The 56031-nt window shown below is 68.8% G+C and carries 57 protein-coding genes and 1 rRNA gene; 37 read left to right on the top strand and 21 right to left on the bottom strand.

The window, feature by feature from the left end; genetic code table 11:
• Positions 1-215 precede the first annotated feature (215 nt).
• From G3I56_RS36840 to G3I56_RS36815, 6 genes are all read left to right on the top strand, one after another.
• The gene (locus G3I56_RS36840; protein ID WP_164416814.1) at positions 216-1016 is read left to right on the top strand and encodes a response regulator transcription factor; all 801 of its coding nucleotides are present in this window, start codon (positions 216-218) and stop codon (positions 1014-1016) included.
• Positions 1017-1121: 105 nt separating this feature from the next.
• Positions 1122-2147 carry a LacI family DNA-binding transcriptional regulator gene (locus G3I56_RS36835; protein WP_164416812.1) on the top strand — a complete coding sequence of 342 codons (1026 nt, stop codon included), beginning with the start codon at positions 1122-1124 and terminating at the stop codon, positions 2145-2147.
• A gap of 134 nt (positions 2148-2281) precedes the next feature.
• Positions 2282-3484: a trypsin-like peptidase domain-containing protein gene (locus G3I56_RS36830; protein WP_164416810.1), complete on the top strand. Its 1203-nt coding sequence runs from the start codon at positions 2282-2284 to the stop codon at positions 3482-3484.
• Between the two features lie 53 nt (positions 3485-3537).
• On the top strand, positions 3538-3738 hold the full coding sequence (locus G3I56_RS36825; protein ID WP_164416808.1) for a hypothetical protein: 201 nt from the start codon (positions 3538-3540) through the stop codon (positions 3736-3738).
• Between the two features lie 98 nt (positions 3739-3836).
• Entirely contained in the window at positions 3837-4574 is a 738-nt protein-coding gene (locus tag G3I56_RS36820) for a response regulator transcription factor (RefSeq protein ID WP_164416807.1), read from the top strand.
• Positions 4571-6025 carry a HAMP domain-containing sensor histidine kinase gene (locus G3I56_RS36815; RefSeq protein WP_164416805.1) on the top strand — a complete coding sequence of 485 codons (1455 nt, stop codon included), beginning with the start codon at positions 4571-4573 and terminating at the stop codon, positions 6023-6025. The genes G3I56_RS36820 and G3I56_RS36815 overlap by 4 nt, the downstream gene beginning before the upstream one ends.
• A 73-nt stretch (positions 6026-6098) precedes the next feature.
• On the opposite strand, the gene G3I56_RS36810 is transcribed toward G3I56_RS36815, so the two are convergent.
• Positions 6099-6320: a DUF397 domain-containing protein gene (locus G3I56_RS36810; RefSeq protein ID WP_164416803.1), complete on the bottom strand. Its 222-nt coding sequence runs from the start codon at positions 6318-6320 to the stop codon at positions 6099-6101.
• A gap of 5 nt (positions 6321-6325) precedes the next feature.
• Positions 6326-7141, bottom strand: coding sequence for a helix-turn-helix transcriptional regulator (locus tag G3I56_RS36805; RefSeq protein ID WP_164416801.1), 816 nt, complete (start codon positions 7139-7141; stop codon positions 6326-6328).
• Between the two features lie 134 nt (positions 7142-7275).
• Between G3I56_RS36805 and G3I56_RS36800 the strand changes: the two genes are divergently transcribed.
• On the top strand, positions 7276-7548 hold the full coding sequence (locus tag G3I56_RS36800; RefSeq protein ID WP_164416799.1) for a hypothetical protein: 273 nt from the start codon (positions 7276-7278) through the stop codon (positions 7546-7548).
• Positions 7549-7699: 151 nt separating this feature from the next.
• On the opposite strand, the gene G3I56_RS36795 is transcribed toward G3I56_RS36800, so the two are convergent.
• Positions 7700-8683: an AraC family transcriptional regulator gene (locus G3I56_RS36795; protein WP_164416797.1), complete on the bottom strand. Its 984-nt coding sequence runs from the start codon at positions 8681-8683 to the stop codon at positions 7700-7702.
• 162 nt (positions 8684-8845) lie between these two features.
• On the opposite strand from G3I56_RS36795, the gene G3I56_RS36790 reads away from it, so the two are divergent.
• Genes G3I56_RS36790 through G3I56_RS36780 form a run of 3 tightly spaced genes read left to right on the top strand, consistent with a single transcriptional unit; the run spans position 8846 to position 12498 of the window.
• Positions 8846-10951: a pectinesterase family protein gene (locus tag G3I56_RS36790; protein WP_164416795.1), complete on the top strand. Its 2106-nt coding sequence runs from the start codon at positions 8846-8848 to the stop codon at positions 10949-10951.
• Positions 10952-11005: 54 nt separating this feature from the next.
• The gene (locus G3I56_RS36785; RefSeq protein WP_164416793.1) at positions 11006-11731 is read left to right on the top strand and encodes a PH domain-containing protein; all 726 of its coding nucleotides are present in this window, start codon (positions 11006-11008) and stop codon (positions 11729-11731) included.
• 44 nt (positions 11732-11775) lie between these two features.
• Positions 11776-12498, top strand: coding sequence for a response regulator transcription factor (locus G3I56_RS36780; protein ID WP_164416791.1), 723 nt, complete (start codon positions 11776-11778; stop codon positions 12496-12498).
• Here the strand turns inward: G3I56_RS36780 and G3I56_RS36775 are convergent.
• The 3 genes from G3I56_RS36775 to G3I56_RS36770 form a co-directional block, all read right to left on the bottom strand.
• Positions 12456-14252, bottom strand: a complete 1797-nt coding sequence (locus G3I56_RS36775) for an ABC transporter ATP-binding protein (RefSeq protein ID WP_164416908.1) — start codon at positions 14250-14252, stop codon at positions 12456-12458. The genes G3I56_RS36780 and G3I56_RS36775 overlap by 43 nt on opposite strands.
• Before the next feature lie 93 nt (positions 14253-14345).
• Positions 14346-14474, bottom strand: coding sequence for a hypothetical protein (locus G3I56_RS44890; protein WP_275406931.1), 129 nt, complete (start codon positions 14472-14474; stop codon positions 14346-14348).
• Positions 14475-14703: 229 nt separating this feature from the next.
• Positions 14704-16524 (bottom strand): bifunctional metallophosphatase/5'-nucleotidase, encoded by a 1821-nt coding sequence (locus G3I56_RS36770; RefSeq protein ID WP_164416789.1) that lies wholly within the window; start codon positions 16522-16524, stop codon positions 14704-14706.
• Between the two features lie 212 nt (positions 16525-16736).
• On the opposite strand from G3I56_RS36770, the gene mshD reads away from it, so the two are divergent.
• The 8 genes from mshD to G3I56_RS36730 all read left to right on the top strand — a co-directional run bounded on the left by mshD (position 16737) and on the right by G3I56_RS36730 (position 25125).
• Positions 16737-17672 (top strand): mycothiol synthase, encoded by a 936-nt coding sequence (mshD, locus tag G3I56_RS36765; protein ID WP_164416787.1) that lies wholly within the window; start codon positions 16737-16739, stop codon positions 17670-17672.
• Positions 17673-17790: 118 nt separating this feature from the next.
• Complete coding sequence (locus tag G3I56_RS36760) at positions 17791-18192, top strand: GntR family transcriptional regulator (protein ID WP_164416785.1); 402 nt, start codon at positions 17791-17793, stop codon at positions 18190-18192.
• Entirely contained in the window at positions 18189-19085 is an 897-nt protein-coding gene (locus G3I56_RS36755) for an ABC transporter ATP-binding protein (protein ID WP_164416783.1), read from the top strand. The genes G3I56_RS36760 and G3I56_RS36755 overlap by 4 nt, the downstream gene beginning before the upstream one ends.
• The gene (locus G3I56_RS36750) at positions 19082-20086 is read left to right on the top strand and encodes an ABC transporter permease subunit (RefSeq protein ID WP_164416781.1); all 1005 of its coding nucleotides are present in this window, start codon (positions 19082-19084) and stop codon (positions 20084-20086) included. Before G3I56_RS36755 ends, G3I56_RS36750 begins: the two co-directional genes overlap by 4 nt.
• The gene (locus G3I56_RS36745; RefSeq protein WP_164416779.1) at positions 20083-21075 is read left to right on the top strand and encodes an ABC transporter permease subunit; all 993 of its coding nucleotides are present in this window, start codon (positions 20083-20085) and stop codon (positions 21073-21075) included. The genes G3I56_RS36750 and G3I56_RS36745 overlap by 4 nt, the downstream gene beginning before the upstream one ends.
• Before the next feature lie 135 nt (positions 21076-21210).
• Positions 21211-23580 (top strand): RNA degradosome polyphosphate kinase, encoded by a 2370-nt coding sequence (locus G3I56_RS36740; RefSeq protein WP_203691539.1) that lies wholly within the window; start codon positions 21211-21213, stop codon positions 23578-23580.
• Positions 23561-24697, top strand: coding sequence for a CHAD domain-containing protein (locus tag G3I56_RS36735; RefSeq protein WP_164416774.1), 1137 nt, complete (start codon positions 23561-23563; stop codon positions 24695-24697). The genes G3I56_RS36740 and G3I56_RS36735 overlap by 20 nt, the downstream gene beginning before the upstream one ends.
• Positions 24698-24705: 8 nt before the next feature.
• Positions 24706-25125, top strand: coding sequence for an NUDIX hydrolase (locus G3I56_RS36730; protein WP_164416772.1), 420 nt, complete (start codon positions 24706-24708; stop codon positions 25123-25125).
• Between the two features lie 13 nt (positions 25126-25138).
• On the opposite strand, the gene G3I56_RS44335 is transcribed toward G3I56_RS36730, so the two are convergent.
• The gene (locus G3I56_RS44335) at positions 25139-25345 is read right to left on the bottom strand and encodes a hypothetical protein (protein ID WP_239135316.1); all 207 of its coding nucleotides are present in this window, start codon (positions 25343-25345) and stop codon (positions 25139-25141) included.
• Between the two features lie 103 nt (positions 25346-25448).
• Between G3I56_RS44335 and G3I56_RS36725 the strand changes: the two genes are divergently transcribed.
• Together G3I56_RS36725 and G3I56_RS36720 are read left to right on the top strand one after the other, a co-directional pair.
• Positions 25449-26294 carry a hypothetical protein gene (locus G3I56_RS36725; protein ID WP_164416769.1) on the top strand — a complete coding sequence of 282 codons (846 nt, stop codon included), beginning with the start codon at positions 25449-25451 and terminating at the stop codon, positions 26292-26294.
• 138 nt (positions 26295-26432) lie between these two features.
• Positions 26433-26621 (top strand): hypothetical protein, encoded by a 189-nt coding sequence (locus G3I56_RS36720; RefSeq protein WP_164416767.1) that lies wholly within the window; start codon positions 26433-26435, stop codon positions 26619-26621.
• 80 nt (positions 26622-26701) lie between these two features.
• Here the strand turns inward: G3I56_RS36720 and G3I56_RS36715 are convergent, their stop codons facing one another.
• On the bottom strand, positions 26702-27079 hold the full coding sequence (locus G3I56_RS36715) for a metal-sensitive transcriptional regulator (protein WP_164416765.1): 378 nt from the start codon (positions 27077-27079) through the stop codon (positions 26702-26704).
• Between the two features lie 217 nt (positions 27080-27296).
• On the opposite strand from G3I56_RS36715, the gene G3I56_RS36710 reads away from it, so the two are divergent.
• The 3 genes from G3I56_RS36710 (at position 27297) to G3I56_RS36700 (ending at position 29933) form a co-directional block, all read left to right on the top strand.
• Positions 27297-27917 carry a DUF47 family protein gene (locus G3I56_RS36710; protein ID WP_164321238.1) on the top strand — a complete coding sequence of 207 codons (621 nt, stop codon included), beginning with the start codon at positions 27297-27299 and terminating at the stop codon, positions 27915-27917.
• A gap of 7 nt (positions 27918-27924) precedes the next feature.
• Positions 27925-28923 carry an inorganic phosphate transporter gene (locus tag G3I56_RS36705; RefSeq protein ID WP_164416763.1) on the top strand — a complete coding sequence of 333 codons (999 nt, stop codon included), beginning with the start codon at positions 27925-27927 and terminating at the stop codon, positions 28921-28923.
• 167 nt (positions 28924-29090) lie between these two features.
• Complete coding sequence (locus G3I56_RS36700) at positions 29091-29933, top strand: DUF4394 domain-containing protein (protein ID WP_164416761.1); 843 nt, start codon at positions 29091-29093, stop codon at positions 29931-29933.
• Between the two features lie 81 nt (positions 29934-30014).
• Here the strand turns inward: G3I56_RS36700 and G3I56_RS36695 are convergent, their stop codons facing one another.
• From G3I56_RS36695 to G3I56_RS36685, 3 genes are all read right to left on the bottom strand, one after another.
• The gene (locus tag G3I56_RS36695; protein ID WP_164416759.1) at positions 30015-30764 is read right to left on the bottom strand and encodes an anti-sigma factor; all 750 of its coding nucleotides are present in this window, start codon (positions 30762-30764) and stop codon (positions 30015-30017) included.
• Positions 30761-31357, bottom strand: a complete 597-nt coding sequence (sigK, locus tag G3I56_RS36690) for an ECF RNA polymerase sigma factor SigK (protein ID WP_164416757.1) — start codon at positions 31355-31357, stop codon at positions 30761-30763. Before sigK ends, G3I56_RS36695 begins: the two co-directional genes overlap by 4 nt.
• Before the next feature lie 94 nt (positions 31358-31451).
• A complete protein-coding gene (locus tag G3I56_RS36685; RefSeq protein WP_164416755.1) occupies positions 31452-31883 on the bottom strand; it encodes an ATP-binding protein in 432 nt (143 codons plus the stop codon).
• Between the two features lie 225 nt (positions 31884-32108).
• On the opposite strand from G3I56_RS36685, the gene G3I56_RS36680 reads away from it, so the two are divergent.
• Positions 32109-32492, top strand: coding sequence for a hypothetical protein (locus tag G3I56_RS36680; RefSeq protein ID WP_164416754.1), 384 nt, complete (start codon positions 32109-32111; stop codon positions 32490-32492).
• A gap of 151 nt (positions 32493-32643) precedes the next feature.
• Here the strand turns inward: G3I56_RS36680 and pstB are convergent, their stop codons facing one another.
• From pstB to pstS, 4 genes are all read right to left on the bottom strand, one after another.
• Positions 32644-33420 carry a phosphate ABC transporter ATP-binding protein PstB gene (gene pstB / locus G3I56_RS36675; RefSeq protein WP_164416752.1) on the bottom strand — a complete coding sequence of 259 codons (777 nt, stop codon included), beginning with the start codon at positions 33418-33420 and terminating at the stop codon, positions 32644-32646.
• Positions 33421-33491: 71 nt separating this feature from the next.
• A complete protein-coding gene (gene pstA, locus G3I56_RS36670; RefSeq protein WP_164416750.1) occupies positions 33492-34550 on the bottom strand; it encodes a phosphate ABC transporter permease PstA in 1059 nt (352 codons plus the stop codon).
• On the bottom strand, positions 34547-35557 hold the full coding sequence (gene pstC, locus G3I56_RS36665) for a phosphate ABC transporter permease subunit PstC (protein WP_164416748.1): 1011 nt from the start codon (positions 35555-35557) through the stop codon (positions 34547-34549). The genes pstA and pstC overlap by 4 nt, the downstream gene beginning before the upstream one ends.
• A gap of 110 nt (positions 35558-35667) precedes the next feature.
• Positions 35668-36795 carry a phosphate ABC transporter substrate-binding protein PstS gene (pstS, locus tag G3I56_RS36660; RefSeq protein WP_164416746.1) on the bottom strand — a complete coding sequence of 376 codons (1128 nt, stop codon included), beginning with the start codon at positions 36793-36795 and terminating at the stop codon, positions 35668-35670.
• A 395-nt stretch (positions 36796-37190) separates the two neighbouring features.
• On the opposite strand from pstS, the gene G3I56_RS36655 reads away from it, so the two are divergent.
• The 6 genes from G3I56_RS36655 to G3I56_RS36630 all read left to right on the top strand — a co-directional run bounded on the left by G3I56_RS36655 (position 37191) and on the right by G3I56_RS36630 (position 42156).
• Entirely contained in the window at positions 37191-38750 is a 1560-nt protein-coding gene (locus tag G3I56_RS36655) for an FAD-binding oxidoreductase (RefSeq protein ID WP_164416744.1), read from the top strand.
• A 177-nt stretch (positions 38751-38927) separates the two neighbouring features.
• The gene (locus tag G3I56_RS36650) at positions 38928-39761 is read left to right on the top strand and encodes an alpha/beta hydrolase (protein ID WP_164416743.1); all 834 of its coding nucleotides are present in this window, start codon (positions 38928-38930) and stop codon (positions 39759-39761) included.
• 22 nt (positions 39762-39783) lie between these two features.
• A complete protein-coding gene (locus G3I56_RS36645) occupies positions 39784-40380 on the top strand; it encodes a TetR-like C-terminal domain-containing protein (RefSeq protein ID WP_164416906.1) in 597 nt (198 codons plus the stop codon).
• Positions 40381-40441: 61 nt separating this feature from the next.
• Positions 40442-40879 carry an SRPBCC domain-containing protein gene (locus G3I56_RS36640; protein WP_164416742.1) on the top strand — a complete coding sequence of 146 codons (438 nt, stop codon included), beginning with the start codon at positions 40442-40444 and terminating at the stop codon, positions 40877-40879.
• A 47-nt stretch (positions 40880-40926) separates the two neighbouring features.
• Complete coding sequence (locus tag G3I56_RS36635; RefSeq protein WP_164416741.1) at positions 40927-41595, top strand: NAD(P)H-binding protein; 669 nt, start codon at positions 40927-40929, stop codon at positions 41593-41595.
• A gap of 180 nt (positions 41596-41775) precedes the next feature.
• On the top strand, positions 41776-42156 hold the full coding sequence (locus G3I56_RS36630) for a hypothetical protein (protein ID WP_203691537.1): 381 nt from the start codon (positions 41776-41778) through the stop codon (positions 42154-42156).
• Positions 42157-42280: 124 nt separating this feature from the next.
• Here the strand turns inward: G3I56_RS36630 and G3I56_RS36625 are convergent, their stop codons facing one another.
• From G3I56_RS36625 to G3I56_RS36610, 4 genes are all read right to left on the bottom strand, one after another.
• Positions 42281-43000, bottom strand: coding sequence for a phosphatase PAP2 family protein (locus G3I56_RS36625; protein ID WP_164416739.1), 720 nt, complete (start codon positions 42998-43000; stop codon positions 42281-42283).
• A gap of 312 nt (positions 43001-43312) precedes the next feature.
• On the bottom strand, positions 43313-44320 hold the full coding sequence (locus G3I56_RS36620) for a bifunctional lytic transglycosylase/C40 family peptidase (RefSeq protein WP_203691535.1): 1008 nt from the start codon (positions 44318-44320) through the stop codon (positions 43313-43315).
• Positions 44321-44410: 90 nt separating this feature from the next.
• Positions 44411-45199 carry a serine protease gene (locus G3I56_RS36615; protein ID WP_164416738.1) on the bottom strand — a complete coding sequence of 263 codons (789 nt, stop codon included), beginning with the start codon at positions 45197-45199 and terminating at the stop codon, positions 44411-44413.
• 93 nt (positions 45200-45292) lie between these two features.
• Positions 45293-45496, bottom strand: coding sequence for a hypothetical protein (locus tag G3I56_RS36610; RefSeq protein WP_343240160.1), 204 nt, complete (start codon positions 45494-45496; stop codon positions 45293-45295).
• A gap of 681 nt (positions 45497-46177) precedes the next feature.
• Here G3I56_RS36610 and G3I56_RS36605 point away from each other — a divergent pair.
• From G3I56_RS36605 to G3I56_RS36575, 7 genes are all read left to right on the top strand, one after another.
• Complete coding sequence (locus tag G3I56_RS36605; protein ID WP_164416737.1) at positions 46178-47533, top strand: S53 family peptidase; 1356 nt, start codon at positions 46178-46180, stop codon at positions 47531-47533.
• Positions 47534-48033: 500 nt separating this feature from the next.
• Positions 48034-48342 (top strand): hypothetical protein, encoded by a 309-nt coding sequence (locus tag G3I56_RS36600; protein WP_006375688.1) that lies wholly within the window; start codon positions 48034-48036, stop codon positions 48340-48342.
• A gap of 250 nt (positions 48343-48592) precedes the next feature.
• Positions 48593-49474, top strand: coding sequence for a hypothetical protein (locus G3I56_RS36595; protein ID WP_164416736.1), 882 nt, complete (start codon positions 48593-48595; stop codon positions 49472-49474).
• Positions 49464-50783 carry a hypothetical protein gene (locus G3I56_RS36590; RefSeq protein ID WP_164416735.1) on the top strand — a complete coding sequence of 440 codons (1320 nt, stop codon included), beginning with the start codon at positions 49464-49466 and terminating at the stop codon, positions 50781-50783. The genes G3I56_RS36595 and G3I56_RS36590 overlap by 11 nt, the downstream gene beginning before the upstream one ends.
• A 23-nt stretch (positions 50784-50806) precedes the next feature.
• Positions 50807-52348, top strand: coding sequence for an SCO6880 family protein (locus G3I56_RS36585; RefSeq protein ID WP_164416900.1), 1542 nt, complete (start codon positions 50807-50809; stop codon positions 52346-52348).
• A 13-nt stretch (positions 52349-52361) separates the two neighbouring features.
• Entirely contained in the window at positions 52362-53789 is a 1428-nt protein-coding gene (locus G3I56_RS36580) for an ATP-binding protein (RefSeq protein WP_164416734.1), read from the top strand.
• 4 nt (positions 53790-53793) lie between these two features.
• Positions 53794-55284 carry a type IV secretory system conjugative DNA transfer family protein gene (locus tag G3I56_RS36575; RefSeq protein WP_164416733.1) on the top strand — a complete coding sequence of 497 codons (1491 nt, stop codon included), beginning with the start codon at positions 53794-53796 and terminating at the stop codon, positions 55282-55284.
• Here the strand turns inward: G3I56_RS36575 and G3I56_RS36570 are convergent.
• Positions 55273-55830, bottom strand: a complete 558-nt coding sequence (locus G3I56_RS36570; protein ID WP_164416732.1) for a GNAT family N-acetyltransferase — start codon at positions 55828-55830, stop codon at positions 55273-55275. The genes G3I56_RS36575 and G3I56_RS36570 overlap by 12 nt on opposite strands.
• An 81-nt stretch (positions 55831-55911) precedes the next feature.
• A 5S ribosomal RNA gene (gene rrf / locus G3I56_RS36565) occupies positions 55912-56028 on the bottom strand.
• Positions 56029-56031: the final 3 nt, after the last annotated feature.

Here is a 56031-nt window from a genome sequence, read left to right as displayed (position 1 = left end):
TTTTGTGCTTTCGGTGGCGCTGTATACGAAGCGGGTTACGAAGCGAAACGCTCCGGAAAACCGCAGGTGTACGCCACGCGGATCGCACGCACAGCACTACCGCAGTACAGCAGTGCCGAAAACGTCCTCGCAGGGACCGAGGAGGAACCAGACGTTATGGGCGAGCGAAACGTACAGAACCGTATGACGATGTCGATCCGGGTAGGTGGGACGCGATGAGTTCACTTCTCCTCCTGACCAATGCCCTCCAGCCGTCGACGGAGGTACTTCCCGCCCTCGGCCTGCTGCTGCACAACGTGCGCGTGGCTCCGGCCGAGGGACCCGCTCTCGTCGACACCCCAGGTGCCGACGTCATCCTCATCGACGGCCGGCGGGATCTGCCCCAGGTGCGCAGCCTGTGTCAGCTCCTGCGCTCCACCGGGCCCGGCTGTCCTCTCATCCTCGTCGTCACGGAGGGCGGCCTCGCGGCCGTCACCGCCGACTGGGGTATCGACGACGTACTGCTCGACACGGCCGGTCCGGCCGAGGTCGAGGCACGACTGCGGCTCGCCATGGGGCGCCAGCAGATCGTCAACGACGACTCCCCCATGGAGATCCGCAACGGCGACCTCTCGGTCGACGAGGCGACGTACAGCGCGAAGCTGAAGGGCCGGGTCCTCGACCTCACCTTCAAGGAGTTCGAGCTCCTGAAGTACCTCGCCCAGCACCCGGGCCGCGTCTTCACGCGCGCGCAGCTCCTCCAGGAGGTCTGGGGCTACGACTACTTCGGTGGCACCCGGACGGTCGACGTGCACGTACGACGGCTGCGCGCGAAGCTCGGCCCCGAGCACGAGTCGCTGATCGGGACCGTCCGGAACGTCGGTTATCGATTCGTTACGCCGGAGAAGGGCGACCGTACGAGCGACGAGGCGAAGGCCAAGGCGGCCCTCGCGAAGTCGGACGTTTCGGGCGTTACTGGTGACACTGCGGCCCTGGACGCCGTCGAGGAGTCGTCCGAGGTCACCGCCGAGGCGTGACCGCGGTGGCCGGGTGACGGCGCACGGCACGGTCCGCGCTCCGGGCGGGTGGAACGAATTCCTTTCGCCCTGCCCAGAGCGGGTCCATCCGCGTAGACTCCGCGCGTGGCCAAGGTGACTAGGGATGATGTGGCTCGGCTGGCGGGTACCTCCACCGCCGTCGTCAGCTATGTCATCAACAACGGACCCCGGCCGGTTGCCCCGGCCACGCGCGAGCGTGTCCTCGCCGCGATCAAGGAACTGAGCTACCGGCCCGACCGCGTCGCCCAGGCGATGGCGTCGCGGCGCACGGACCTCATAGGCCTGATCGTGCCGGACGCGCGCCAGCCCTTCTTCGGGGAGATGGCGCACGCGGTCGAACAGGCCGCGTCCGAGCGCGGAAAGATGGTGCTGGTCGGCAACTCCGACTACATCGCCGAGCGCGAGGTCCACTATCTACGGGCCTTCCTCGGCATGCGGGTCTCCGGGCTGATCCTCGTCAGCCACGCCCTGAACGACAACGCGGCGGCGGAGATCGAGGCCTGGGACGCCCGGGTCGTCCTCCTCCACGAACGCCCCGAGGCGATAGACGACGCCGCCGTCGTCACGGACGACCTCGGCGGCGCCCACCTCGCCGTCCGCCACCTGCTGGAGCACGGCTACGAGTACGTCGCCTGTATGGGCGGCATCGCCGAGACCCCGGCGGTCGGCGACCCCGTCTCGGACCACGTCCAGGGCTGGCGGCGCGCGATGGACGAGGCCGGTGTCTCCACGGAGGGCCGCCTCTTCGAGGCCCTCTACAACCGGTACGACGCCTACAAGGCCGCTCTGGAGATCCTCGCCGACCCGGCCCGCCGTCCCCCGGCCATCTTCTGCTCCACCGACGACCAGGCCATCGGCCTGCTGCGCGCGGCGCGCGAGCTGCGTATCGACGTCCCCGGGGAGCTGGCGGTGGCCGGCTTCGACGACATCAAGGAAGCGGCCCTGGCGGACCCGCCCCTCACCACCGTCGCCTCCGACCGCCCGGGCATGGCCCGCGCGGCCGTCGACCTGGTCCTCGACGACGGGGTACGGGTGGCGGGCTCGCGGCGCGAGCGGCTGAAGCTGTTCCCGTCGCGGCTGGTGACACGGCGTTCCTGCGGCTGCGAGTAGTCGCTACCGGCTACCGGCTACCGATCTGTCCGCAGTGACGTCCCTGACCTCTTTATTTCGGGCATACGAGCTTCTGTCGGGCTTCTCAGGGAGCACTCAGCCAGCTCTCATGCTGGCGGGACAAGCTCTGTTCCATGACCGAGAGCTTCCGCCGCAGCGGCGAGTACGAGACCCCCCAGGGCCACGAGCCGCAGTCGGCGTACCCCCAGCAGCAGTACGCTTCCGCCCCCCAGTCCTCCTCCCCGGTGAACCCGGAGTGGCCGCCCCCGCCGGCGTACGAGCCGCCGACGGTCCAGCAGCCCGCGTACCAGGAACCGGCCCAGATCCAGCCGCAGGCTCCGCAGGCTCCGTACGGCCGGCAGGCCACGCACGAGCAGCCCGCGGACACCGCCACAGCCACTGCCACCCTTCTCGCGGAGCCCCCCGCCGATCCCGCCGCGCCCGCCCCGCGCAAGAAGCGTGGGAAGGGCCCCTTCGCCCTCCTCGCCGCCGTGGCGATCGTCGCCGCGGCGATAGGCGGCGGCACGGCGTACGGCATCCAGGAGCTGACCAACTCGGACTCCGCCGTCACCTCCAGCAGCACCAGCACCAACGTGGTGCCGTCGAGCGCCAAGGGCACGGTCTCCGGGGTCGCCGCGGCGGTCAGCCCGAGCATCGTCGAGATCAACGCGACCTCGAACGCAGGTTCCTCGACCGGCTCCGGTGTGATCATCACGTCCGACGGCGAGATCATCACCAACAACCACGTCATCACCGGTGCCTCGTCGGTCAAGGTGTCGACGAGCGACGGCAAGACGTACACCGCGAAGGTCGTCGGCACCGACAGCAAGAAGGACCTGGCCCTCATCAAGCTGGAGAACGCCTCCGGCCTGAAGACGGCGACCCTCGGCGACTCGGCCGGCGTCCAGGTCGGCGACGAGGTCGTGGCGATCGGCTCCCCCGAGGGCCTGACCGGCACGGTCACCAGCGGCATCGTGTCCGCCCTCAACCGTGACGTCACCGTCGCCACGGAGGAGAGCCAGGGCCAGGGCCAGCAGCAACAGCAGGGCGGTGGCAGCGGCAGCTGGCCGTTCGAGTTCGGCGGCCAGCAGTTCAACGGCGACACCGGCACGTCCACGACGACGTACAAGGCCCTCCAGACGGACGCGTCCCTCAACCCCGGCAACTCCGGCGGCGCGCTCATCGACATGAACGGCAACATCATCGGCATCAACTCCGCGATGTACTCGGCAGCTTCGTCCTCGTCGGACGCGGGCAGCGCGGGTCTGGGCTTCGCCATCCCGATCAACACCGTCAAGTCCGACCTGGCGACACTGCGCTCGGGCTCGACCAGCTGACGCACTGAGGCACCGCCGCACCGCCGCACGAGAACCAAGATGAGGGGTACGTCATGATCAAGCAGGTTTCGCACAAGCTGACCGTCGGTACGGCGGCCATCGGCCCGGCCGCCCTGGACCTCGCCCTCGGCGTGGCCTTCGCCCTGCACCCGCCGACCACGGCGACGACCCGGGCCCCGGAGGTGGCGAGGGTGACGCGTACGGCCGCCGCCCGCAGGGCGACGACGCGCAGCCGCCGTCCCGCACTCAGCTGATCCCCTCCGCAGCTGATCCTTCTCCCCGCAGCAGACCGGAAACGTGCGAGGCTGAAGGAGCCCCGACACGTCCCACCGCACCCGAGGAATCCACGCCCATGAGCCCCGCCGAAGGCGACCGTGACACCCAGCGCATCCTGATCGTCGACGACGAGCCGGCTGTGCGCGAAGCACTCCAGCGCAGCCTCGCCTTCGAGGGGTACGACACGGAGGTCGCGGTCGACGGCGCGGATGCCCTGGAGAAGGCGACCGCGTACCAGCCCGACCTGGTCGTCCTCGACATCCAGATGCCGAGGATGGACGGCCTGACGGCGGCCCGACGCATGCGCGGCGCGGGCACGACCACGCCCATCCTGATGCTGACGGCCAGGGACACGGTCGGCGACCGGGTCACCGGCCTGGACGCGGGTGCGGACGACTACCTGGTCAAGCCCTTCGAACTGGACGAACTCTTCGCCCGGGTACGGGCCCTGCTGCGCCGCAGCTCCTTCGCGGCGGCAGCCGTGGCAGGGAGCCTCCCGGAGGACGAGGCCCTGACCTTCGGCGACCTGCGCATGGACCTCGCGACCCGCGAGGTGACGCGCGCCGGCCGGGCGGTGGAACTGACCCGCACGGAATTCACCCTCCTGGAGATGTTCCTGGCCCACCCGCGCCAGGTCCTCACCCGCGAGCAGATCCTGAAGGCGGTCTGGGGCTTCGACTTCGAGCCGTCCTCCAACTCCCTCGACGTGTACGTCATGTACCTCCGCCGCAAGACAGAAGCGGGCGGCGAGCCGCGCCTCGTCCACACGGTCCGGGGTGTGGGGTATGTACTCCGACAGGGTGGCGCGGAATGAGCAGAGTGGGACGCCGGTTCCGCACCCTGCCGATCCGGGCGCGCCTGTCGATGCTGGTCGCTGCCGCTGTGGCGTTCGCGGTGGCGGCGGTTTCGGTGACTTGTTGGTTCATCGTGCAGGGGAAGTTGTACGACCAGGTCGACAACGATCTTCAGAAGACACTCGCCATGAGGGGGATCCAGGAGCAGGCCGCTGCCGCGGTCAACACCTGCACTCAGACACCGCAGGACAACTCCCACGGCCCCCGGAACATCTATTTCCAGGTGGTCCTGGAGGACGGAACGTTTTGCGCCCTGCCGTTCTCCAAGGGCACGGTCAAGGTCACCAAGTCCGACAGGGACATGGTCAAGGAAGCGGACACCGCTGATGGCAGCATCCACAACGGCACTGACTCGGAGGGCGCCGACGTACGCGTCCTGGCCGTACCCATGCCCGGAGTGACCGTCACCGATCCGGCCACGGATGTCACCTCCAACGCCGGCCTGCTCGTCGCCCTCCCCCTGGACAACACCCAGTCCACCCTCAACGACCTCGCGTTGATTCTCCTCTTCGTCTCCGGCATCGGAGTCGTGGGCGCCGGCGCGGCCGGTCTGGCGGTCGCCCGGGCGGGCCTGCGCCCCGTCGACAAGCTCACGGAGGCCGTCGAACACGTCGCCCGTACCGAGGACTTGAGTATCCGTATCCCGGTGGACGAGGAGAGTGACGACGAGATCGCCCGCCTCTCCCACTCCTTCAACTCGATGACCTCGGCCCTCGCCAACTCCCGTGAACTGCAACAGCAGTTGATCGCGGACGCCGGTCATGAACTCCGCACCCCCCTGACTTCCCTCCGCACCAACATCGAACTCCTCACCCGCAGCGAGGAGACAGGCCGCCCGATCCCCGAGGCAGACCGCAAAGCTCTCCTCGCCTCGGTGAAGGCTCAGATGACCGAACTGGCCGCCCTGATCGGCGACTTGCAGGAGCTGTCCCGCTCGGAGGGGCAGCGAGGCGAACGCGTTCAGGTGGTCGCCCTGGAGGACACGGTCGAGTCGGCTCTGCGCCGGGCTCGTCTACGCGGCCCCGAGCTGACGATCACCTCCGACATCCAGCCCTGGTTCGTCCGGGCGGAACCGTCGGCGCTGGAGCGTGCGGTGGTCAACATCCTGGACAACGCGGTGAAGTTCAGCCCCGAGGGCGGCACGATCGAGGTGCAGCTGAGCAGGGGCACCCTGACGGTCCGCGACCACGGGCCCGGCATCCCCGCCGACGAGATCCCCTACGTCTTCGACCGCTTCTGGCGCTCACCTTCGGCGCGCGCCCTCCCCGGTTCCGGCCTGGGCCTGTCGATCGTCGCCCGTACGATCCAACAGGCAGGCGGCGAGGTCACGTTGGCCCGCGCGGCGGGCGGCGGCACGGTGGCCACGGTACGGCTGCCGGGGGCGGCTACTCCGCCGCCTGAGACGATGTAGGGAACTCAAGCGGCTCGGCTTCTTGCCAGAAGACCTCGTACACCAGGATCTGCGGATCCTGGCTCTCCCTGGTTCACCCGACGGTGTTCACTCCGGGCTCACCTTTGACCCGCTCCACGAACGCGGACCAGGACAACGCCGTGAAGACCAGCGGGCGCGAGCGCGGGGCCTTGCTGTCCCGGACCGGGACCAGGCCGGTGTAGCCGTCGGCGACCTCGACGCAGTCGTTGTCTCCCCCTTCGCTGTAGCTCGACTTGCGCCATATAGCCGTGCTGAGGTCAGGGGTGCGCGTCATGATCTCTACTCCTCCAGTAGGTCCCTGATGAACGTGAGCGAGTCCGACGGGGACAACGCCATGTCGCGGAGCCGATCGTAGGACAGTCGACGCCGCAGAACATCGTCCGGATCCTCGGTCAACTCGCGGCACCCGTTGCCCTCCATGTAGGCGGCGCCACTTCCGTCCTTCTGCCAGAGCAGCGTCAGCGACCCGGACATGTGATGGTGAACTCCCGCTGAAAATGGGAGCACTTGGAGCGTCACGTTGGACCACTGAGCGGCGGCCTCAAGGTGCAGGATCTGTTCACTCCACGTCTTGGCGCTGGCAGCCGGTCGCCGGAAGGCGCCCTCGTCGATGATGACGCGAGCGTCGGCCAACGGCTTCTGCCGCAGCAGGTACTGACGACCGAGTCGCGCCGCCACCTGCTCCTCAACCGACTCCTCGCTGTCAGCCGTTGTCTGGACCATAGACAACACCTCGCGGGCGAAGTCCTCCGTCTGGAGCAGACCGGGCACCACCAAGCTGAACTTCCACATCAGCCGCGCCGTCCCCTCCAACCCCATGAACTCCTTGTACTGGTCCTTGAACGCATCCAGCCGAGCCACCCTCCAGTGACTCACCAGCAGGTCACCGGCCTCGTAATACGTGTCCAGGTCCTCCATGACCGTCACCTTGGACAGCCGTTCGCCCGACTCCAGTCGGGACAGGTAGCTCTTGTCATAGCCGGTCTCCTCGGAGAGTTGGCCGAGCGACTTGCCCGCCTTCTCGCGCAGGAACCTGAGCGTGCGCCCCAGCACCGCCCGGCCCGACTCGCCGTCCCCGTCAACCTGTTCGCCCATGTCAGCCCTCGCCGTTGCCTGGGCGCCCCGGCAACGCCCGCCCTCTTCCGCAGAGTACGTCGAGGCAGTGACGATCTGAACGCGAACGGTAATCATCGCTCGTCACGCCCACCCCCACCGAAGGGCCCCCGCCCATGCGCCTGCTCCCCTGGACCACTCCCGAAGGCCAACCCTGCTATCTCAGCACCGACAGCGACCTCAGTCGGCTCTCTCTCCTCGCCGACGACATCGAGGAGGCCCAACTGGACTCCGGGGAGCAGGTGTTGAAGGGGGCGCGGGTCCTGCTCGGTGACCCCAGGGCGGGGGAGCGCGCCGTGCGGTTCGCGCTCACGCGGGCTACCGAGTCGCTGGCGGACGTCCTGCGGATCGCGGTCAGCCGGGGTGAGCGGATTCCGGCGGAGTGGTGATGCCGGTTTCCTCGGTCGCGGAGTCGAGCAGATCGCATCAGCTCCGCGACCGAGATTTCCCCCGTTGCGGAATCAACAATGCCGGGCCGCCGCCCTGTTGTCGTTGCCAGTCGGTCCACAGTTCCTTGGCGCTGCGTCTACTCCTGGTCTGTTACCGCTCGCACAGCGCCTGTTGTCTGTACTCCCTGGGCGACATCCCGAACTCCGCGCGGAACGCCCGCGTGAAGTCGGACGGGCGCGGGTACCCCCAGCGGGCGGCGATGACATGGATCGGCGTACAGCGCAACGAGCCGTCTGCCAGGTCCCGGTGGGCGTTCTCCACACGTCGGCGACGGATCCAGGCCGCGACCGTCTCCCCCGGCATCTGCTGCTGGAAGATGCGGTGCAGATAGCTGAGCGAGATGTTGTGGGCGGCGGCGATCACGGGTGGCGTCAGTTCGGGGTCGTGCAGGTTCTGCCGGATGAACGTCTGGACGCGTTCGGCCATGGCCCGCCCCCGGGTCTCCGGGGACAACGCAGCCTCTGCTTCCAGCAGTTGCGCGAACCAGGCCGACATGAGGTCGATCACGACCGTGCCCAGGCGGGGCGCGTCGGACGGCTGGAGGGTGTCGATCTGCCGGTTCAGCCCGACGACGAACTCCGCCAGGAGCGCACCGACCCCCTCGCGCCCCGGCAGGTTCAGCCCCAGCAACTCCCTTACCCGGTGCGGCGGCAGGGGCAGCAGTGCCTTGGGGAAGTCCACGGCCATTCCCCTGACTATGCCGCCCTGCCGGTCGTCCGCCGACCTGACGTCGTACGGCTGCGAACTGTCGGCCAGGTGCAGGTCGCGCGAGGTGAACGTGCTGGTCCGCCCGGCGTGCTCGAGGCCCAGCCCGCCGTCGATCAGCAGCGTCAGGTGATACAGCTCGGGGTCGGCCTGGCGCACCAGTTTCTCGGTCCGCCGGTAGCGCGTGGGCAGGAACGACATCTGGCTCACGACCACCGGCCCCAGTTCCATCAGCCGCTGCTCCGCCCAGAAGTCGGCGGCGTGCTCGCTGACGAGTGCGCTGGAGCGCGTCCGGCCGACCAGTTCCTGCCAGTAGTCGAACCTGTCTCCCACAGGTACGTCCGTGGTACGGAACACCGTCCCGATCATTCCGCTTCCCTTCCGGCCCCCGGTCACCGAACCCCGATCCCCAGTCCCCGGTCACCGTCTCCGCATCACCGGCAACCTTTCCCTCCCCGGCTGCAACAGCCAAGTGACGTGGTTCCCCCTCCAGTTAACCCCCCTTGCCCCCTCACTTGATCGGAAGCAGCCGTGAGCGCATCCCGCAGCAAGTCCAGCCGTCACCGCCGCCGCAAGACCGCTCTGGTGGCCGGCGTACCGCTGGCCCTGGTCTCCGCCGGTGCCATGGCCTACGGCGCCGCCCTGGGCGTGTTCGGCGCGGACGCGCAGCCGAAGGCGTCCGCCGCCACCTCTGCCGACTCCACCGCCTCCGCCCTCGCCGGTGTCACCGACGTCGCCAACGGCTTCGCCTCCGTCAACGCCCTTGGTCAGAACGGGACTTACGGCGGCCGGGACGGCCAGACCGTCACCGTGAAGACGCTCGCCGACCTGGAGAAGTACGCGACCGCCGGCGAGCCGTACGTCATCGTCGTCGCCGCGACCATCAACATGAACCCGGTCGGCAAGGAGATCAAGGTCGCCTCCGACAAGACCATCATCGGGTCCGGGACCTCCGGGCAGATCGTCGGCGGCGGGTTCTTCCTCGGCACCGGGGTCCACAACGTCATCATCCGGAACCTCACCATCCGGGACGCCTACCAGGGCGTCTGGAACGACAAGGAACACGACTTCGACGCCATCCAGATGGACGGTGCCCATCATGTGTGGATCGATCACAACGACCTGCGGCACATGGCCGACGGTCTCATCGACAGCCGCAAGGACACGACCTACCTGACCGTCTCCTGGAACAGGCTGAGCCAGGACAACAAGGCCTTCGGCATCGGCTGGACCGAGAACACCACCGCCGACATCACGATCCACCACAACTGGATCCGCGAGACCGAGCAGCGCAACCCGTCCACCGACAACGTGGCCCACGCCCACCTCTACAACAACTTCCTGGAGGACGAGGCGGGGACCACCATCAAGTCCTCGTACGGCAATTACTCGCGCGGGAAGACCAACATGGTGCTGGAGAACTCCTACTTCCAGGGCATGACCAACCCCGTCGTCCGCGACGCCACTGCAACCCTCGTCCAGCGCGGCAACATCTTCTCGGGTACGACCGGCAAGAACGAGAGCGGAGGGTCGGGCGCGGCCTGGGACCCCAAGACGTACTACGGCTACACCCTGGACAAGACGGCCGACGTGCCCACACTCCTCAAGTCCGGTGTGGGGCCGCGCAGTTCGGTGGCCAAGGCGAGCACAGCAACGACCACGTCCGCCGCCGCCACCGCTGCGACCACCCTCACCGTCGCCGCCGACGGCTCCGGCCAGTACCGGACCGTGCAGGCCGCCGTGAACGCCGTACCCGCGAACAACGCCTCCCGGGTGGTCATCTCCGTCAAGCCGGGGACGTACCGCGAGCTGGTCAAGGTGCCGTCCAACAAGCCGCACGTCACCATCCAGGGCAGTGGCGGCAGCCGCAAGGACACCACGATCGTCTACAACAACGCGTCCGGTACGCCGAAGCCCGACGGTTCCGGCACGTACGGCACCGGCGGGAGCGCCACGGTCGCCGTCGACGCGGACGACTTCCAGGCTCGCAACCTGACCATCTCCAACGACTTCGACGAGGCCGCGCACCAGGACATCGCCAACCAGGCGGTCGCCCTACGCACCTCCGCCGACAAGGTGTTCCTCGACAGCGTCATCGTCAGCGGCGACCAGGACACCCTGCTCGTGGACACCGCGTCCAAGGACAAGCTGGGCCGCGTCTACATCACCAACTCCTACGTCGTCGGCAACACCGACTTCATCTTCGGCCGGGCCACCGCCGTGATCGACAAGTCGGTCATCACCCTGAAGAAGCGCTGGAACGGCACCTCGGCCGGTTACGTCACGGCCCCCAGCACCGCCGCGAACCGCAAGGGCATCCTGATCGCCAACTCCACGGTGAACGGCGACGTCTCCGACCGCAGCTTCTACCTCGGCCGCCCCTGGCACGCGGGCGGCGACGCGACCCTCGACCCGCAGACCACCATCCGCAACACCTCCCTCAGCGCCGCGATCAGGACCACCCCGTGGACCGACATGAGCGGCTTCTCGTGGAAGGACGACCGCTTCGCCGAGTACAAGAACACCGGCGCGGGCTCGGGCGCCGCGAGCACCGACCGCCCGCAACTGACCGACGCCCAGGCCACCGGCCAGGAGGTCGCGGACTGGCTGGGCGACTGGACACCGTCCGCCTCCTGACGTGCACAGGTCCCCGCTCTACGATCACTCCATTACAGGCTCTGGGGAGGGTCGATGGGCGGGGACGTCGGTGGCGTTGGCGGTGGCGGGATCGAGCGGGAGTACCGGAAGCGGCGGAAGTTGCCCCGGGGGGTGCTCGTCTCCTTCGGCTTCATGTCGTTGTACTGCCTGCTCCAACTCAACCGGTCGACCCCCGTGGCCGATTGGGTGAAGCTCGCCCTCCTGGCGGCCCTTGTGACGATCCTCGCTCGGTGGATGCTGTACATGCGCCGCGGGCACACGCTGGTGGACACGCGCGGAGTCGTCGTGCGCGGGGCCGTGATCGAACGCCGGTGGGCCTGGCACGACATCTACGACATCCGGGCCCAACCGGTCCCCAAGGCACCCTCCAACGCGCGCAAGTGGCTGGTCCACCTGTACGACACCGACGGCCGACGGTTTCTCCTCCCGCACGTCGACGACTGGCAGTTGGACGACCCACCGGCCGAGGTCGACGAGCTGCGAGCCGTCGCCGCCCGGCACCGGGGCACGGCCTGGGAGCCGCGCCCGGCGACCGAGGCGCACATCCTGAGGCGGACCGCGCACCGCAAGGCCTGGGAGCGGGCGGCCACCGGCACGCTCGTCGTGCTTTTGTGCACCTTCCTGCTCTGCCTGGTGCTGACGGTCACGACGGACGATCCACCGATCCTCCTTCTGCTCCTGTGGATCCCGCTGGCCGTCTTCGCCCTTCTCGCGGCCTTCCTCCACTGGCGCTGCGCGCGAGCGGTAGCCAACGCATAACCGCCTGCCAGGCCCAGCACAGCGCTTCGTCAGACCGTATTGAGATGACGCGGAAGATCCTGCTGGCCGACGACGACGCGGCCGTACGTGAAGGGCTCGACCGAGTGCTCAGGTTCGAGGGGTACGAGACCGTGCTCGCCGGGGACGGCCGCGCGGCGCTCGCATTGGTGGCCGAACCGGAGACCGCACCCGACCTCGTGCTCATGGACGTCACCATGCCCGGCCTCGACGGGCTCGCCGCGACCCGGCGGCTACGGGCCTCGGGGTGCACCGTCCCGATCCTGATGATCACCGGACGGGCCGCGGTCGGGGACCGGATCGTCGCGCTCGACAACGGCGCCGACGACTACCTCGCGAAACCCTTCGCCACCGAGGAACTCCTCGCGCGGGTACGGGCGTTGCTGCGCCGGAGTCCTCAACGCGAACCCCGGCCGCCCTCGCCGCTCGCGGGTCTCAGCTTCCAGGACGTCCTCCTGGACCCGCGGACTCGTACCGTCACCCGCGCCGACCGCCGACTCGACCTCACCAAGACCGAGTTCAACCTCCTCGAATACCTGCTGCGGCGGCCCGAAAAGGTCCTCGGCCGGGTCCAGATCCTCAAGGACGTCTGGGGCTTCGACTTCGAGCCCCACTCCAACACCCTTGACGTGTACGTCATGTACCTGCGCCGGAAGCTGGAGAGCCGGGGCGAACCCCGGCTCATCCACACCGTCCGGGGGATGGGCTACACCCTCAGGGCGAGCGTCAACGTCTCCTCCCGCCGGTAGGAATCGGCGGGTTGGGGGAGCAGCGGCACCGCGAGCCTCGCGTACACCCCGCCCCGCGCCATCAGTTCGTCGTGCGTGCCCGTCTCCGCGAGGCGGCCCTCGTCGACGACCAGGATGCGGTCGGCGTCCGGGGCGAGGCTGAGATCGTGGGTGATCATGATGGTCGTACGGCCCGTCATCAACCGGCGCAGTGCCGGGACGATCCGGCGGGCGGCGATCGAGTCCAGGCCGGCCGTCGGCTCGTCGAGGACCAGTACCGGGGCCCGGCGCAGCATGGCCCGGGCGATGGCGATCCGCTGCAACTGGCCGCCGGAGAGCGTGGCCGTGCCGGGGGCGATCCTCGTGCCGTACCCCTCGGGGAGCGCGGTGACGAAGTCGTGCGCGTCGGCCGCCCGTGCCGCCGCCTCGATGTCCGCGTCGCTCGCGCCGGGGCGCCCGCACTCGATGTTCTCGCGGATCGACCCGTGCAGGATCAGCGTCTCCTGCGGCAGCAGCACCACGTTCTCGCGCAGGAAGGTGAGGGGGACGTCAGTCAGCGGCACGCCGTCCAGGCAGATCACGCCCGCCGAGGGGTCGTAGAAGCGGGTGAGGAGTTTCGACAGGGTGGATTTGCCGGCGCCGCTCGCTCCGGTGATCAGGACCAGTTCGCCGGGGGCGGCCGTGAAGGTCACCTCGCGCAGCGACGGCCGCCGGTCCCCTCCCCCGCCCGGGTAGGTGAAGGAGGCGCCGTGGACGCTGACCCAGCCGCGTACCGGCCACCCCGCGACCGGTTCCGCCGGGTCGGTGACGGCGGGCTCGGCGTCCAGCAGCTCGCCGAGGCGCTCCGCGCCCGCGGTCGCCGCCGTGAGGGTCAGGCCGAGCTGGCCGAGACTGCGGATCGGCGGATAGAGGTAACCGACGAAGGCCGCGAAGGCGAGGAGCGCGCCCAGCGACATCCGGCCGGCGGAGATCTCCCAGACGCCGAGCCCGATCACCGTGAGGACGCACAGCGTCTCGACGACCTCGACGAACTGTTCGTACATCTCACTCAGCCGCGCCCCGCGCACACTCGCCTTCATCCAGGCGCGGGCCTCGCGGTCAAGGCGCTTCTCCTCGTCGCCGCGGCGGTTGTAGGCCTGGGTGAGGACGATGTTGCCGAGGGACTCCTCCACCACGGAGGTGATCGCGCCGTCGGCGACGCGCTCGTCCTGGCTCGCCGTCCTGATACGGCCGGCGAAGCGGCGGGCGGCGAGCAGGAAGAGGGGCGCCAGGAAGAAGGTGACGAGGGCCAGGTCCCAGCGCAGCCAGAGGGCGGCAGCGGAGTAGAAGAGAGCCGAGAAGGCGGCGGAGACGGTACCGACGACACCGGACACGACCATCTGTTCGATGGCCTCAACGTCTCCCGTCAGTCGCTCCACCAGGTCGCCCTGACGGTGCTTCTGGAAGAAGTCGGGCGGCAGATCCTGCACATGCCGGAACACACCGGCCCTCAGCCGCAGGACGAATCTCTCTGCGGTCCAGGTGGCGAGCGAGTTTCCGGCGTAGCCGACGAGCGCGCCGAGCACGGCGACGGCGAGCCAGGCACCGGCCGGTCCCCAGAAAGCGGCGAGGGAACCCGCTTTCAGGGCGTTGTCCGTCAGTTCCGCGAACAGCAGGATCGCGGCGGTCTCGGCCAGCGCGGACACCACCACGCAAGTGACAATCGCCACCAGCCATTTCCGGTCGCCGCGCGTCAAAGGCCAGAACCGGTGAAATGCCTCCCGGACTTCCCTCATACTCAACTCCCCTTCCTTTTCTCCCTACACGCCTGAGGCGGGGCCACCGGGACGATGTGCTCGTCCTGCGGTGACCCCGCCTCATGGCGGGTCTCAGTGCTGGTGCCCGACCGGACGACGCTGCACCTTCCGGGGCGCCGGCTTCTTCGGAGCCTTCTTCTTCGGAGCCGGGGCGGCGGGCTTGGCGGCCTTCTTGACAGGGACGATCTTGTGGAAGCTCATGCGATTCTCCTTGTTTTTCGTGTCGTTCGGTTTCGACATGGAAAACACTACGGGACCCGACAAGAGGAAAAAGCCAATTCCGCTTAGACCTCGATTAATTGCAACTGAGACCAGTTTTCAGGAACCCCGGGGAACCGATCCACTATTCACACAGGACTTATTACGGGCATTACAAAGGGCCCAAGGCGATACGCCTTGGGCCCTTCGGCAGACAACTACTGCTTACTGCTTACTGCACGACCGTGATCCGCTTCGCCGCCGGAGGCGCGATCGGCGTCGTCGGCGTGGAGTTGGCGGTCAGGTACTCCGCCAGCACCGCGAGGTCGTCCGCGCCGACCAGGTCGTTCGTGCCCTGGCCCAGCGTCGGGAAGCCGTCGCCACCGCCCGCGAGGAAGTTGTTCGTCGCGACGCGGTAGGAGGCGGCCGGGTCGATCGCCGCACCGTTCAGCCTGACCGAGTCGGCGACCAGACGCGCGGCGCCGGCCTTCGTCAGGTCAAGGGTGTAGGTGAGCCCCGACGACACCTGGAGCACCTTCGGAGAGGCCGCGTTCGTGCCGCTCACCTGCTCCTGGAGTACGGAGACGATCTGCGCGCCGGTGAAGTTCTGGAGGTTCACCGTGTTGGAGAACGGCTGGACCGTGAAGCCCTCGGCGTAGGTGACGACACCGTCGCCCTCGGCACCCTTGGCCGCGAAGGTGAGCCCCGCGCGGATCCCGCCCGGGTTCATCAGCGCGAGGTCGGTCTCCGGGTCGAGCTTCTTGCCGTACGCCAGCTGCGAGTCGGCGATGAGGTCGCCCATCGGGGACTCGGTGCCGGTGTTGTTGATGTCGCCGGAGATGTAGCCGATCGCGCGGTTGCCGATGGGCGCCGCGAGGGTGTTCCACCGGGCGATCAGGGCGGTCATGTCCGCGGCCTTGGCGACGGTCCGGGTGACCACGTGGTTCGCGGAACGGACGGCCGTACGGGCGATGTCACCCGTCTTGCGGTCGTACGTCAGCGTGGTGTCCGTGTACAGGCGGCCGAAGGACGCGGCCGAGGTGACCGTGCGCGGCTTGCCCGACGGGTCCGGGATCGTGCAGGCGTACGCGGCGTGCGTGTGGCCGGTGACCAGCGCGTCGACCTTCGGGGTGATGTTCTTCGCGATGTCGACGATCGGACCGGAGATGCCGGAGCCGCCCGCCGCGTTGCAGTCGTAGTTGTAGGCCGTCGAGGCCGGGAGGCCGCCCTCATGGATCAGCGCGACGACCGACTTGACGCCCTGCTTCTCCAGCTCCTTGGCGTACTTGTTGATCGTCTCGACCTCGTCCTTGAACTTGAGGCCCTTCACGCCCTCGGCGGAGACGACACCCGGGGTGTCCTCGAGGGTCACGCCGATGAAGCCGATCTTGACGCCGTTGTTCTTCCACACCCAGTAGGGCTTGAGGATCGGCTTCTTGGTCTTCGCGTCGAGCACGTTCGCCGCGAGGTAGGGGAAGTCCGCGCCCTTGAACTTCTTTCCCTTGACGTAGCAGCCGTCGGTCGGGTGACAGCCGCCTTTCTGCAGGCGGCCCAGCTCCTTGGCGCCCTCGTCGAACTCGTGGTTGCCGACGGAGGTGACGTCGAGGTCGAGTTCGTTCAGCGCCTCGATGGTGGGCTCGTCGTGGAAGAGGCCCGAGATCAGCGGGGAGGCACCGACCATGTCGCCGCCGGCCGCCGTGATCGAGTACGGGTTGTCCCCGCGCGCCTCGCGCAGGTGCGTGGCGAGGTACTCGACACCACCCGCGTCGATCGTCTTCGTCGTGCCGTCGGCCTGGAGTTCGGTGACCCGGCCGGAGGAACCGGACGGCGGCTCGAGGTTGCCGTGCAGGTCGTTGAAGGACAGCAGCTGCACGTCCTGGTAGCGGCTCGGCTTGCTGTGGCCCTTGCCGCCGGGCTTGGACGCACTGTCGCCGGCGCTGGCCGGGAGAGCGGCGGCGGCGAGAGCGCCGACCGTGGCGATACCGGCGACGCCGGCGAGCAGCACGCGCGTACGGCGTCTGCGGCGGTGGTACGGCTGGGGTGTGGCTGGCATGGGTGCCCCCCTGAAGTGAGCGAGGTTGGGAAGACTGTGGGAAAACCTGAAGACGCCCGAGGAAAGGGCGACGTAAGAAGAACGTGAGAATTCAGTCCCGTCCCGGCGCAGCCTAGAGTCAACGCGCGTAGCGCGACAGGGGTTCAGGGTTACGGAACGGTTGCCTCCTCGGGAGATTCACCATGAAACGGGCAGGCCTTACCCTCGTAGCCATGACCAGCGACGACACCGCGCGCCCCGGCTCCCCCGACCTGTCTCGTTCCATCGACACCCTGGCCGCCCTCACTCCCGAGCAGGCCGACGCAGTCCTCGCACTGCTTGCGGACGCCGCCCGGGCCGACGGCCAGCAGGCGGTGTCCGAGCAGGGGCGGCTGCAGATGCGCGGGGGCGCCCGCGAGGGCGTGTCGCACTTCCTCCTGCTCGCCGGCGGCGAGATCGTCGGCTACGCACAGTTGGAGGACACCGACCCGGTCGAGGCGCCGGCCGCCGAACTGGTCATCCACCCGGCCCACCGCGGTCACGGTCACGGACGTGCCCTCGGCTCGGCCCTGCTGGCCGCCTCCGGCAAGCGGCTGCGCGTCTGGGCGCACGGCGCCCACTCCGCCGCCCGGCACCTGGCCCAGGTCCTCGGCCTCGCCCTCTTCCGCGAACTGCGCCAGCTGCGGCGGCCGTTGACCGACCTGGAGCTGCCCGAGCCGAAGCTCCCGGAGGATGTGACGGTACGGACCTTCGTGCCCGGCGAGGACGACGCGGCCTGGCTCGCCGTGAACGCCGCCGCCTTCGCCCACCACCCCGAACAGGGCTCCCTCACCCAGCGCGACCTCGAAGACCGCATGGCCGAGGCCTGGTTCGACCCGGAGGGCTTCTTCCTCGCCTTCCGCGACGGCGAACTCATCGGCTTCCACTGGACGAAGACGCACGCGGCGGAGGGCCTCGGTGAGGTGTACGTCATCGGCCTGCGCCCGGGGGCCCAGGGCGGTGGCCTCGGCCGGGCGCTGACGACGATCGGCCTGCGCCACCTCGCACAGCGCGGGCTACCCACGGCGATGCTGTACGTCGACGCGGACAACACGGCGGCGGTGGCGCTGTACGAGCGGCTGGGCTTCGAGACCCACGAGACGGACCTGATGTACCGCACCGAGTCCTGAGACAACTCCTCGAAACAGATGAACCCCCGAAACACGTGATGGGGGCGGTGATCTTGACACCGCCCCCTCTCTTGGGTCACCCTTTCACTACTCAATTAGTGAAAGGGTGGTTGTACGAGTGGTCGAGTACCGCATCGACAGACGCACCGGCGTCGCCACCTATCTGCAGATCGTCCAGCAGACCAAACAGGCCCTACGCCTTGGCCTGTTGGAACCCGGCGACAAGCTGCCCACGGCCCGTGAGGTCGTGGAGGCCACCGCCATCAATCCGAACACCGTCCTGAAGGCCTACCGCGAGCTGGAACGCGAAGGCCTGGTCGAGGCACGGCGGGGCCTCGGCACGTTCGTCCGCAAGTCGCTGGGGGCCGCCCCGGCGGACTCCCCGTTCGGCGCCGAACTGGCCGACTGGGCCGGCCGCGCCCGCGACGCCGGACTCGAACGGGACGACGTGGCCGCGCTGTTCACCTCCGTACTCGACACACATTTCGCCGACACGCAGTTCAAGGGGGACCAGGGATGAGCGACACCGCCATGGAGGCGGCCGGACTGGGCAAGCGGTTCGGCCGACTGAAGAACAAGGGCTGGGCGCTGCGCGAGTGCTCGTTCCGCCTGCCGGCCGGGCGCGTCTGCGCGGTCGTCGGGCCCAACGGCGCCGGCAAGTCGACGCTGATGGCCCACGCGGCCGGTCTCCTCAGGCCCACCGAGGGCACGCTCACCGTCCTCGGCACCAGCCCGGCGGCGGCGCGTGAGCGTATGGCGTACGTCGCCCAGGACAAGCCGCTGCACCCCCAGCTCACCGTCGAGGACACCCTCCGCCTGGGCCGGGAGCTCAACCCCCGGCGCTGGGACCAGGCCGTCGCCGAGGGTGTCGTCGCGGACGGCGCCCTCGACCCCGACGCCAAGATCCGCAACCTCTCCGGCGGTCAGCGCACCCGGGTCGCGATAGCCCTCGCCCTCGGCAAACGCCCCGAGCTGCTGCTCCTGGACGAGCCGATGGCCGACCTCGACCCGCTCGCCCGGCACGAGCTGATGGGCACCCTGATGGCCGACGCCGCCGAGAACGGCACCACGGTTGTCATGTCCTCGCACGTCGTCGCCGAGCTGGAGGGCTCCTGCGACCACGTCCTCCTCGTCGGCGCCGGCCAGGTCCGCCTCTCCGGCCCGCTGGAGGACCTGCTCGCCGCCCACACCCTGGTCACCGGCCCGGCCGCCGACCTCGACGGCCACACGGTCATCGAGTCCCGTACGACGGGCCGCCAGACCACCGCCCTCATCCGCCCCGGGGGCCGCCTCGCCGGCACCTGGCGGAGCGCCACCCCCACCCTGGAGGAACTGGTCCTCGCCCACCTCCGCTCCCCCGGGGCACCGCCCCTGCACCTCGACGCGGACGAGTCGGCGGAGGCCGCCGTATGACCGCCACCGCCGCACTCGCGGCACCCGAGCGACCCGCGGCGCAGCGCACCGGCCGTCTCCACGGCCTCACCTGGACCCTGCTGCGCGTACACCGGGCCGCACTCTGGTTCTGGCTGCTGTACGTCGCCGTGGTCGCCGTCGTGCTCCTGTGGACGTACGGGCCGGGCGCGAACGCGGCCATGGACGAGCTGATGCGCTCGGGCTGCCGTGACGGCGGCATGCCCAACCTCGGCTGCGACGAGCTGGGCACGCACGGAGCCCGCTGGGACTCGGGCGTCGCCCTCGGCAGCTCCATGATCGCCCTCGCCCCGATCATGATCGCCACCTGGGCGGGCGGCTCGCTCATCGGCCGCGAGCTGGAGGACGGCACGGCCCAGCTGGCCTGGACGCAGTCCGTGTCCCCGGCACGCTGGCTCGCCGCCAAACTCGCCGTGCCCGCCGTACTGATCGTCGCGGGCATGCTCCCGCTCACCCTGCTGCACCGCATGATGTGGACGGCCGATCCCGAGCTGCGGGGCGACAGCTGGAACTGGTCCGACAGCCAGATCTTCAACGCCAACGGCGTCCTGGCCACCGTCTACGCCCTGTTCGGGCTGGCCTTCGGCGTCCTCGTGGGCATGGTCGCGCGCCGTTCGGCGCCCGCTCTCGGCGTCTCCATGTTCAGCACCGGATTCGGCCTGCAGTACTTCCAGTCCCTGCGTCCACACCTGTGGGCCGCCGAGACCCGGAAGGTCACGGGCGAGTTCTCCGGCTACCTCGGCCTGCCGGTCGGCGAGGGCTCCTACACCTCCACCGGCGCACGTCTCCCCGACGTGCTGTGCGGCGACCGGGCCGCGTGCCTCACCCGCAACGACGTCGTCGGCGAATACCGCGACTACCACCCCGCCTCCCACTTCTGGCCCCTCCAGCTTGTGGAGACCGGCATCCTCCTCGCCCTCACCGCGGTGGCCGCGCTGATCGCGTTCGCCCTGCTCAAGCGCCGCACGGGAGCCTCCGTATGACCACCACCACCGCACTCGCGACACCTGCGAGACCGCAGCGCACCGGCGCCGTCCAGGGTCTCGTCCGGGCCACACTCCGCCTGCACCGCTCGGCCCTCTGGTTCTGGCTGCTGCTGATCGCCGTGGCCGCCGGCGTGCTGCTGTGGATGTACGGCTGGGGAGCCGACGCGGCCTTCGCCGAGTTCGTCCGGAAGGGCTGCGCCGGCGGGAACCTCAGCGACAGCTGCGACTACAGCGGCCCCGCCCAAGCCCGCTACGACACCGCCAACACCATCAGCGGCGGCCTCATCAGCTTCGTACCACTGCTCACCGCCCTCTGGGCCGGCACCTCGCTCATCGGCCGCGAGCTGGAGAACGGCACCGCCCAGCTGGCCTGGACCCAGTCCGTGTCCCCAGCACGCTGGCTCGCCGCCAAACTCGCCGTACCGGCCGCGCTGCTCACCGCGGGCACCCTCGTCCTCGTACTGCTGCACCGCCTGGCGTGGGGCGCGCACACCGAGCTGTTCCATGGCATGGGCATCCGGCACTGGTACGACGAGAGCACCTACGTCGCGAACGGCACCCTCGCCCCCGCATACGCACTGCTCGGCCTGGCCGTCGGCGCCCTGACGGGACTGGTCGTCCAGCGGTCCATGGCCGCCTCCGGCGGCACCTTCTTCGCCTTCATGGCCCTGGTGTACGTGATCTCGTCACTTCGTCCGCAACTCTGGCCGGTCAAGACCCTGACCAGCAAGGACGACTACCCGGACTACATCGGCATGGTCGTCGGCGACGGCGCCCTGACCTCCACCGGGAAGCACATCAGCGACCCCATCTGCGTCGTCGACACCCAGTGCCTCGCCGACCACGACGTCGTCGGCTTCTACCGCGACTACCACCCGTCCTCCCACTTCTGGCCCCTCCAGCTCATGGAGACCGGAGTCGTCCTCGCCGTCGCCGCCGCCGTGACGGCCGCCGCCTTCTGGCTGCTGCGCCGCCGCACGGGCTGAGCGCCCGCCCACCCATCCGCGGGTGCCCCTTCCGCAGCGGAAGAAGGGGCACCCACCCCCGCGAGCCGCCCCCCGATATCCCGCACGTCATGTCCCCGTAACCAGTGATTCAGCCAGGCTTGCGAGGCTCACCCAATGACGCCCGCCGTGCCTGAGCCTTCGCCGCCCCCCGAGGGCACCAACGGGACCGGAGCCGACCGGATCGCCCCCGCCGCGCTCCCGCCCGCACGCTCCGACGCGCCCGTACCGGGCGAGGCGCGGAACAATGGGGTCATGAGCCAGCCAAACGCCCAGTCGCAGGTACAGCACGCGCAGCCGTCCGTCGGTTCCCTGACCTCCCACCGCCCGCACACGGTGTCGGCCGTGGTCTCCGACCTGGAACCCGACATCGACGCCGACCTCGACGAGTACGAGGAGGCACCCTACGACGGCGAGCTGCTGCCGCAGGGCCGCTTCCTCGACCGGGAGCGCAGCTGGCTCGCGTTCAACGAGCGGGTGCTCGAACTGGCCGAGGATCCCAATACACCCCTCCTCGAACGGGCTAACTTCCTGGCGATCTTCGCCAGCAATCTGGACGAGTTCTTCATGGTCCGGGTGGCCGGTCTGAAGCGCCGGATAGCCACCGGCGTGGCCACCCGTTCCGCCTCCGGTCTCCAGCCCCGCGAGGTGCTGGAGATGATCTGGGCCCGCTCCCGCGAGCTGATGGCCCGGCACGCCGCCTGCTACCAGGAGGACGTGGCCCCGGCGCTCGCCGAGGAGGGCGTGCACCTGGTCCGCTGGAGCGAGCTGACGGAGAAGGAGCAGGCCCGCCTGTTCACCCTCTTCCGCCACCAGATCTTCCCGGTCCTCACCCCGCTGGCCGTCGACCCTGCGCACCCCTTCCCGTACATCTCGGGTCTCTCCCTGAACCTCGCGGTGATCGTCCGCAACCCGGTGAGCGGACACCGCCACTTCGCGCGCGTGAAGGTGCCGCCGCTGCTGTCCCGCTTCCTGGAGGCCTCCCCGAGCCGGTACGTGCCCATCGAGGACGTCATCGCCGCGCACCTCGAAGAGCTGTTCCCCGGCATGGAGGTCCTGGAGCACCACGCCTTCCGCCTCACCCGCAACGAGGACCTGGAGGTCGAGGAGGACGACGCCGAGAACCTCCTCCAGGCCCTGGAGAAGGAACTGATGCGGCGCCGCTTCGGGCCGCCGGTGCGTCTGGAGGTCGAGGAGTCCATCGACCGGTACGTACTCGACCTGCTGGTACGGGAGTTGAACATCACCGAGGCCGAGGTGTACCCGCTGCCGGGTCCCCTCGACCTCACCGGCCTCTTCGGCATCTCCTCCCTCGACCGGCCCGAGCTGAAGTTCCCCAAGTTCATCGCCGGCACCCACCGCGACCTGGCCGAGGTCGAGTCGTCGTCCGCGCCGGACATCTTCGCGGCCCTGCGCGAACGGGACGTCCTCCTCCACCACCCGTACGACAGCTTCTCCACCTCCGTCCAGGCCTTCCTGGAACAGGCCGCGCTCGACGACGACGTCCTCGCCATCAAGCAGACCCTGTACCGGACCTCGGGCGACTCCCCGATCGTGGACGCCCTGATCGAGGCCGCCGAGGCCGGCAAGCAGGTCCTCGTCCTCGTCGAGATCAAGGCCCGCTTCGACGAGCAGGCCAACATCAAGTGGGCGCGCAAGCTGGAGGCGTCCGGCTGCCACGTCGTCTACGGCCTCGTCGGTCTGAAGACCCACTGCAAGCTGTCCCTGGTGGTCCGCCAGGAGGGCGACACGCTGCGCCGCTACTCCCACGTCGGCACCGGCAACTACCACCCCAAGACGGCCCGCCTCTACGAGGACCTGGGCCTGCTGACGGCGGACCAGCAGGTGGGCGCGGACCTCTCGGACCTGTTCAACCGGCTGTCCGGCTACTCCCGCCGGGAGACCTACCGCCGTCTGCTGGTCGCCCCCAAGTCCCTGCGGGACGGCCTGATCTCGCGGATCAACAAGGAGGTCCAGCACCACCGTGCCGGACGTCCCGCGTATGTCCGTATCAAGGTCAACTCGATGGTGGACGAGGCGCTCATCGACTCGCTGTACCGCGCCTCCCAGGCAGGTGTCCCGTGCGACATCTGGGTGCGCGGCATCTGCGCCGTACGGCCGGGAGTCCCGGGGCTCTCCGAGAACGTACGGGTCCGTTCCGTCCTCGGCCGCTTCCTCGAACACTCCCGGGTCTTCATCTTCGGCAACGGCGGCGAGCCCGAGGTGTGGTTCGGCAGCGCCGACATGATGCACCGCAACCTCGACCGCCGCATCGAGGCACTCGTCAGGGTCACGGACCCGACCCACCGGGCCTCGATCAACCGGTTGCTGGAAACCGGCATGTCCGACACCACCCAGTCCTGGCACCTGGGCCCGGACGGTGAATGGACCCGGCACGCGACGGACTCCGAGAGCCAGCCACTGCGGAACGTCCAGGAGATGCTCATAGACGCCCGGAGGCGTAGGCGTGGCACAGCGACACCTTGACCCGACCGACCCCACGACGGCCGGACCCACGACGATCGGTCCCACGACGATCGGTCCCACGACCGGTCCCGTGACCCCCGACGCCCTGGCGGACTATCTGCGGGCGCAGGCGACGGAGTTCCTCCGCGCCCTGCGCCTGCACAGGGAGACAGGCACGGGTACGGCACACACGGGCTCCTCCGCCTCTCCCGGAGAGGAGCCCGTGGACGCGGCCCGCGCCCTGCGCCACGCGGCCCGCCGCATCACGGGCACCCTGCACACCTTCCGGCCCCTCCTCGAACCCACCTGGTCGGAGGCACTGCACCCCGAACTCGCCTGGCTGTCAGGCACGTTGGCGAGGGAACACGCCTACGCGGCCCGCCTGGAACGCCTGCTACTGGCCCTGCAGCGACTGTCGGGGGCGGCGCCCTTCCCGAAGCAGCCGGCCGTGGGACCCGGCGACACCGGCCCCCGGCAACACCCGGCGGCCACCCCGGACCGCAGCAACCTGACGGTGGGCGCCGCGAAAGCGGGCGCCCTGCTGGAACGCCAACTGACCCTGGCCCGCACCCGATCCCACTCAGCGGCCCTGCAGGCCCTGGGGTCGAGCCGCTTCCACGCGGTGGCCGACAACGTCGCCGTCCTCGCCAGCGAAGTCCCCCTCACCCCCGCCGCCACCACGGCCCTCACCGACCTGCGCCCCTTCGCCGCCGCGGCCCACGAACGCCTCTGCGACGCCGTCACCGCCCTGCCCCTCCTCACCGCCGGCCACCCCTACAACGCCGAGGCCCTCGTCCACGGCCTCTCCCCCGACCCGGCCCCCCACCCCCAGGACGCCCCCTGGCACCACGTACGCCTCCTCCTGCGCCTGCGCCGCTACGCCCACGAGGTCCTGGAGGGTGCCGAAGCCCGCAGCGGCCTCGACGGACGGATGCCGGCGGCCGGCACGGCACTCAACCGGCACCGGGACGCGTCCGAGGCCGCCGCGGCGGCGGCCTCGGCGGCACGCACCCCCCGTATCGCCCCGGCGACGGCGTACGCGCTCGGCGTGCTCCACGCCGACCAGCGCCACGAGGTGGAGGCGGCCCGGTTCGCGTTCCAGCAGTCCTGGGAGAAGAAGGCGATGATCACAAGGTGACCCACGAGGTGACATCCGACAGCGAGCACCCCGTACTCGCGGCGGGCTGCGTCCTGTGGCGCCGCTCGCCCATGGACGGCGGCCTGGAGATCTGCCTCGTCCACCGGCCGAAGTACGACGACTGGTCGCACCCGAAGGGCCACCTGAAGCACGACGAGCAGGGACTCGCCGCCGCGCTGCGCGAGGTCGAGGAGGAGACGGGCTACCGGGCGACCCCCGGCGCCACCCTCACCAGCACCCACTACGAGGTCAACGGCCGCCCCAAGCAGGTGAGTTACTGGGCGGCGGAGGCAACGTCCGGCGCCTTCACCCCGAACGACGAGGTCGACCGCATCCTGTGGCTGCCCCCGACGGCGGCCCGCGAACGCCTCACCCAGCCCCGCGACAAGGAACTGGTCGACGAACTGCTGGCCCTGCCGCAGAGGTAGGTCAAGGGGCTGGTCAGCGGACCGGCTGAGGTGTGTCGTCCACGTGCCCCCTGCCGTCCGTCCGGGCCATGCTCCGGGCCCGGCGGGCCGGTCCACGCCACCCGCAGACGCATCTGGCGAAGCAGAACGGCCCGTGTTCCACCACGGAAACGGAGTGTTCTTCGGGCAACTGGGAACGTTCGCTTCGATCTTGCTGCGCCACACCCACAACGGTACCCATCCCGGGTAAAGCGCTGGTATGCGCGTGACAACCTCCCCCACCCCTCGTTAGGCGGAGGGACAGAGGCCGTGGACCGACGGCCCTGCTTGGGGGTGGACGGCGGATGGAACGGCGGCGGCACTGGCGAGGTGGCGGGGCGGTCGTCATGGCCGCCGCGACGACCGGTCTCCTGATCTGCGCCACCGGCTGCACGCGCGCGGGCGAGGCCGCCACCGCGGACGCCCGCCCGGCCGGCGACGCGGTCCGCGTCCTGCACCGGGCCGCCACGGCACTGGTCGAAGCGGGCACCTCCCGCACCACCACCTCCATGGAGATGGCCACCGGCGGCACCCGCGTCACCATCCGGGGCGAGGGCGTCTACGACTACACGAAGCAGCTCGGCCACCTGCGGGTACTGCTCCCCCAGGACCCGGCGGGCACCAGCCCGCACCGCCCGATCACCGAACTCCTTGCCCCTGGCGCCCTGTTCATGAAGAACCGGGGTGCGGGCGTCCCCGCCGACAAGTGGGTACGGGTGGACACGGCGACCCTGTCCGACGGCAACCTGGTGACGGGCGGGGCCACGGACCCGTTCGCCGCCGCCGAGGTGCTGCGCGGGACGCGCGAGGCGACGTACGTCGGCCGGACCCGGGTCGCCGGCGTCGACGTACGGCACTACCGGGGCACCGCCGACCTCGCCGAGGCCGCGAAGAGCGCCTCGCCCGGCAACAGGGGCCCGCTGGGAGCGGCGGCGAAAGGGTTCGCCACGGCCCGGGTCCCCTTCGACGCCTACCTCGACGACGAGGGCCGCATCCGCAAGCTCCTGCACCGGTTCAGCTTCGTCAACGGGCAGCGGAAGGGCACGGTCGCGGTGGCCTCGACGACACTGCTGTACGACTTCGGGGCCCCCGTGCACGTACGGTTGCCGAGGCCGGCGGACATCTACGCGGGCCGTGTCGCCGAGCAGTGAGGGCCGGGCGCGAGCCCCGCGAGCAACCCGGCACGGCCCGGCTGCGTCCGCCGTAGCGCAAGGACTAGCCCGTCCGTGCCATGCGCGGTGTGTGGCCCGCTCCCTACTCTAGGAAGCGGTAACGGCAGAGAAGAGGTGATGCACGTGGCACCGGTCGGCGGTACGGCAGTTCAGGACCACGTGGCCCTCGCCGAGATCGAGCTGTGCGGAGACCTGATCATCGCGGCCTCGGCGGCCGGCGAGGAGCGGCTCAGCCTGGAGAGCATCGACGAGGTGCTGCGGGTGGCGGAGGAGCGCGAGGGGCGCAAGCTCACACAGGATGGCTGAAAAGCGATGTACACCACGTACACCACGTACATCTTGCACACCTGCACACCTTGTACAGCACGGAGGTCGGCCGGGGCGGGTCAGGTACGCAGCAGACGACCGATCGCCTTGGTCGCCTCCTCCACCTTCGCGTCGATCTCGGTACCGCCCTTGAGGGCCGCGTCCGCGACACAGTGCCGCAGGTGCTCCTCCAGGAGCTGGAGCGCGAAGGACTGCAGGGCCTTGGTGGAGGCCGAGACCTGGGTGAGTATGTCGATGCAGTAGACGTCCTCGTCGACCATCCGCTGGAGCCCGCGGATCTGCCCCTCGATCCGGCGCAGCCGCTTCAGGTGCTCGTCCTTCTGCTGGTGATACCCGTGCACACCCCGGTCGTGGTCGGTCACCACGTCATGCGCCGCGTCGGCCACCACGTCGGTCGTCACGTCGGGCGTCTCCGCGCCGGCCTCGGTGGTCGTCATCGTCGCGTCCTCCCGTTGGACAAACATCAGACACAAAAGCGTCAATATACCCCTGCCGGGTATATCGTAACCAACTTTGCTGGGTATAGGGCCGGTGTAGACCACCGTGCGGTCCACTCCGGCCGATGGGCGACACTGGGGGGCGACCCGATAGCCGTGGCCGGATGTTGCGCCTAGCATCAGCCTGACCGAACCCGAAGGACTCCGAGGACCTCACGTGCGATTTCGTCTGACCCCCAGGGAGACGAGCTTCTACGACATGTTCGCCGCGTCCGCGGACAACATCGTCACGGGCTCGCGACTCCTCATGGAACTGCTCGGGGCGGACGCCTCCGGCCGGGCCGAGATCGCGGAGCGTATGCGGGCCGCGGAACACGCCGGTGACGACGCCACACACGCGATCTTCCACCAGTTGAACTCCTCGTTCATCACGCCGTTCGACCGTGAGGACATCTACAAGCTCGCCTCGCTGCTCGACGACATCATGGACTTCATGGAGGAGGCCGTCGACCTGGTCGTCCTCTACAACGTGGAGGAACTGCCCAAGGGCGTCGAGCAGCAGATCGAGGTCCTGGCACGGGCGGCGGAGCTGACGGCGGAGGCGATGCCGAACCTCCGCACGATGGAGAACCTGACGGAGTACTGGATCGAGGTGAACCGGCTGGAGAACCAGGCGGACCAGATCCACCGAAAGCTTCTGGCCCACCTGTTCAACGGCAAGTACGACGCGATCGAGGTGCTCAAGCTCAAGCAGATCGTGGACGTGCTGGAGGAGGCGGCCGACGCCTTCGAGCACGTGGCGAACACGGTGGAGACCATCGCCGTCAAGGAGTCCTGACCTCTTCATGGACACCTTCGCACTGATCGTGACCATTGGCGTCGCGCTCGGATTCACATACACGAACGGCTTCCACGACTCGGCGAACGCGATCGCGACGTCCGTGTCGACCCGCGCCCTGACGCCCCGCGCGGCGCTGGCGATGGCCGCGGTGATGAACATGCTCGGCGCGTTCCTGGGCAGCGGCGTCGCGAAGACGGTCAGCGAGGGCCTGATCGAGACGCCCAAGGGCTCCTCGGGCATGGCGATCCTGTTCGCCGCGCTGGTCGGCGCGATCACCTGGAACCTGGTCACCTGGTACTTCGGCCTCCCCTCGTCCTCCTCGCACGCGCTGTTCGGCGGCATGGTGGGGGCGGCACTGGCGGGCGGTACGAAGGTCTACTGGGACGGCGTCCTGGAGAAGGTCGTCATCCCGATGTTCCTCTCCCCGGTGGTGGGCCTCCTGGCCGGTTACCTGGTGATGACGGCGATCATGTGGATCTTCCGGCACTCCAACCCGCACAAGGCCAAGCGCGGCTTCCGTATCGCCCAGACGGTGTCGGCGGCCGGCATGGCCCTGGGCCACGGCCTCCAGGACGCCCAGAAGACGATGGGCATCGTGGTGATGGCCCTGGTCATCGCCGACGTCGAGGACTACGGCGACCCGATCCCGATCTGGGTCAAGATCTCCTGCGCGGTGATGCTGTCCCTGGGCACGTACGCGGGCGGCTGGCGCATCATGCGCACCCTGGGCCGCAAGATCATCGAGCTGGACCCGCCCCAGGGCTTCGCGGCGGAGGCCACGGGCGCGTCGATCATGTTCGCCACGGCCTACATCTTCAAGGTCCCGGTCTCCACGACCCATGTGATCACCTCGGCGATCATGGGCGTGGGCGCGACGAAGCGGGTGAAGGCGGTGCGGTGGGGGATCGCCAAGAACATCGTCATGGGCTGGTTCATCACGATGCCGGCCGCGGCGGCGGTGGCTGCCGCCGGCTATGGGGTCGTGTACTTGGCGTTTCTGTAGGCCGCCGGTGGGGCCGCGAGACCCCTCGCCTGTTCCACCGCCGCCCTGCTCATGACCATGGGACGGCGCCGTTTGGTCGCACAAGATGTGCCCGAGGAGCGGGTTGCTGTTTTCGTCGTATGGACGGCGCCCGGCTGTGCGGCGCCCTGACTCCCGACGGAGATCTCATGCGCAAGACAGTCCTCGCAGTGGCGCTCACCGCTGCCCTGTCCACCGCCGCTCCCGCGCTGGCCGCCGATCCCGGCCAGGGTGATGGCCGGCACGGGCTGAAGGTGACCGGGCTGACCAGCGACCAGCGTCTGGTGCAGTTCCGCACCAAGGGACCGGGCAAGGTCTCCTCGATCGGTACGGTCACCGGCCTGCAGGGCGACACAGCTCTGGTGGGCATCGACTACCGCGTCCAGAACGGCTGGCTCTACGGCGTCGGCAACGCAGGCGGCGTCTACACGCTGAACACTGGCAACGCCGCGGCGACGAAGGTCTCCCAGCTGAGTGTCGCCCTTCAGGGCACCCTCTTCGGGGTGGACTTCAACCCGGCCGCCGACCGACTGCGGATCATCAGCGACACCGGCCAGAACCTGCGCCACAACGTCAACGTCGCCTCCGGCGGCACCGTCATGGACGGCACCCTCACCAACCCGACGATGCCGCCGTCCACGGCCCTCGGGGTGACCGGTGCCGCCTACACCAACAACGACCTCAACCCGGCCACCGCCACCAGCCTGTTCGACATCGACACCACCAACGACCGCGTCTCGCTGCAGTCCCCCGCGAACTCCGGCACCCTCGCCCCCACCGGAAACCTCGGAGTCAACGCCGGCCCCAACGCGGGCTTCGACATCTACTACTCGCCCAAGGACGGCAGCAACCAGGGCTACGCCACCCTCTCCACCAACGGCTCCTACCGGTTCTACCAGGTCAACCCGCTCACCGGAACGGCGATCGACCTCGGCGCCTTCCCCTCCAACCGGCAGGTCTTCGACGTCGCTCTCCCCCTCAGCCAGAGCTAGTCCCCCGCGTCGACACCGGGTGAGCCCCGCGACCCCACGCATGGCGGCCCACCCGGTGTTCCGCCCGCCCCAGAACCGGCGTTACGTGCTGACCTGGATGAGGCCGAGTGGCTCGGTGGTGGGCTGCTCGGATCCACCGGCGGGTTCCACGGTGATGCCGACAGCGATCGCTCCGTCAACGGGGCTGTCCAGGACACGGGCGGGACGGCCTCCCGTGCCCGGCAGAAGCCCGGCCGGGCGCAACTCTCCTGACGGTGCCGAATACCACAGTTCGTACACCTTGTCGTCGCTCAGGGCCGGCAGGCCCGTGGCGACGAAGGCAGCCCGGTTGCCGGTACGGGAGACGACGACGACAGCGTCGGCGCCTCCGGTCAGTTTCCCGGCGTGCAAGGTGGCATCCGGTGCGGTCAGGACATCGGTCAGCGCGTACTTCCCGCTCCGCAGAGCGGCCGCCTGGGCACGGGCGTCCTCGGCCCGGGAGTACTGCCAGGCGGCGGTCCCACCGAACGAGACAGCGGCGGCCAGGCTCGCGGCCAACGCCCAGGACAGCGACCGGTGCCGCCGACCGGGCAGCGGGCGGGAAACGGTGACGTGGCCCTGCGGGGTACGGTCGATCTCGCGCAGGACGCGCTCGTGCAGGCCTGCCGGCACGGCAGCGGTCGCGGCCTCCGCGAGCGCGAGACAGCTCGCGGTCCCGGTCAGCTCGGCCACCTCACGCCGACACGCTTCGCAACTGCTCATATGCCGCTCGAAGACGGCTTCCTCGTCCGGTGGCAGGGCGTGCAGGACGAAGGCCCCAACGGCCAGGTGCAGGTCCTCGGCGGATGTCACGACCGGCCCTCCAGACAGTTGTGCAGCAGACGCAGCCCGGTGCGCATCCGGGACTTCACCGTGCCGGCCGGCGCTGACAGGGACTCCGCCACCTCGCGGTAGGTCATGCCCTGGTAGTAGGCGAGCAGAAGAGGAACCCGGTACAGGTGGGCGAGATCGTCCAGGCACCGATGGGTGCGCCGCCGTTCGTCATCGCCCTCCACGGCCTCGGCGACCTCGTCGTACTCCCGGCCCGCGATCAACGCGCCGACGCGATACTCGCGTTGTGCCGCTGACTGGACGTGACGGACCCGGTCCACCGCTCTGTGGTGGGCCAGAGTGAGTACCCAGGCCTTGGCGGTTCCGCGCTCGGGACGGTAGCGGCCCGCTGTGCGCCAGACCTCGACCATCACGTCCTGTGTCACTTCCTCCGCCTGCGCCGCGTCCTGCAGGATGCGGCAGGCCAGCCCCATGACCGGACGCGCCAGGGCCTCGTAGACGCCGGTGAACGCGCTCTTGTCGCCCGCCGCGACCTTGACCAGCAACGCCTCGACGCTCTTGGCGTCGCTCGGGGAGGGCGGCTGCGGTTCTTCTCCGTACCTCAAGCCGGGCATCTGCCTCACGTTTCCCTCGACGTGCTTCTTCTGGCCGACGCTGCGCGCCGGGGGAGGAACCCGCAGCCCGGGGCCCTCATTCGGCTCAGCGCATTCACTCCCTGAGGTCAGGGACGCCAGGCCCCAGGTCGAGTGCGGCGTGCACGGTCTTGCCCTCCGGGGTCGGCGCGACGCTGACCCGGGCGCCCAGTTCCCCGAGCATGGTCAGACCGAAGCCACCCCGTTCGTCCACGCAGGTGACAGCCCGCGCCTGAGGAACTTCCGCACTGGTGTCCGCAACGCCGATATCGAGCTCGGAGCCGCAGACGGTGAGCGTCAAGGTGCAGGGCCCACTGGTGTGACGAAACGTGTTGGTGACCAGCTCGGAGACGATGAGTATCGCGTCGGCGGCAGCGCCGAACGGGGCCTCGCAAGCGGCGAGCCACCGGGCTGTGATCTTGCGGGCCACCTCGGGAGCATGGCGGCTGCGGGCCAGCACGACGCGATGGCTGGCGATGTGCGCGGGTGAATCCACGGTGATGGTCATGACCGCCCCCTGGGCGAATCGGAGTGACAGGGTCTCGTGAGGGATTCGATACCACCGGGCCTACGGATGACTTTTCGTTTCAGGGACGGGGAATTTCCCGCTCCCTACCTACCGCGCTCGCGATTTTTCTCGATTTCTCCCAGTTCGACTCATACGTGAGCCCGCCCGCTTCGAATCCCTTGTGTCATGCGAATCGAGCCACTCGGAAGGAAGGAGGTGAGCCGGATGACTGCATCCCTGCGAGTCCGTCGTCTGGTGACCGGTGTCGCCGCCACAGGACTGCTGGCCGGCGGCGCCGCCCTGGGCCTCTCCGGCACAGCTGCCGCGGCCCCGGCCACCACGACCGCGGCCACCGCGCTGACCGGTGACCACAACGACCACCACGACCGGTGCGAATGGAAGAAGGGGCACTGGGAGAAGAAGTGGGTCAAGGGCCACTGGGAGAAGAAGGTCTACTACACGAAGACCTGGCACCAGGGTCACTACGACGGGTACGGCAAGTGGCACCAGGGCTCCTGGACCTATGACCACCACCACAAGTGGGTCTACGTCCACGGGTACTGGTACAACTTCTGGGTCAAGGGACACCTGGACTGCCACCACTGGTGACTCCAGGCCACCGGACACCGTGACACAAGAACGGGCCCGCCCCCGGAGAACTTCCGGGGGCGGGCCCTATTCGACCTCGCGGTGGCACCGCCATGCAGCACCGCGAGGGGTATTCGGGAGGACGTGCGCAGGACGTACAGGCGGCGTCGGCTCAGCCGAAGCGGCCCGAGATGTAGTCCTCCGTCGCCTGGACGGACGGGTTGGAGAAGATGCGCTCCGTGTCGTCTATCTCGATCAGCTTGCCGGGCTGGCCGACCGCCGCGAGGTTGAAGAACGCCGTCTTGTCCGAGACACGCGCCGCCTGCTGCATGTTGTGCGTCACGATGACGATCGTGAACCGTTCCTTCAGCTCACCGATCAGGTCCTCGATCGCGAGCGTGGAGATCGGGTCGAGGGCCGAGCACGGCTCGTCCATCAGCAGCACCTTGGGCTCGACGGCGATCGCACGCGCGATGCACAGTCGCTGCTGCTGGCCGCCCGACAGACCCGAACCGGGCTTGTTCAGGCGGTCCTTGACCTCGTTCCAGAGGTTGGCGCCCTTCAGCGACTTCTCCACGATGTCGCTCAGCTCGGACTTCTTGTACGAGCCGGCCAGCCGCAGCCCCGCCGCCACGTTGTCGTAGACCGACATCGTCGGGAAGGGGTTCGGGCGCTGGAAGACCATGCCGACCTCACGCCGTACCGCCACCGGGTCGACCCCGGCGCCGTACAGGTTCTCGTCGTCGAGCATGACCTTGCCGTCGACGCGCCCGCCGGGCGTGACCTCGTGCATGCGGTTGAGGGTGCGCAGGAAGGTGGACTTGCCGGAGCCGGAGGGGCCGATGAAGGCCGTCACCGAGCGCGGCTCGACCGTCATCGAGATGTCCTCGATCGCGCGGAAGGAACTGTAGTAGGCGCTGAGGCCGCTTACGTCGATTCGCTTGGCCATGGGTATCACTGCTTCTTTCGAGGGGGCGGGCGGCCACCCGGCCGACCACAGGTCGCTGTCAGTCGGCCGCGTCAGCGACCTGTCTTCGGAGCCTTCCAGCGGGCGATACCGCGAGCTCCGAGGTTGAGGATCATCACGAAGGCGATCAGCGTGAGCGATGCCGCCCAGGCGCGGTCGTACGCCGCCTCCGCACCGCCGCTGTTCGCGTACTGCTGATAGATGTACAGCGGCAGCGAGGCCTGCGCACCCTCGAACGGGTCGTTGTTGATGAAGGGGTTGCCGAAGACCAGGAGCAGCACCGGGGCCGTCTCACCCGCGATACGTGCCACCGCCAGCATGACACCGGTGGTGATACCGCCGATGGCGGTCGGCAGGACCACTTTCAGGATCGTGCGCCACTTCGGGATACCGAGCGCGAGAGACGCCTCGCGCAGCTCGTTCGGTACGAGCTTCAGCATCTCCTCCGTCGAACGGACGACCACCGGCATCATCAGGATCGCCAGAGCCAGCGAACCGGCGAAGCCGAACGGCTGCATGTCGAACTGCAGCATGAGGCTCAGGATGAAGAGGCCCGCGACGATCGACGGGATGCCCGTCATGACGTCCACGAAGAACGTGACCGCCCTGGACAGCGCGCCGCGCCCGTACTCCACCAGGTAGATCGCGGTGAGTACGCCGATCGGCGCGCCCATCGCGGTGGCCAGGCCGACCTGCTCCAGGCTGCCGATGATGGCGTGGTAGATGCCACCGCCCGGCTCGTTGTCGGAGACGACGCCCATCGAGTGGGTCAGGAAGAAGACGTCGAGGACCTTCACACCGCGCGAGACGGTCGTCCACAGCAGGGAGATCAGCGGTACGAGGGCGAGCAGGAAGGCGACCCAGACCAGCGAGGTCGCGATGCGGTCCTTGGCCTGACGCTTGCCCTCGACGCTCGTGGCGATGACGTACGTACCGACGACGAAGAGGATCGCCGCGATCAGGCCCCACTGGATGCTGCTGTCCAGGCCGGCGGCGAAGCTGATGCCGATCCCGAGGGCGACGGAAGCGCCGGCCAGGGCCCAGGAGAACCACTTGGGAAGCCTGGCGCCCTGCAGGGAACCGGTGGGCTTCTCGGCTACGACGGTGCTCATGCGTTGGCCCCCGAGTACTCGGCGCGACGGGCGATGATCGCGCGGGCCGCGCCGTTGACCACCAGAGTGATGACGAACAGGACCAGACCGGAGGCGATGAGCGCGTCACGGCCGTACGGTGACGCCTCACCGAACTTGGCGGCGATGTTCTGCGCGAAGGTGCCGCCGCCCGGGTCGAGCAGGCTGGTCTGGATGAGGAAGCTCGGGGAGAGGACGGTGGCGACGGCCATCGTCTCGCCCAGCGCGCGGCCGAGGCCGAGCATCGCCGCGGAGATCACGCCGGAGCGGCCGAAGGGCAGTACCGCCATCCGGATGACCTCCCAGCGTGTGGCGCCGAGGGCCAGCGCGGCCTCCTCGTTCATCCGCGGGGTCTGCCGGAACACCTCACGGCTGACGTTCGTGATGACGGGGAGGATCATGACTGACAGCAGGATGCCCACGGTCAGCATCGAGCGGGGCGCGCCCTCTTCCCAGGAGAAGATGCCGGTCCAGCCGAGGAAGTCGTTCAGCCAGCCGAAGAGGCCGTTCATGTTCGGTACGAGGACCAGGGCGCCCCACAGGCCGTACACGATGGACGGTACGGCGGCGAGCAGGTCGATCACATACGCGATGGGGCCGCTCAGCTTGCGCGGGGCGTAGTGCGTGAGGAACAGCGCGATGGCGACGGCGACCGGGACCGCGATGGCCATGGCGATGATCGAGGAGACCACCGTGCCGAAGGCCAGGACCGCGATGCCGAACACCGGCGGGTTGAGGTTCGCGTTCCACTCGAAGGTGGTGAGGAAGTTCGCGTCGTCCTTGCTGATGGCGATGACCGCGCGATAGGTGAGGAAGATCGCGATAGCGGCCATGATCGCCAGCAGCAGGATGCCCGAGCCACGGGAGAGACCGAGGAAGATCCGGTCACCGAGGCGGGTGGCGCCGCGGGCGGCGCGCTTCTCCTCGGCCGTGGGCGGCTCGGGGGCGGCGGGTGAGGTGGTGTCTGGGTTCTTGGTGGTTATGTCCATCGGGTTCTCCGGTCTGCGGGGCCGCACCCGGGGATGCGGCTCCTGGCGGCGGTGCACCGGACGGTGCGGCCGGGTCCCCCTTGGTGGCGGGACCCGGCCGCACGCTCAGATCAGGCCAGGCTCTCGACGGTGGTGCGAACCTTGGCGATGATGTCGGCGGGGATCGGCGCGTAGTCGATCCCGCTCAGGATTCCCTGGCCCTCTTCGCTGGTGATGTAGCGGAGGAAGGCCTTCGTGGCGGGCAGGGTGTCCGCCTTGTTGCCCTTGTCGCAGGCGATCTCGTACGTCACCAGGGTGATCGGGTACGCGCCCTCGGCCTTGGTCTTGTAGTCCAGCTTCAGCGACAGGTCGCTGCCGGTGCCGACCACCTGGGCGGCCGCGATGGCCTTGGTGGCGGAGTCGGAGGAGGGCTTGACCGGGGCGCTGGCGCCGGTCGCCACGGACACCGTGGACAGGTCCTTGGCGTACGACAGCTCCATGTAGCCGATCGCGCCTTCGGTCTGCTTGACCTGCGCCGCGATGCCTGAGGAACCGGAGGCCGCCTGGCCGCCCTTCGCCTGCCAGGCCTTGCCGCCCTCGTACTTCCAGTTCTCGGGGGTGGTGGCGATCAGGTACTTGGTGAGGTTGTCCGTGGTGCCGGAGTCCTCGGAGCGGTGGAAGGCCTGGATCTTGGTGCTCGGCAGCGTCGCGGTCGGGTTCAGCGCCTTGATCGCGGCGTCGTCCCACTTGGTGATCTTGCTGTCGAAGATCTTCGCGAGGGTGGGCGCGTCCAGGACCAGGTTGTCGACACCCGGGACGTTGTAGGCGAGCGCGATGGCGCCGCCGACGGCCGGGAGGTCGATGGCGGTGCCGCCGGTGCAGACCGCCTTGGACGCGGTGACGTCGTCGGGCTTCAGCGCCGAGTCGGAGCCGGCGAAGGCGACCGTGCCCTGCGTGAACGCGGTGACGCCGGCGCCCGAGCCGCCGCCCTTGTAGTTGATCTGCACGCCGGGGCAGGCGGCCGTGAAGGCCTTGACCCAGGCGTCGATCGCGTTCTTCTGCGCGGAGGAGCCGTCGGCCAGGAGCTGGCCCTTGGCGTCGTCACACTTGATGGAGCTGGCGGCACCGGTGGTGGCACCGCCCGTGGCCTTCGTGTCAGTGCCGGTGTCGTCAGAGCCGCACGCCGTGAGGGCCAGGGCGCCGGAGACGGCGAGAGCACCGAGGGTGAGGGCCCGCCGGTTCATGCGCTGAAGCTTCACTGTCTGGTGTTTCCTTCCAGGAGCCGCCGACCTGAGATCCGGCGGCGTGCGAGGTCGCGAAATATGAGTGGTGCGGGGGCGCCCAGGAGGGCACACGCAGCACCGGTAAGGCCGAAAGTAGGCAGATCAGGTGAAGCCACCTACGGGCGCGGGTGAACGGAGGGTGAACCCCTGCGGTCGGTGCGGTGAGGTCACGGAATGCTCACGGGGAGAACACGTGTGGGTCCCGACCCGGGGATCGGCCCCGGCCACCCGGCTTCTGCTGTACAAGCCCGGAATACCCCCTTCCTTCACCCCCCGCAAACGCGGCGGGTGAAGGAACCCACGATGCCCGGAACCCGTCTCGTTCGACGGGAGCCACTGCGGGCTCAAACGGAGGAACCGAGGGGAGCGCCATGCACCGGCGTACGTTCATGGGAGGCGGCGTGGCCGCCCTGGCCGCGATGACGACGACGGCGTGCGAGGGCAAGGGGGACCTGGACACGAAGGGGGCCCCGGAAGGCACTACCGGGGGAACGACTCCCCTCACCGCGACGAGCGCCTCGGCCCCCGCCAACTGGACGGCCCTCGGCCGCGACCTCGACGGCCCGCTCATCCGCCCCGGGGACGCCTCGTGGGCATCGGCCCGGCAGCTCTACAACACCCGCTTCGACGGACTCAAGCCGGCCGCGGTGGCGTACGTCGCCCACGCGGACGACATCCGTACGGTGCTGTCGTACGCCCGCGCCCACTCCGTCCCCGTGGCGATCCGCAACGGCGGCCACTCGTACGCGGGCTGGTCCTCGGGCAACGGCCGCCTGGTGGTCGACGTATCGAAGCTGAACCGGGTGAGGGCGGCCGGCGGCACGGCGGTGGTGGGAGCGGGCTCGAAACTGATCGACGTCTACCGCGCACTCACCGCCAAGGGCGTCACGATCCCGGCGGGCTCGTGCCCGACGGTGGGCGTGTCGGGCCTGACGCTGGGCGGCGGCCACGGCGTGGTGTCGAGGGCGTACGGCCTGACCTGCGACAGCCTCACTCAGGCGACGCTGATCACGGCGGACGGCCGCGAACTCACGGCGAACGCCACGACGAACAAGGACCTGTTCTGGGCCCTTCGAGGCGCGGGCAACGGCAACTTCGGCATCGTCACGGAACTCCAGTTCCGCACGCACCCCGCCCCCCAGGCGGTGGCGGCGTACATGACCTGGCCGTGGCGGAAGGCGGCGGCGGTGATGAAGGCCTGGCAGGAGTGGGGCCCGACGCAGCCGGACGAGATCTGGTCGGCCCTGCACGTGGCGAACACGGCCGGCGGCACCCCGACCGTCTCCATCTCCGCGTTCTCCCTGGGCACCTACACAGAACTGCAGAACGCGGTGGACCGCCTGGCGGACAGAATCGGTTCTTCGGCCACGAGCGTCTCGCTGAAGCGCCGCTCGTACGAGGAGGCGATGGAGGTGTACGCGGGCTGCTCGTCCTTCGCGACGGACGCCCAGTGCCACCTGCCGGGCCGAACCCCGGGCCGCTCCCCGCAGGGCGCGCTGGGCCGGGAGACATACGCGGCCCGCTCGGACTTCTTCGACCGCTCCCTCTCCACGTCCGGAATCCAAACGCTCCTCTCACGCATCACCTCGGTCCAGGGCGGCTCGGGCAGCATCGCGTTCACGGCACTCGGGGGCGCGGTGAACCGGGTCTCACCGACGGCGACGGCATTCGTCCACCGGCGCAGCCGCATGCTGGCCCAGTACATCGTGTCCTGGCGCGCGGGTACGACGGGCACGGCGGCCCAGTCCTGGCTGACCTCGGCCCACACCGCCATGGCCCCACACGCCTCGGGCGCCGCCTACCAGAACTACACGGACCCCACCCTGCGGAACTGGCGCAAGGCGTACTACGGCGACGCGGCACCCCGCCTCCAGCAACTGAAGCACCAGTACGACCCGAACCGGGTGTTCACGTACCCGCAGGCGCTGTAACCGCCCTCGCCGCCCCCGTCCCCCGCCAACCGGACCTCGAGGGAGGCACCCCGCGGGCTTTGTGCGCGGCCCGGCCCGGCCCGCGGTGCTGTCACGGGGCTTGACCTCCCGGCTAATGCTGATAGCTTTTAGCTAATGCAGTTAGCCGCCGAGTCGGCGGACCACATGGAGGTAGTCGTGACCGAGTTCCTGAAAGTCGACGGCGGGACCATCGCGTACGAGGTGAGCGGTGTCGCCGGACCGCTGGTGGTGGTTGCCCACGGCATGGGCGACAGTCGCGAGGCCTACAGGTTCTTCACCCCCGCTCTGGTGGAAGCCGGGTACCGGGTCGCCGCGGTGGACCTGCGCGGCCACGGTGAGTCCAGCGTCGGGTGGGCGTCCTACACCCGCACCGACCTCGCGGGTGACCTGATCGCCCTGGTGAAACATCTCGGTGAGCCGGCGGTGCTCGTCGGCCACTCCATCGCCGGGGGTGCGGTCACGATCGCCGCGGCCAAGGCACCGGAGCTCATCACCGCGGTGGTCGAGCTCGCGCCCTTCACCCGCAAGCAGCAGGTCCGGCTCGGTGACCTGCGGGTGGCCGGCTACCGCCGCGGCATGATCCACCTCATGGGCACCACCGTTTTCGGCAGCACCGGGCAGTGGGCCAAGTACCTGGCCGTCGCCTACCCCGGCTCCAAGCCCGCGGACTGGGACACGCGCATAGGGCAGATCACCGCGATGCTGGAGGAGCCCGGCCGGATGAAGGTCCTGCAGGCGATGGGCAAGATCTCCCCCGTCGACGCAGGTGAGCAGCTGGGCAACGTCACCTGCCCGGTGCTCGTCGTGCAGGGCACCCTCGATCCTGACTGGGCCTCGCCGCAGGCCGAGGGCGAGGCGATCGTCGCCGACCTGCCGGCCGGTCTGGGCCGGCTGGAGATGATCGAGGGCGCCGGTCACTACCCGCACGTCCAGTTCCCCGAGCAGACCCTCACGGCGGTCCTGAGCTTCCTGGCCGGTGTCGGTGCCTAGGGCGGGCCTGGACGCGGCCACGATCGCCGCCGCCGGCGCCGCGCTCGCCGACGAGATCGGCTTCAGCGAGCTGACCATGGGCCGGCTGGCCGAGCGACTCGGGGTGCGCGCCCCCTCGCTCTACAAGCACATCGCCGGCCAGGACGACCTCCACCGGCGCATCGCGGCGCTCGCCTTCGACGAGGCCGGCGTCGCGATCGGCACGGCCATCCAGGGCCGCACCGGGCGCGACGCCCTGGCCGCCGCAGCCGGCGCGCTCCGCGACTTCGTGCTCACCCACCCCGGCCGCTACGCGGCCACCCTCGACCTGACGCCGACCGGTCCCGACGACCCGGTCGCGCTCGCCGCCGGCCGGGGGATCAGTCCCTTCGCAGCGGTACTGCGGGGATACGACATCGACCCACAGGAGATGACCCACGCGCTGCGGGCGGTGCGCAGCATCTTCCACGGCTTCGCCCACCTGCAGGTATCCGGCGGATTCCAGTGGTCGGCCGACGTCGGCGAGAGCTTCGAATATCTCATCGACCTCGTCGACCGTGGCCTTCGTTCCGCCACCGCCGCAAACCCTGCCACCACGGCCGCCACGGACCCCGCGGACCCCGCGGATCATCACCGGTAGACCCCACGCCCGCCGGACCGCCACCCCCTCCTCCCGACACACGCCAGAAGTGGAATCCGTCATGGACGCAGTGCTCACCGCCGTCGTCGACATAGACGCCACCCCGGAAGCGGTGTGGAACGTCCTCACCGACTTCGCCACCTACGGCGAGTGGAGCACCTTCACCTCAGCCGAGGGAACCGCTCACGTGGGAAACAGACTCACCATGCGCATGCCGGGCATGACCTTCAGACCCACGGTCACCGTCGCGACACCCGGCCAGGAGCTGCGGTGGGCCGGCACGCTCGGCACGAAGCGGCTCTTCCACGGCCAGCACTCCTTCACCCTTTCCCCCAATCACGACGGCACCACCCGCCTGACCAACCGCGAGGAATTCTCCGGCGTCCTGGTCACCCTGACGCGGCGGTTCCTGAGGACGCCCAAGCGCGACGGGTACGCCGCCTTCAACACGGGCCTCAAGCAGCGGGTGGAAGGCCTCACCGAGCACGGCACACGGTGAACGGAACATCCCGTGTTACCGCCACGCACACAGCCGAGGAAGACTGAATGAGACTCACGATCGTGGCGGCAACCGGAGGCATCGGCAGCCAACTCCTCACCCAGGCCGTCGAAGCCGGCCATGAGGTCACAGCCGTCGTGAGAAACCCCGACAGGCTGCCCGACGCGCCGATACGCACCGTGGTCACCGATCTCACGGCCGCGGACCCGGCAGTCCTGCGCTCGGCAGTCACCGGGGCCGACGCGGTCCTCTCAGGACTAGGCGCTCGATCAGGAGCCGAAGCCGGCGTCGCCTCGCACGGAACCCGAGCCATCGTCCGGGCCATGCAGGAGACCGCCGTACGCCGCATCATCGCTGTCAGCGCCGCATCGGTCGGCACCGTACCGTCGCCCCGTCGCCCCAACCCGCCCAGACACAACCCCGGCGACGGATTCTTCATGCGACACCTGGCAGCGCCGATGGCCAAGGCGGCGTTCCGCAGACACTACGACGACCTGGCCCTGATGGAAGACGTCCTTCACGACAGCGACCTGGACTGGACCATCACCCGCCCACCTCGACTGCTCAACACACGCCTGAAGAAAACCTACCGAACAGCCTACGAACAGAACGTCCGCACCGGCATGTTCATCTCCCGCGCCGACGTAGCCCATCTCATGCTCGACGCCCTCGACAACCCCGAGACGATCCACCACATCATCGGTATCGCCTACTGACGCAATCCACCACCCGACACGCGAAGCAGATGTTCCAACGCGAGGCGAGCACACGCACTACAGGCACTACAGGCACTACAGGCACCAAACGCATGAATTAAAACAAAGGCCTCAGCATGCAGCAGGGCGGATGAATTGAGACATCGACGGCACCACCGGACCACCTTCATCGCAGCCGGCGTGTACAACATCGCCTGGGGATGCCTCGCCGTCGCCGATCCGCAATGGTTCTACCGCCTCAGTGGCCTGCCCCTGTCGAACTCCCCCCAGATTTTCGCCACCCTCGGCATGGTGCTCGGCTTGTACGGCTTGCTCTACCTGGAGGTGGCCATATGGCCTGAGCGCGGCTGGTCGATAGCTGCCGTCGGGCTGACCGGCAAAGTACTGGGGCCGCTCGGCCTGGCCTGGCTCATCGTCACCGGCGTCTGGCCCCTCAGCACAGTCGTCATCGTGATAACGAACGACCTGATCTGGTGGGCGCCCTTCACCTGGTACCTGTTCGACGCCTGGTCCGACTTCCTGGCCACCTCTGGCCTCGACCGCCGTAAGCCTTTTGTTTGACCTCGCCGAGTCACCTGACCTGCTGATCTTGGCTTCTTCCTGAGCTGAGCGAGGGGAAGCCCACCGACCGCGTTGTCGCACGTCGGCCCCGAAGGGAAGTCGAAGAGGTCGGAGAACCGCCCGCTTACGCCGCCAGATCCCGCTCCCCGGCGCCGGCCTCCGCCCCCGCCCGGCCCCCCGAAACCACAGCCCCCGGCCCCGCACCAGCCCCCGAGCCCGCACCCCTCGCCCGAATCAACACCCCACCCCAAGCCGACCCCTCAACAGCCCGGGTCACCGGAGTAAGAAACGCCATGGCCAGCGGCGACAGCAACAGCACAACCGCCGTCCCGAGCGCGAACCCGCCCACCACGTCCGTCGGGTAGTGCACCCCCATGTACACCCGGCAGAACCCCTCCACCAGCGCGAGCCCTATCCCCACCAGCCCGAACTTCCGGCTGGCCACGAACAGCCCGACCCCCATCGCCATGGTGATCGTCGCGTGGTCGCTCACGAACGAGTAGTCGGTCTTCCCGGAGACAAGAACCTCAAGCCCCTGATGATCCAGAAAAGGACGGGGCCGCTCCACGAACCCCCGTATCGGAATGTTCACGAGCACGGCGACCGCCGCGCCGAGCGGCGCCCAGATCAACGCGGCCACGGACACGGCCGCATCGTCCGCACCCCGCCGCCGCACACTCCACCAGCAGCACACCACCACAAGAACCATGGCGACCAGCAGCCCGTACTCGCCCACGACCTCGACCACCCGGTCGAACCACCGGGGCGCGTCCTTGGCCAGGCCATTGATGTCGTAGAGCAGGTCGACGTCGGGGTTCGACCCGGTTTCGGCGAGTCCAGCCATGGTGCTGCGGCCCCTTCATCGTGAATTTCCAGAGCGCACTGATTCCGTGCGCCAGTCCTGCTCGCTCACCCCGTGATGCAAGGACCCACAGCCGCCCACGCTTGACACGTGCCACGAGGACCACAGGACCACACGCAACAAACGCAATAAAAAACGACAAACGCGGCGCCCGATCCGGGCGCCGGTGAATCCACCACAGGAACAGGAACGCACGAACTCCGTTTATACGTTCCACTCTCCACCGAATGATCACGCAGACGTTATCGAAGAGAGACACATACTCGCAGCTCAGGGGATGGTTTCACGCTGCGCTCACACGGCGGTGGGCAACGCTTTCGCGCCATCTTCGGTGACCCGCGTCGCCCCGAAGTAATCGGGGCTGTCGATCGGATCGAACCGAATGACCGCCCCGGTCCTCGGCGCGTCAATCATGTAACCGCCGCCCACATAAATCCCCACATGCCGGATGGCCCGCGAGTTGGTGAGATCGTCGGAGAAGAAGACAAGGTCGCCCGGCAACAGCTCTGCCCGCGAGGGATGCGCCCCGGCGTTGTACTGATCGTTGGCGACCCGGGGCAGCTGGATGCCCACGCTCTCGTACGCGGCCTGGGTGAGCCCGGAGCAGTCGAAGCGTCCGCCCTGCTCAGCGGTACCGGTGCCACCCCAGAGGTAGGGCGTGCCGAGCTTCTCCTGGGCGTAGTTGATCGCCCCGGCCGCCTGCTCGGAGGGGTCGACGCGCCCCACAGGGGCAGCGAAACTCGTCTGCAGTGTGGTGATGGTCTTCACATAGTTCTGGGTCTCCGCATACGGCGGTACGCCCCCGTATTTGATGACGGCGTACGCCCCCGCGTTGTAAGCGGCGAGCATGTTGTGCGTCGGGTCTCCGGGCGCGTCCTTCACGTAGGAGGCGAGCTCGCAGTCGTACGACGCGGCCGATGGAATCGCGTCATTCGGGTCCCATACGTCGCGGTCGCCGTCACCGTCGCCGTCGATTCCGTGCGAGGCCCAGGTTCCGGGGATGAATTGCGCTATCCCTTCCGCCTTTGCCGGACTCTTCGCGTTCGGATTGAATCCGCTCTCCTGGTACAGCTGTGCGGCGAGCAGGGCGGGATTGATGGCGGGGCACAGATTGCCCCACTTCTGCACGAGCGCCGAATACGCGGCCGGCACGGCACCCTTGGCCAGCGCGACGCTCCCGCTGCCCACCCCACCGGCAACGTTCCCGGCGACAAGGTAGACGCCCACGACGAGCAGCATCACGAAGCTGAGGGCGCCCCCGACGGCGACGCTCGCCACGATCCATGCCTTACGCACCGTCAACCGCCCCTCACCGCCCGGGAGTACGCCCACGTCAGTGTAAGGGGGCTACCCACACCCGGCGGTGATCATGACGAAACACGCCGCCGGTCACTAGAAGCCGGAGGAACCGGAAGAACCGGTGGCCTCCCGATACAGCGAAGCAGCCGCGCTCCCGAGCACCGCGCTGTAGGACACGTCATCAGTCGCCCCACCCTGCTCGAACCCCCCGAGTACGCCCACCACTTCCCCTTCCCTGTCCACCCAGGGACTCCCACTCGTACCGTCGGTGAAGCCGGGACACTCGATGCGCTGCTGCGTACGACTCTGCACGGTGGGCCGGTCGGTACAGGTGAGGGGCGCCTCCAGCACGTTGGGATACCCGGTGACGACGACATCGCCGCCCCCGGTCGCCCGCCCCGTGGCGAAAACATTCGCCCCCACCGCGTCCTCCAGATCCTGCCCGCCCTTCGAGGCGACGACGGCAAAGGCGAAGTCGCTGTCCTCGTCGGACCGATCGCTCCAGGCCCCCGGTACATAGGTCTTGGTCACCCGCCACAGCCCGTAGGGCGCCCGGCCGTTCCGATACCCGGGCGCGAAGACGACGTCGGTGTCCCCGTCCCCACTGAGACAGTGCGCGGCGGTAAGAATCAGATCCCGCCCACCACTGCGCACGACGGAAGCCGTACAGAAGTGCCCGCCCTCCAGATCACCACTGAACAAGGCCCCCACCCGAGCACTGGACGGCACCGCCCGGACCACACCGGCAACACCGGCAACACCGAAGGGCTCTGTGACGGCACTGCCGTGGGCAGCACCGGAGACGGAGGTGACGGCGAGCAGCGCGACAACGGGAAGCAGAGCGTGCCACCGGTTGCCACGGAGACGAGTGAGGCGCTTCATCAGGGGCCACTGTCACGCGCGAACGCAAGAAGGGGTACTGCTCCTCGCTGAGAATTCTCCGTGAACCAGTAAAAACGTGAACCCGTGAAAGGTTCATCCCCTGGAGCTGGGGGCCGCCCGCGGAGCTTCGCCGTACACGGGAAAGCCGTCAGTCACGATCTCGACGCCGAACAGCTCGGGCAGCGACACGGACTCCCCGAACCTGCCCGGCAGCACGTCACCGTAGGCGCCGTTGTCCGGGTGGGTGTGAAGGGTCCAGGTGCCCTGCCCGGGATCGATGACAAAGAGAACAGGCACGCGAACGACGGCGTACCAGTCGGCCTTGTCCCTGATGTCCCGGGACTTATCACCCGCAGACCCGTCGCATCCTCGATCCCCCCCCCGGATACAGCTGAACGGCGGCGATCCACAAGGCCGTTTCGATGGAGCGCGGCGGATCGCGACGCCGGCTGAGGCTGAGCGAGCCCGAACCGCCGCGAACCTCGATCACGTCGACGTCGACATCCGCGCCGGGCGGATCGCCCACGGAGGAACTGGCACCCCCAGGGACCGCCACTGCCCGTCGCACCACCCCCGGCAACAGCCGCACCACAAGCCCTGCCTGAACCCCCACCAAACCCCAAACCACCCCACACAACCCCAGACCACTCCACACCGCCCCACGCCAGCTCACACGCTTCTACGCGCGTCCCCGCACGCAAATGTGCACAGGCTGTGGACAACCCGTGTTCATGGTCAAGCCGCCCCCTCCCCCCACCCATCACCCCGTCAGTGATCGGTAACCCAGCAACCCCCTTAAGTCATGCGGAAGTCAGGATTCCGCAACCCATCTTGTTGTCACGTACTCAACAAGCGAAGGTCATCGCGGGCCGCCAACCCGCCGCCGGGGACACCGCACCGGCGGCAAGCACCACTCTGCGGGACCCCCGCGTCACCACCCGCACTGCCCCTGCCAACCCCCTAACAGGAGGCTGTACGTTGCGTACGTCACCCCCCAACAGCCAGTTCACGCACGGCAGATGGCGCCGCATAGGCACCGCAGCCATAGCCACGGCAGCGCTCGCCCTCGCCGGACTCGGTACCGCGGCCCAGGCCGGCGCCGCCACGGCGCCCCAGAAGGTCACCGCCAAGACCATCGCCGCGCAGGTCGCCAAGGCCCACGTGAGCTACACCAGCCAGTGTGCCGCGACCCCGGCGAAGGGCTTCGCGTCCTGCCACGCCCTGCGCGTCACCGGCGGCACCACCGCCTTCCAGGAGGCGCAGGCGGCCAAGAAGGGCGCCGCACCCGCGACCATCAAGCCGAACGCCACCTCGGCCACCCCCACCGGTTACGGCCCCAGCGACCTCCAGGACGCCTACGGACTGACCGCCGCCGCCGACTCCAACGGCTCGGGCGAGACCATCGCGATCGTCGACGCCTACGACGACCCGAACGCCGCCTCGGACCTCGCGGCCTACCGCTCGTACTACGGCCTCTCCGCCTGCACCGTCGCCAACGGCTGCTTCAAGAAGGTCAGCCAGACCGGCTCGACGACCTCCCTCCCCACCGCCGACAGCGGCTGGGCCGGCGAGATCTCCCTCGACCTCGACATGGCCAGCGCGATCTGCCCGAACTGCAACATCCTGCTGGTCGAGGCCAAGTCGTCCTCGATGGCCAACCTCGGTACGGCCGTGAACCGCGCGGTGACCCTGGGCGCCAAGTTCGTCTCCAACAGCTACGGCGGCTCGGAGTCCTCCTCCGACACCAGCTACGACAGCTCGTACTTCAACCACCCCGGCGTCGCCATCACGGTCAGCGCGGGCGACGAGGGCTACGGCGCCGAGTACCCGGCCGCCTCCAGGTACGTCACCTCCGTCGGCGGCACCAAGCTGTCCACCTCCTCCACCACCCGCGGCTGGACCGAGAGCGTGTGGAAGACCAGCAGCACCGAGGGCACCGGCTCCGGCTGCTCCTCGTACGACGCGAAGCCGACCTGGCAGACCGACGCGACCTGCACCAAGCGCATGATCTCCGACGTCTCCGCCGTGGCCGACCCCGCGACCGGCGTCTCGGTCTACGACACCTACGGCGACGGCACCGGCTGGGTCACCTACGGCGGCACCAGCGCCTCCGCCCCGATCATCGCGGGCGTCTACGCCCTCGCCGGCACCCCTGGCAGCAGCGACTACCCGGCCGCGTACCCCTACGCGGCGGCCGGCACCTCGGCGCTCAACGACGTGACGTCGGGCAACAACGGCACCTGCACCACCAGCTACTACTGCACCGCCACGTCCGGCTACGACGGCCCGACCGGCTGGGGCACCCCGCAGGGTCTGGACGCCTTCACCGGCTGAACCAACAGAACCGGCAGAACCGGTAGAACCGGTAGAACCGGTAGAAGGAACAAAAACGCCACCGGAGATCGTGGGGATCACCGGCGGGCACTGGGGAACGGGCCGCGGCTGCCAGCCGCGGCCCGTCGCCATGTCCGAGGTCCGCGATAGCCTGGACTTGGATACGGACCGTCAGAAGCGGTCCGTGACCGCACTGATGGCCACAGCTGACCATCGGTGACTAACGACGGGACCACACCACAGGTTTCGCCCACACCTCATTGCCCGGCGTAACCAGCCGTGATACACAGAGTGACCATACGATCCGTTCAACCCCTCGCACACCGTCCCGCGCTCCCCCCATAGGGTGCCGCGAGAGGCGATGGCAAGGTATTCGTACGAATCCCGCCAATGAATGACGTCAAGTCGACATCCGACAGCGTCATTGTCGGCGAGAATGGACCTGACCTCTGCACTGCGGCAGGGGCGCGCGGAACTACCCGACAGGGGCGGTGACTTACATGTGGCTTGCGGCCGAAAAGGGCGACATCAACACCATCATCGGCGGGATCGCTCCAGACTGGGGCCCCTTCGGCAGCCTGGGCACCGAAGCGAAGACGATGGTCCAGGTCGTGATGGCCGTGGCCATCCTGATGTGCCTGGGCATCGCGATCTGGGGTGCGGCCAAGCAGCGCATCGGCGCCACGGCGCTGCGTGACACCTTCAGCGCGGAACAGGGCAAGGGCCTCATCGTCGCGGGCCTGACGGGCGTGTTCATCATCGGCTCACTCGGCACGCTCTTCACCATCGTGTACGGCATGGCCGTGTAGCCGGCGCCACCCGTGCGTGGCGCGTCTCGTCAGTCGGACGCCGGGCTCGCCCGGTTCTTCCTCCCAACACCCACCCACCCGTCGTGCCCACCGGCTGAGGTTGCGTCTCCCTGATGTCGAGTCACCACACCGCGCCCGCGCGGGAACCAGCACGGCTACCGTCGTACTGTCACGCGTACCCGTACGCGTCGATTCGACACGAGTTCGATACGAGTTCGGTTCGATACGAGTTCGAGGGGACGGGCGCTTGATGAGTCTCGGTGACAACCAGAACAACGGCGACTCCGCGCACCCCGACGACGGCGGCTACGGCGGCACCGGCCAGACCCGGACCCGCTACCACGACCAGGGCAACGGCGGCGTCTACGGCGGCGCGCGGCGCACCAAGTCGTCGAAGGGCACGGTGACAGCCGTCGGCGTGGTCGTCCTGCTGATCGCGGCGATCGCCTTCGCGAACCGCGGAGGAGACGATTCCTCAAAGTCCACGTCTTCGTCCACGGCGGGCAGCGGCTCCAACAGCGACAGCGCGGGCCGGCCCGACACGGCGCCCACCACGGCCTCCGGCGAGCAGCCCGTCACCACGAAGGCCGCCGCCGTCCCGTCCGGGTTCGCACACAACCGGCAGGGCGTCCAGTCCGCGGCGGCCAACTACGCGGTGTCGCTGGGCTCGACGGGCATGTTCCGCAAGGACAGCCGGGACAAGCTCGTCGACACCCTCTTCACCGCCGAGGCCGCCGCCAAACTCAAGACCCCCCTGGACAAGGCCTACTCGGCGAGCCTCCTCGCCAGACTCGGCCTCGACGCCAACGGCAACGCACCCGCGGGCAGCACGTTCGTCTCGCGCGTGACTCCGGTCGGCACGAAGACCGTGGCGTACGGCGGCGCCACCGCCACGGTCGACGTCTGGTACGTCGGCCTGAGCGGCATCGCCGGTGAGAACTCCACCAGCCCGGTCACCTCGTCCTGGAACACCCGGACCTACGACATGCGCTGGTCGGGCGACGACTGGAAGATCGTCTCCTACTCGGAGAAGGCCGGCCCCAACCCGGTCCCCGGCGACGACAAGGCTGCCACCTCAGACGAGATCAGCAAGGCCATCAACGAGTACGGAGGGTTCACCTATGCCCGGTAACACGCCAGCTAGGCCCTACCTCGTGCTCAAGCTCGCCGGCGCACTGACGGCCGTACAGACGACGGCCGTACTCCTGGCATCCCAGGCGTACGCGGCACCGACACCGTCCCCCTCGCCGACGGCGGGCAAAGCGGCATGCAGGCTGCTCACCGGCGATTCCAAGAAGCTCTGCGAGGGCGAGCAGGGCCGCTCGGGCTCCATCACCAGCCCCTCCTCCACCCTCGACCCGTTGTCCTCCCTCGCCAAGGGCTGCGCCGACGCCGCCTCCTGGACGGTCGACAAGCTCAGCGAGGCCGTGAAGGAGACCGCGAACGTCGACTTCACCAACACCAAGTTCCTCCAGCAGTACGCCGTCGTGTTCGCCGCGTCCACCGTCCTGACCCTGGTGCTGTGGCTGCTCGCCGTCTCCAAGCGGGCCGTACGGGGCGTCCCCCTCACCACGGCCATCTCCGAGGCGATCGGCTTCCTCTGGCTGACCGTCCTGGCCTCCGCCTTCACCCCCCTCATCCTCTACACCGTCGTCTCGGCGACCGACGGCGTCACCGAGGTCCTCGCGAGCGCTACGGGCGACCAGACCGACACGTTCTTCGGCACCTTCTCCGGTGCGCTGGCCAAGGGCCAGGACATCGGCGGCGGCCCGGTCATGCTGATCGTGGTGTCCATGGTGTCGATCCTCGCGGCCGGCGTCCTCTGGCTGGAACTCGTCATCCGGGCCGCCCTGCTGTACGTCGGCGCGCTGCTCGGCACGGTCGTGTACGCGGGGCTGGTCGACAAGAACCTGTGGGGGCACGTCCGCCGCTGGGCCGGCATCATGATCGCGGTCATCATGGTCAAACCGGTGATCGCCATCGTGCTGGGCCTGGCAGGCGCCCTCTCCACCAACGACGGCCCGGACGCCTTCTCCGCAGTCGTCTCCGGCCTGTCCATCATTCTGCTCGCCATCTTCGCGAGCGCGATGATCTACCGCTTCGTACCGGGCTTCGGCGACGAGATCGCCAACTCCCGCAACAACCGCATCATGCAGGGCGCCGAAGGCAAGGCCGCCGCTGTCATCAGCTCCCCGGCGACCCTCGTCGCCCAGGGCATCAAGACCCACAGCAGCCGCGCGGACAACAACGGGGGCGGTGGAGGCGGCGGCCAGTCGTCCACCCCGCGCCCGGCCAACCCCGCGTCCGGCGGCGTGGCCGCGCACAGCTCGCGGCCCTCGGGCGGCGGCGGATCTGTCCCCTCCGCCGCACCCCCGCCGCGCAGCCCGCACGCCGGCAACAACAGCAACCGATCCAACCGCCCTGGAGGTGAAGGGCGTTGACGACGGATTCCCATGTCGCCCACATGTCCCACGTGGTCTCGCCCCGCCGTACGTATCTCATCGGCCGTGCCCGGCCGAACGCGATCGTCGGCCGCAACCGCGAATCCGGCGAGATCGCGCTCATCATCGTGGGCGCCTTCCTCGGCATGGTGTCCGGCCTGATCGTCCCCGTTCTGGCCCTGCGCATCGTGCTGCTGACCGGCTTCCCGATGCTGGCACTGGCGGTGGTGTACGTCCCGTACAAGCGCCGCACGTTCTACAAGTGGTTCGAGATCAACCGCAGTTACAAGCGCTCGCTCCGCCAGGGCACGGCCTACCGCAGCTCCGTCATGGAGGCCGGCACCCAGATCGACGGCCGCGAGGTCGAGATCGGCCCGCCCCCGGGCATCGGCCGCATCAACTGGCTCGCGGCCCCGTTCGGCCCGGACGAGATCGCCGTACTCCTGCACGCCGACCGCCGTACGGTGACGGCTGCGATCGAGATCGAGGGCCCGGGTGTCGGCCTGCGCGACAGCGAGGACCAGGAGGCCCTGGTCGACCGCTTCGGCACCCTGCTCAAGCACGTGGCGAACGGCGACGGCTTCGTCACCCGCCTCCAGATGCTCGCCCGCACCCTCCCAGCCGACCCGGACGCCCACGCCAAGGACGTCGCCGTACGCGGCGACGAGAAGTCACCGCAATGGCTGCAGCACTCGTACGACCAGCTGCAGTCCATGGTGTCGACGAGCAGCGAGCAGCACCGCGCCTACCTCGTCGCCTGTATGCACTTCAACCGCGAACTCGCCGCCGAGGCCCACACGATGGCCCGCGCGGCACGTCCGCAAGGCGGCAGGAAGATCGACCGGGACGCGGGCCTCGCGGTGGTCATGGCCCGCGAACTGACGGACATCTGCTCCCGGCTCCAGGAGGCGGACATCCGCGTCCGCCAGCCCCTCGGCCAGGGCAGGCTCGCCTCCCTCATCCACTCCATGTACGACCCGGACCACCCGATCGACCACCTCCAGGCGATGACGAAGCGCAACGCCTGGCCGGCCGAACTGGACGCCATGGAGCCGACGTACCTCCAGGCGAAGACCCGCGAGTCGTCGACGCGCGCCCCCTGGTGCCACTCCACCGCGTGGGTGAAGGAATGGCCGATGACCCCGGTGGGCGTCAACTTCCTCGCCCCGCTCCTGGTCCACACTCCGGACGTCATCCGCACGGTGGCGGTCACGATGGACCTGGAACCCACCGAAGTGGCCATCGAACGCATGCTCACCGAAAAGACCAACGACGACGCGGAGGCGAGCCGCGCCGCCAAGATGAACCGCACGGTCGACCCCCGCGACGTGGCCTCCCACAACCGCATCGACCAGCGCGGCGAAGACCTCGCGAGCGGCGCGGCCGGCGTGAACCTGGTCGGCTACATCACCGTCTCCTCCCGCTCACCGGAGGCCCTGGCGCGCGACAAGCGCACGATCAGAGCGTCGGCGGGCAAGTCGTACCTGAAGCTGGAGTGGTGCGACCGAGAGCACCATCGAGCGTTCGTCAACACACTCCCGTTCGCCACCGGAATCCGAAGGTAGGGCTGATGCGCTGATGCGGGATCCGCTGACCGCCCTCACCGACACCTTCACGTCCTTCCTCTTCGGCAAGATCGAGTCGACCCGCCTGCCCGTCCGCACCTCCACGGGCCAGGCCCAGGCCGTCTACCTTCCCACGGCCGCCCCCGGCCTCGGCGACTCCGGCGTCATCATCGGCCGCGAGGTGTACTCCGGGAAGGGCTACATCTACGACCCCTTCCAGCTGTACGGCCAGCAACTCCCCGCCCCGCACTGGCTGGTGCTCGGCGAATCGGGCAACGGCAAATCAGCCCTGGAGAAGACCTACGTCCTACGCCAACTCCGCTTCCGGGACCGCCAGGTGGTCGTCCTGGACGCGCAGGGCGAGGACGGTGTCGGCGAATGGAACCTCATCGCGGAGGAGTTGGGGATAACCCCCATCCGCCTGGACCCGATGGCCGCCCTGGACATGGGTATCCGCCTGAACCCCCTCGACCCCGCGATCACGACAACAGGCCAGTTGGCGCTCCTCCGTACGATCATCGAAGTGGCGATGGGCCACGGCCTGGACGAACGCGCCGGCTTCGCGTTGAAGGTCGCGCACTCCTACGTCAACGAGACGATCGTCGAACGCCAGCCAGTACTGACGGACATCGTCGAGCAACTCCGCCACCCCGAACCGGAGTCGGCGGAAGCGATGAACGTCGCCCTGGACGACGTACGGGCCTGGGGCCTCGACGTGGCCCTGGTCATCGACCGCCTGGTCGACGGTGACCTACGAGGCATGTTCGACGGCCCAACGACGATCGGCATCGACCTCGACGCCCCCCTGATCGTCTTCGACCTGTCCCACATCGACCGCAACTCCATCGCCATGCCGATCCTCATGGCGATCATCGGCGTATGGCTGGAGCACACCTGGATCCGCCCCGACCGGAAGAAGCGCATCTTCCTGGTCGAGGAGGCCTGGCACATCATCAGCAGCCCGTTCGTCGCCCAACTCTTCCAGCGCCTCCTCAAGTTCGGCCGACGACTGGGCCTGTCGTTCGTGGCGGTCGTCCATCACCTCTCGGACGTAGTGGACGGAGCAGCGGCAAAGGAAGCCTCGGCGATCCTGAAAATGGCGTCGACGAGGACGATCTACGCCCAGAAGGCCGACGAGGCGAGGGCAACGGGTCGCGTCATCGGCCTACCGCGCTGGGCGGTGGAAATCATCCCGACCCTGACACCGGGCATCGCCGTCTGGGACGTCAACGGCAACGTCCAGGTCGTCAAACACCTCGTCACGGAGACGGAACGCTCCCTCGTCTTCACCGACCGGGCGATGACGGAGTCGTCCCGCGACCTCGAACTGACCGACGACGCCCTGAGAGCCGCCGAACTGGAGGCCGAGGAACGCGCGGCGGCCTTCGTCGAACAGCACCTCAGCGACCTCGACGACTCCCCCGAGTCCACGGTGGCGTGACCCGATGAGACCGGACGAACGGCACGGAGGCGACCAGCGACAGGGCCAACGCGGTGTCTCCGACGGCCTGTTGGTCGGCCTGATCGGGTTCCTCCTCGGCCTGACGGTACTGGTCTGGGGGGCAACAGGCCTCGCGGCCCTGCTCTCCCACGGCGCCTGGCCCCAGGGCGTCACCTTCACCCGCACTCCGGAGGCGCTCCGCCACCTGATCACGGAGCCACGCGACATGCCGGGCGCCTGGCCCCGGACACCGGCGGGACAGCTCTCGGGCTGGGGACTGTTCTGGGGCCTGTTCATCGGCCAGCTGATGATTCTGTCCGTCCTGGCGGTGTTCGCGGTCGGCACCCTGGCCCGCTGGAAGTCGGTACGGACGGCGAGAAGAGCGTCGCCCGGGCACCCACACCACGAGGTCGACGACGAGGTCGAGGTCGAGGTCCCGGTGCAACGTACGGAACCGCCGGTGGTCGAGATGGAGCCGGTGGTCGAGATGGAGAAGGCCGCCGAGGAGACTCCGCCGGCACAGACCCCCTCGACGCCCACCCTGGCAACGGACAGCAAACGGGTGGGCGGGTGGGAAACAATCTTTTTCGGCACCCAAGACACCCGCACCCACCCCGCAACCCAAGCCATCCAGGACGCCGAGGGCCCCGCCCTCATCGTCACTTCCAACCCCACCCTCTGGCAGGACACCAAGGACGCCCGAGCCAAACTCGGCCCCGTCCTCCTCTACGACCCCACCCACCTCTGCGACACCCCGTCCCGCCTCCACTGGCCCCCCACCACAGGCTGCGAGGACAGACCCACCGCAGCAGCGAGAGCAACCGCCCTCCTCACCCCGGTCCGTCCCACGGCAAAGATCGACCAGACAACGACCGAAACCGCCGAAACACTGCTCCGCAGCTACCTCCACGCCGCCGCGATAGACGCCCGCACGGTCCGCCACGTACACCGCTGGTCCCAGGGCACAAACGTCCAGGAAGCCGTACGCATCCTCCGGACCAACCCCAAGGCGGCCCCGGGCGCCGCCGGCGAACTCGAGGCAGCCCTCACCGCACACCCCGAACGCCGCGACATCGCCCAGGAGTTGACGAGCCGAGCCCTCGCCGCGCTCTCGACGGTGAACATCCGCGAGGCCTGCACGGCGAACCGAAGTGATGCCCTCGTGCTGGATTCCTTCATCGCCGAAGGGGGCACGCTCTATGTGGTCGGTGAACCGATCGAGGACCCCAGAACGAACCCGGGCGCGATGCCCCTCCTTACGGCACTGACCGCAAGCGTGGTCGAGCGCGGCCGGCGCATGGCCGAACGGTCATCCTCCGGTCGCCTCGACCCACCAATGACGCTCGTCCTGGACGACGTCGCGGCGGTCGCGCCACTACCCCAGCTCCCGGAACTGCTCACCACCGGAGCAGACCGCGGCATGCCAACCCTGGCCCTGCTCCGATCAAGAGAACAACTCCGAGCAAGATGGCCGCACCACGACCTACGGGTGTGACTCCCGCTCCATCACGAACTCCAACTCCACCTCGGAGCCCTCGCCCAACGGCACGGTGACCCCGCTGGGTACGAATCCCACGCGCCGATAGAACCGCTGCGCACGCGCGTTGTCCTGATGCACGATCAACCGCACCCGCTCAACGCCCGCGGCCTCCCAGGCCCACTCCAGAGCCGCGTCGAAGAGCACATCGGTCAGCCCGTACCCCCGATGCTCGGGCAGCATGAACACCCCGACAATGTGCCCCTGCCGCTGCTCGACAGCGACCCCGGTCCAATCAGTGGTCCCAGGCTCCTCGACAAGCACGACGAGCCCCCCGACCCACTCCCCGTCGGGCCCCTCCGCAATGATCTGCTGAGCACCGGTCGCCCCCTCGGCACCTCGCTGGGCCCGCTCCTGCCAGAAGGAATCAGGCCGGCCCACAGCCTCCTCGTACGTCTCCAGGAAGGCGAGATGCGCGACGGGATCTCGCAGGGCAGCCAGCCGAAGCTTCTTGGCGGCACGCCACTCGTCCGCCCGCACAGACCTAACCACAAAACTGCTCATAGAGATCACGGTAGTGCCCTGCGGAAAACCGGAAAACAAAAAACCCCCGCACTCGAAAGTGCGGGGGTTTTCGTAATATTTGTTCGGCGGTGTCCTACTCTCCCACAGGGTCCCCCCTGCAGTACCATCGGCGCTGTGAGGCTTAGCTTCCGGGTTCGGAATGTAACCGGGCGTTTCCCTCACGCTATGACCACCGAAACA

The sequence above is a fragment of the Streptomyces sp. SID12488 genome (genome assembly GCF_010548275.1).
GTDB lineage: Bacteria > Actinomycetota > Actinomycetes > Streptomycetales > Streptomycetaceae > Streptomyces.
The sequence above is the reverse complement of the archived record's forward strand: the minus strand, read 5'-3'. Positions and strand labels throughout refer to the sequence as shown.

Coding starts and splice junctions, on each gene's coding strand:
- pstB (WP_164416752.1), bottom strand. CDS start 33,420: ATGGCCAAGCGAATCGACGTAAGCGGCCTCAGCGCCTACTACAGTTCC.
- G3I56_RS36820 (WP_164416807.1), top strand. CDS start 3,837: ATGAGCCCCGCCGAAGGCGACCGTGACACCCAGCGCATCCTGATCGTC.
- G3I56_RS36585 (WP_164416900.1), top strand. CDS start 50,807: ATGTCCCACGTGGTCTCGCCCCGCCGTACGTATCTCATCGGCCGTGCC.
- G3I56_RS36750 (WP_164416781.1), top strand. CDS start 19,082: ATGACCGCCACCGCCGCACTCGCGGCACCCGAGCGACCCGCGGCGCAG.
- G3I56_RS36700 (WP_164416761.1), top strand. CDS start 29,091: ATGCGCAAGACAGTCCTCGCAGTGGCGCTCACCGCTGCCCTGTCCACC.
- G3I56_RS36635 (WP_164416741.1), top strand. CDS start 40,927: ATGAGACTCACGATCGTGGCGGCAACCGGAGGCATCGGCAGCCAACTC.
- G3I56_RS36780 (WP_164416791.1), top strand. CDS start 11,776: ATGACGCGGAAGATCCTGCTGGCCGACGACGACGCGGCCGTACGTGAA.
- G3I56_RS36840 (WP_164416814.1), top strand. CDS start 216: ATGAGTTCACTTCTCCTCCTGACCAATGCCCTCCAGCCGTCGACGGAG.
- G3I56_RS36720 (WP_164416767.1), top strand. CDS start 26,433: ATGCACGTGGCACCGGTCGGCGGTACGGCAGTTCAGGACCACGTGGCC.
- G3I56_RS36810 (WP_164416803.1), bottom strand. CDS start 6,320: ATGACGCGCACCCCTGACCTCAGCACGGCTATATGGCGCAAGTCGAGC.
- G3I56_RS36770 (WP_164416789.1), bottom strand. CDS start 16,524: ATGCCAGCCACACCCCAGCCGTACCACCGCCGCAGACGCCGTACGCGC.
- G3I56_RS36745 (WP_164416779.1), top strand. CDS start 20,083: ATGACCACCACCACCGCACTCGCGACACCTGCGAGACCGCAGCGCACC.
- G3I56_RS36740 (WP_203691539.1), top strand. CDS start 21,211: ATGACGCCCGCCGTGCCTGAGCCTTCGCCGCCCCCCGAGGGCACCAAC.
- G3I56_RS36680 (WP_164416754.1), top strand. CDS start 32,109: ATGACTGCATCCCTGCGAGTCCGTCGTCTGGTGACCGGTGTCGCCGCC.
- pstA (WP_164416750.1), bottom strand. CDS start 34,550: ATGAGCACCGTCGTAGCCGAGAAGCCCACCGGTTCCCTGCAGGGCGCC.
- G3I56_RS36805 (WP_164416801.1), bottom strand. CDS start 7,141: ATGGGCGAACAGGTTGACGGGGACGGCGAGTCGGGCCGGGCGGTGCTG.
- G3I56_RS36590 (WP_164416735.1), top strand. CDS start 49,464: ATGCCCGGTAACACGCCAGCTAGGCCCTACCTCGTGCTCAAGCTCGCC.
- G3I56_RS36830 (WP_164416810.1), top strand. CDS start 2,282: ATGACCGAGAGCTTCCGCCGCAGCGGCGAGTACGAGACCCCCCAGGGC.
- G3I56_RS44335 (WP_239135316.1), bottom strand. CDS start 25,345: ATGGGTACCGTTGTGGGTGTGGCGCAGCAAGATCGAAGCGAACGTTCC.
- G3I56_RS36615 (WP_164416738.1), bottom strand. CDS start 45,199: ATGAAGCGCCTCACTCGTCTCCGTGGCAACCGGTGGCACGCTCTGCTT.
- G3I56_RS36785 (WP_164416793.1), top strand. CDS start 11,006: ATGGGCGGGGACGTCGGTGGCGTTGGCGGTGGCGGGATCGAGCGGGAG.
- mshD (WP_164416787.1), top strand. CDS start 16,737: ATGACCAGCGACGACACCGCGCGCCCCGGCTCCCCCGACCTGTCTCGT.
- G3I56_RS36815 (WP_164416805.1), top strand. CDS start 4,571: ATGAGCAGAGTGGGACGCCGGTTCCGCACCCTGCCGATCCGGGCGCGC.
- G3I56_RS36640 (WP_164416742.1), top strand. CDS start 40,442: ATGGACGCAGTGCTCACCGCCGTCGTCGACATAGACGCCACCCCGGAA.
- G3I56_RS36685 (WP_164416755.1), bottom strand. CDS start 31,883: ATGACCATCACCGTGGATTCACCCGCGCACATCGCCAGCCATCGCGTC.
- G3I56_RS36775 (WP_164416908.1), bottom strand. CDS start 14,252: ATGAGGGAAGTCCGGGAGGCATTTCACCGGTTCTGGCCTTTGACGCGC.
- G3I56_RS36655 (WP_164416744.1), top strand. CDS start 37,191: ATGCACCGGCGTACGTTCATGGGAGGCGGCGTGGCCGCCCTGGCCGCG.
- G3I56_RS36800 (WP_164416799.1), top strand. CDS start 7,276: ATGCGCCTGCTCCCCTGGACCACTCCCGAAGGCCAACCCTGCTATCTC.
- G3I56_RS36595 (WP_164416736.1), top strand. CDS start 48,593: ATGAGTCTCGGTGACAACCAGAACAACGGCGACTCCGCGCACCCCGAC.
- G3I56_RS36715 (WP_164416765.1), bottom strand. CDS start 27,079: ATGACGACCACCGAGGCCGGCGCGGAGACGCCCGACGTGACGACCGAC.
- G3I56_RS36575 (WP_164416733.1), top strand. CDS start 53,794: ATGAGACCGGACGAACGGCACGGAGGCGACCAGCGACAGGGCCAACGC.
- G3I56_RS44890 (WP_275406931.1), bottom strand. CDS start 14,474: ATGAGCTTCCACAAGATCGTCCCTGTCAAGAAGGCCGCCAAGCCCGCC.
- G3I56_RS36825 (WP_164416808.1), top strand. CDS start 3,538: ATGATCAAGCAGGTTTCGCACAAGCTGACCGTCGGTACGGCGGCCATC.
- G3I56_RS36570 (WP_164416732.1), bottom strand. CDS start 55,830: ATGAGCAGTTTTGTGGTTAGGTCTGTGCGGGCGGACGAGTGGCGTGCC.
- G3I56_RS36725 (WP_164416769.1), top strand. CDS start 25,449: ATGGAACGGCGGCGGCACTGGCGAGGTGGCGGGGCGGTCGTCATGGCC.
- G3I56_RS36705 (WP_164416763.1), top strand. CDS start 27,925: ATGGACACCTTCGCACTGATCGTGACCATTGGCGTCGCGCTCGGATTC.
- G3I56_RS36600 (WP_006375688.1), top strand. CDS start 48,034: ATGTGGCTTGCGGCCGAAAAGGGCGACATCAACACCATCATCGGCGGG.
- G3I56_RS36580 (WP_164416734.1), top strand. CDS start 52,362: ATGCGGGATCCGCTGACCGCCCTCACCGACACCTTCACGTCCTTCCTC.
- sigK (WP_164416757.1), bottom strand. CDS start 31,357: ATGCCCGGCTTGAGGTACGGAGAAGAACCGCAGCCGCCCTCCCCGAGC.
- pstC (WP_164416748.1), bottom strand. CDS start 35,557: ATGGACATAACCACCAAGAACCCAGACACCACCTCACCCGCCGCCCCC.
- G3I56_RS36625 (WP_164416739.1), bottom strand. CDS start 43,000: ATGGCTGGACTCGCCGAAACCGGGTCGAACCCCGACGTCGACCTGCTC.
- G3I56_RS36795 (WP_164416797.1), bottom strand. CDS start 8,683: ATGATCGGGACGGTGTTCCGTACCACGGACGTACCTGTGGGAGACAGG.
- G3I56_RS36755 (WP_164416783.1), top strand. CDS start 18,189: ATGAGCGACACCGCCATGGAGGCGGCCGGACTGGGCAAGCGGTTCGGC.